52 protein-coding genes (1 of these 52 only partly in view) are annotated in these 57,671 nt (G+C 57.5%); 19 read left to right on the top strand and 33 right to left on the bottom strand.

The features are described 5' to 3' along the window. Nucleotides 1–90 precede the first annotated feature (90 nt). Complete coding sequence (locus BM399_RS06870) at nt 91–357, top strand: acyl carrier protein (RefSeq protein ID WP_092865919.1); 267 nt, start codon at nt 91–93, stop codon at nt 355–357. Nucleotides 358–364: 7 nt separating this feature from the next. On the opposite strand, the gene BM399_RS06865 is transcribed toward BM399_RS06870, so the two are convergent. Continuing rightward, the gene (locus BM399_RS06865; protein ID WP_177228067.1) at nt 365–1,108 is read right to left on the bottom strand and encodes a hypothetical protein; all 744 of its coding nucleotides are present in this window, start codon (nt 1,106–1,108) and stop codon (nt 365–367) included. Nucleotides 1,109–1,126: 18 nt separating this feature from the next. On the opposite strand from BM399_RS06865, the gene BM399_RS21110 reads away from it, so the two are divergent. Both BM399_RS21110 and BM399_RS21105 read left to right on the top strand, forming a co-directional pair. Further along, a complete protein-coding gene (locus tag BM399_RS21110) occupies nt 1,127–1,342 on the top strand; it encodes a hypothetical protein (protein WP_177228066.1) in 216 nt (71 codons plus the stop codon). A gap of 87 nt (nt 1,343–1,429) precedes the next feature. Then, nucleotides 1,430–2,248: a hypothetical protein gene (locus BM399_RS21105; RefSeq protein ID WP_092865913.1), complete on the top strand. Its 819-nt coding sequence runs from the start codon at nt 1,430–1,432 to the stop codon at nt 2,246–2,248. A gap of 53 nt (nt 2,249–2,301) precedes the next feature. Here the strand turns inward: BM399_RS21105 and BM399_RS06855 are convergent, their stop codons facing one another. The 6 genes from BM399_RS06855 to BM399_RS06830 form a co-directional block, all read right to left on the bottom strand. Next, complete coding sequence (locus tag BM399_RS06855) at nt 2,302–3,978, bottom strand: FAD-dependent oxidoreductase (protein ID WP_092865910.1); 1,677 nt, start codon at nt 3,976–3,978, stop codon at nt 2,302–2,304. Between the two features lie 65 nt (nt 3,979–4,043). Beyond that, entirely contained in the window at nt 4,044–5,006 is a 963-nt protein-coding gene (locus BM399_RS06850) for an alpha/beta fold hydrolase (RefSeq protein WP_092866513.1), read from the bottom strand. Nucleotides 5,007–5,067: 61 nt separating this feature from the next. Further along, the gene (locus tag BM399_RS06845) at nt 5,068–5,871 is read right to left on the bottom strand and encodes an anti-sigma factor family protein (RefSeq protein ID WP_092865907.1); all 804 of its coding nucleotides are present in this window, start codon (nt 5,869–5,871) and stop codon (nt 5,068–5,070) included. Continuing rightward, nucleotides 5,868–6,410, bottom strand: coding sequence for a sigma-70 family RNA polymerase sigma factor (locus BM399_RS06840; protein ID WP_092866507.1), 543 nt, complete (start codon nt 6,408–6,410; stop codon nt 5,868–5,870). Before BM399_RS06840 ends, BM399_RS06845 begins: the two co-directional genes overlap by 4 nt. Before the next feature lie 30 nt (nt 6,411–6,440). Then, complete coding sequence (locus BM399_RS06835; RefSeq protein WP_244531107.1) at nt 6,441–6,824, bottom strand: c-type cytochrome; 384 nt, start codon at nt 6,822–6,824, stop codon at nt 6,441–6,443. A gap of 4 nt (nt 6,825–6,828) precedes the next feature. After that, the gene (locus BM399_RS06830; protein ID WP_092865904.1) at nt 6,829–7,773 is read right to left on the bottom strand and encodes a metallophosphoesterase family protein; all 945 of its coding nucleotides are present in this window, start codon (nt 7,771–7,773) and stop codon (nt 6,829–6,831) included. Nucleotides 7,774–8,101: 328 nt separating this feature from the next. Between BM399_RS06830 and BM399_RS06825 the strand changes: the two genes are divergently transcribed. Continuing rightward, nucleotides 8,102–8,659 carry a cytochrome P460 family protein gene (locus tag BM399_RS06825; RefSeq protein WP_092865902.1) on the top strand — a complete coding sequence of 186 codons (558 nt, stop codon included), beginning with the start codon at nt 8,102–8,104 and terminating at the stop codon, nt 8,657–8,659. Between the two features lie 57 nt (nt 8,660–8,716). On the opposite strand, the gene BM399_RS06820 is transcribed toward BM399_RS06825, so the two are convergent. Further along, the gene (locus BM399_RS06820) at nt 8,717–8,998 is read right to left on the bottom strand and encodes a hypothetical protein (RefSeq protein WP_143111353.1); all 282 of its coding nucleotides are present in this window, start codon (nt 8,996–8,998) and stop codon (nt 8,717–8,719) included. Between the two features lie 441 nt (nt 8,999–9,439). Here BM399_RS06820 and BM399_RS06815 point away from each other — a divergent pair, with 441 nt between their 5' ends. Together BM399_RS06815 and BM399_RS06810 are read left to right on the top strand one after the other, a co-directional pair. Next, nucleotides 9,440–11,680, top strand: coding sequence for a polysaccharide pyruvyl transferase family protein (locus tag BM399_RS06815; RefSeq protein WP_092865896.1), 2,241 nt, complete (start codon nt 9,440–9,442; stop codon nt 11,678–11,680). Between the two features lie 18 nt (nt 11,681–11,698). After that, on the top strand, nt 11,699–13,900 hold the full coding sequence (locus tag BM399_RS06810) for a glycosyltransferase (RefSeq protein ID WP_092865893.1): 2,202 nt from the start codon (nt 11,699–11,701) through the stop codon (nt 13,898–13,900). 66 nt (nt 13,901–13,966) lie between these two features. Here the strand turns inward: BM399_RS06810 and BM399_RS06805 are convergent, their stop codons facing one another. The 15 genes from BM399_RS06805 to BM399_RS06730 form a co-directional block, all read right to left on the bottom strand. Beyond that, complete coding sequence (locus tag BM399_RS06805) at nt 13,967–17,053, bottom strand: FG-GAP repeat domain-containing protein (protein ID WP_092865890.1); 3,087 nt, start codon at nt 17,051–17,053, stop codon at nt 13,967–13,969. Between the two features lie 96 nt (nt 17,054–17,149). After that, nucleotides 17,150–18,955, bottom strand: coding sequence for an HlyD family type I secretion periplasmic adaptor subunit (locus tag BM399_RS06800; protein ID WP_092865887.1), 1,806 nt, complete (start codon nt 18,953–18,955; stop codon nt 17,150–17,152). Next, nucleotides 18,956–21,250, bottom strand: coding sequence for a peptidase domain-containing ABC transporter (locus BM399_RS06795; RefSeq protein WP_425284060.1), 2,295 nt, complete (start codon nt 21,248–21,250; stop codon nt 18,956–18,958). It lies immediately after the preceding gene. Nucleotides 21,251–21,730: 480 nt separating this feature from the next. Beyond that, entirely contained in the window at nt 21,731–22,624 is an 894-nt protein-coding gene (locus BM399_RS06785; protein WP_092865881.1) for a hypothetical protein, read from the bottom strand. 46 nt (nt 22,625–22,670) lie between these two features. After that, nucleotides 22,671–23,441, bottom strand: coding sequence for a class I SAM-dependent methyltransferase (locus BM399_RS06780; RefSeq protein ID WP_092865878.1), 771 nt, complete (start codon nt 23,439–23,441; stop codon nt 22,671–22,673). Nucleotides 23,442–23,505: 64 nt separating this feature from the next. Next, entirely contained in the window at nt 23,506–24,720 is a 1,215-nt protein-coding gene (locus BM399_RS06775) for a glycoside hydrolase 5 family protein (RefSeq protein WP_092865875.1), read from the bottom strand. Nucleotides 24,721–24,730: 10 nt separating this feature from the next. After that, the gene (locus tag BM399_RS06770; protein ID WP_143111352.1) at nt 24,731–25,921 is read right to left on the bottom strand and encodes a polysaccharide biosynthesis protein; all 1,191 of its coding nucleotides are present in this window, start codon (nt 25,919–25,921) and stop codon (nt 24,731–24,733) included. Nucleotides 25,922–26,031: 110 nt separating this feature from the next. Further along, on the bottom strand, nt 26,032–27,006 hold the full coding sequence (locus BM399_RS06765; RefSeq protein ID WP_177228065.1) for a glycosyltransferase family 2 protein: 975 nt from the start codon (nt 27,004–27,006) through the stop codon (nt 26,032–26,034). Continuing rightward, nucleotides 26,993–28,576: a glucosamine inositolphosphorylceramide transferase family protein gene (locus BM399_RS21100; protein WP_177228064.1), complete on the bottom strand. Its 1,584-nt coding sequence runs from the start codon at nt 28,574–28,576 to the stop codon at nt 26,993–26,995. The genes BM399_RS06765 and BM399_RS21100 overlap by 14 nt, the downstream gene beginning before the upstream one ends. Continuing rightward, nucleotides 28,573–29,814, bottom strand: a complete 1,242-nt coding sequence (locus BM399_RS06755) for a glycosyltransferase family 4 protein (RefSeq protein WP_092865863.1) — start codon at nt 29,812–29,814, stop codon at nt 28,573–28,575. Before BM399_RS06755 ends, BM399_RS21100 begins: the two co-directional genes overlap by 4 nt. Then, entirely contained in the window at nt 29,814–30,617 is an 804-nt protein-coding gene (locus tag BM399_RS06750) for a DUF1616 domain-containing protein (protein WP_177228063.1), read from the bottom strand. Before BM399_RS06750 ends, BM399_RS06755 begins: the two co-directional genes overlap by 1 nt. After that, the gene (locus BM399_RS06745) at nt 30,607–32,544 is read right to left on the bottom strand and encodes a hypothetical protein (protein ID WP_092865857.1); all 1,938 of its coding nucleotides are present in this window, start codon (nt 32,542–32,544) and stop codon (nt 30,607–30,609) included. Before BM399_RS06745 ends, BM399_RS06750 begins: the two co-directional genes overlap by 11 nt. Further along, a complete protein-coding gene (locus BM399_RS06740; protein ID WP_092865854.1) occupies nt 32,541–33,674 on the bottom strand; it encodes a glycosyltransferase family 4 protein in 1,134 nt (377 codons plus the stop codon). Before BM399_RS06740 ends, BM399_RS06745 begins: the two co-directional genes overlap by 4 nt. Nucleotides 33,675–33,702: 28 nt before the next feature. Beyond that, nucleotides 33,703–34,503, bottom strand: coding sequence for a glycosyltransferase family 2 protein (locus BM399_RS06735; protein ID WP_244531106.1), 801 nt, complete (start codon nt 34,501–34,503; stop codon nt 33,703–33,705). 48 nt (nt 34,504–34,551) lie between these two features. Beyond that, nucleotides 34,552–35,979, bottom strand: a complete 1,428-nt coding sequence (locus BM399_RS06730; protein WP_143111350.1) for a polysaccharide biosynthesis/export family protein — start codon at nt 35,977–35,979, stop codon at nt 34,552–34,554. Between the two features lie 798 nt (nt 35,980–36,777). Here BM399_RS06730 and cydD point away from each other — a divergent pair. The 6 genes from cydD to BM399_RS06700 all read left to right on the top strand — a co-directional run bounded on the left by cydD (nt 36,778) and on the right by BM399_RS06700 (nt 45,865). Next, nucleotides 36,778–38,442, top strand: coding sequence for a thiol reductant ABC exporter subunit CydD (gene cydD, locus BM399_RS06725; protein WP_244531105.1), 1,665 nt, complete (start codon nt 36,778–36,780; stop codon nt 38,440–38,442). Continuing rightward, entirely contained in the window at nt 38,439–40,127 is a 1,689-nt protein-coding gene (gene cydC / locus BM399_RS06720; RefSeq protein WP_092865844.1) for a thiol reductant ABC exporter subunit CydC, read from the top strand. Before cydD ends, cydC begins: the two co-directional genes overlap by 4 nt. 75 nt (nt 40,128–40,202) lie before the next feature. Continuing rightward, entirely contained in the window at nt 40,203–41,780 is a 1,578-nt protein-coding gene (locus BM399_RS06715) for a cytochrome ubiquinol oxidase subunit I (RefSeq protein ID WP_092865841.1), read from the top strand. 4 nt (nt 41,781–41,784) lie between these two features. Then, a complete protein-coding gene (gene cydB / locus BM399_RS06710) occupies nt 41,785–42,942 on the top strand; it encodes a cytochrome d ubiquinol oxidase subunit II (protein WP_092865838.1) in 1,158 nt (385 codons plus the stop codon). A 24-nt stretch (nt 42,943–42,966) separates the two neighbouring features. After that, nucleotides 42,967–43,110, top strand: a complete 144-nt coding sequence (cydX, locus tag BM399_RS06705) for a cytochrome bd-I oxidase subunit CydX (RefSeq protein WP_092865835.1) — start codon at nt 42,967–42,969, stop codon at nt 43,108–43,110. A gap of 256 nt (nt 43,111–43,366) precedes the next feature. Then, a complete protein-coding gene (locus BM399_RS06700) occupies nt 43,367–45,865 on the top strand; it encodes an EAL domain-containing protein (RefSeq protein ID WP_092866497.1) in 2,499 nt (832 codons plus the stop codon). Between the two features lie 489 nt (nt 45,866–46,354). Here the strand turns inward: BM399_RS06700 and BM399_RS06690 are convergent, their stop codons facing one another. Together BM399_RS06690 and BM399_RS06685 are read right to left on the bottom strand one after the other, a co-directional pair. Continuing rightward, the gene (locus BM399_RS06690) at nt 46,355–46,831 is read right to left on the bottom strand and encodes a VOC family protein (RefSeq protein ID WP_210186953.1); all 477 of its coding nucleotides are present in this window, start codon (nt 46,829–46,831) and stop codon (nt 46,355–46,357) included. A gap of 9 nt (nt 46,832–46,840) precedes the next feature. Next, nucleotides 46,841–47,305, bottom strand: a complete 465-nt coding sequence (locus BM399_RS06685; RefSeq protein WP_092865832.1) for an SRPBCC family protein — start codon at nt 47,303–47,305, stop codon at nt 46,841–46,843. Nucleotides 47,306–47,440: 135 nt separating this feature from the next. Between BM399_RS06685 and BM399_RS06680 the strand changes: the two genes are divergently transcribed. From BM399_RS06680 to BM399_RS06665, 4 genes are all read left to right on the top strand, one after another. Further along, nucleotides 47,441–47,830: a YciI family protein gene (locus BM399_RS06680; protein WP_092865829.1), complete on the top strand. Its 390-nt coding sequence runs from the start codon at nt 47,441–47,443 to the stop codon at nt 47,828–47,830. Between the two features lies 1 nt (nt 47,831). Further along, entirely contained in the window at nt 47,832–49,085 is a 1,254-nt protein-coding gene (locus BM399_RS06675) for an RNA polymerase sigma factor (RefSeq protein WP_177228062.1), read from the top strand. 70 nt (nt 49,086–49,155) lie between these two features. Further along, nucleotides 49,156–49,566, top strand: a complete 411-nt coding sequence (locus BM399_RS06670) for a VOC family protein (RefSeq protein ID WP_092865827.1) — start codon at nt 49,156–49,158, stop codon at nt 49,564–49,566. A gap of 78 nt (nt 49,567–49,644) precedes the next feature. Next, nucleotides 49,645–49,998, top strand: coding sequence for a hypothetical protein (locus BM399_RS06665; RefSeq protein ID WP_092865825.1), 354 nt, complete (start codon nt 49,645–49,647; stop codon nt 49,996–49,998). Nucleotides 49,999–50,035: 37 nt separating this feature from the next. On the opposite strand, the gene BM399_RS06660 is transcribed toward BM399_RS06665, so the two are convergent. The 4 genes from BM399_RS06660 to BM399_RS06645 all read right to left on the bottom strand — a co-directional run bounded on the left by BM399_RS06660 (nt 50,036) and on the right by BM399_RS06645 (nt 52,218). Continuing rightward, nucleotides 50,036–50,329 (bottom strand): plastocyanin/azurin family copper-binding protein, encoded by a 294-nt coding sequence (locus BM399_RS06660; protein ID WP_092865823.1) that lies wholly within the window; start codon nt 50,327–50,329, stop codon nt 50,036–50,038. Between the two features lie 43 nt (nt 50,330–50,372). Further along, nucleotides 50,373–50,894, bottom strand: coding sequence for a DUF4142 domain-containing protein (locus BM399_RS06655; protein WP_092865821.1), 522 nt, complete (start codon nt 50,892–50,894; stop codon nt 50,373–50,375). A 91-nt stretch (nt 50,895–50,985) separates the two neighbouring features. After that, nucleotides 50,986–51,678 carry an RNA polymerase sigma factor gene (locus tag BM399_RS06650; RefSeq protein WP_092865818.1) on the bottom strand — a complete coding sequence of 231 codons (693 nt, stop codon included), beginning with the start codon at nt 51,676–51,678 and terminating at the stop codon, nt 50,986–50,988. 90 nt (nt 51,679–51,768) lie between these two features. Continuing rightward, a complete protein-coding gene (locus BM399_RS06645; protein ID WP_092865814.1) occupies nt 51,769–52,218 on the bottom strand; it encodes a group III truncated hemoglobin in 450 nt (149 codons plus the stop codon). Between the two features lie 98 nt (nt 52,219–52,316). Between BM399_RS06645 and BM399_RS06640 the strand changes: the two genes are divergently transcribed. The 3 genes from BM399_RS06640 to BM399_RS06630 all read left to right on the top strand — a co-directional run bounded on the left by BM399_RS06640 (nt 52,317) and on the right by BM399_RS06630 (nt 54,276). Continuing rightward, the gene (locus BM399_RS06640) at nt 52,317–52,763 is read left to right on the top strand and encodes an RrF2 family transcriptional regulator (RefSeq protein ID WP_092865811.1); all 447 of its coding nucleotides are present in this window, start codon (nt 52,317–52,319) and stop codon (nt 52,761–52,763) included. A gap of 11 nt (nt 52,764–52,774) precedes the next feature. Beyond that, a complete protein-coding gene (locus BM399_RS06635; RefSeq protein WP_092865808.1) occupies nt 52,775–53,755 on the top strand; it encodes an NAD(P)H-dependent flavin oxidoreductase in 981 nt (326 codons plus the stop codon). Between the two features lie 104 nt (nt 53,756–53,859). Further along, the gene (locus BM399_RS06630; protein ID WP_092865805.1) at nt 53,860–54,276 is read left to right on the top strand and encodes a group II truncated hemoglobin; all 417 of its coding nucleotides are present in this window, start codon (nt 53,860–53,862) and stop codon (nt 54,274–54,276) included. Between the two features lie 97 nt (nt 54,277–54,373). On the opposite strand, the gene BM399_RS06625 is transcribed toward BM399_RS06630, so the two are convergent. From BM399_RS06625 to BM399_RS06610, 4 genes are all read right to left on the bottom strand, one after another. After that, nucleotides 54,374–54,997 (bottom strand): HupE/UreJ family protein, encoded by a 624-nt coding sequence (locus BM399_RS06625; RefSeq protein WP_244531102.1) that lies wholly within the window; start codon nt 54,995–54,997, stop codon nt 54,374–54,376. Between the two features lie 11 nt (nt 54,998–55,008). Next, nucleotides 55,009–56,238, bottom strand: coding sequence for an agmatinase family protein (locus tag BM399_RS06620; RefSeq protein WP_425284059.1), 1,230 nt, complete (start codon nt 56,236–56,238; stop codon nt 55,009–55,011). Nucleotides 56,239–56,301: 63 nt separating this feature from the next. Next, a complete protein-coding gene (locus tag BM399_RS06615; RefSeq protein ID WP_092865802.1) occupies nt 56,302–57,447 on the bottom strand; it encodes an ABC transporter substrate-binding protein in 1,146 nt (381 codons plus the stop codon). A gap of 60 nt (nt 57,448–57,507) precedes the next feature. Then, nucleotides 57,508–57,671, bottom strand: the end of a protein-coding gene (locus tag BM399_RS06610; RefSeq protein WP_092865799.1) for an ABC transporter ATP-binding protein. Its footprint extends 643 nt past the window's final position; the window shows 164 of its 807 coding nt (coding positions 644–807); its start codon lies beyond the right edge, outside the window — the gene reads right to left on this strand; the stop codon is at nt 57,508–57,510.

Raw genomic sequence — 57,671 nt, 5'->3', positions numbered from 1 at the left:
GCGGTTGTCCCGCAGTGTTGCATTATTGTCCTTGTTTGCAAGCTTAGCATAAATCACTTCTACGGCTCCGATCAAACTCAGTGGGGGCAGATGAACCCAGACATAATCTCTGTAGTCATCGACAAATTGCGGAAGTTGAGCCCCGAAAAGGCTTCAGATTTAACCGTGAAGAACGCGCAATTCATAACGCTACAATCGCTGGATCTCGACAGCCTCGATACGTTGCAACTCGCCATGGACATCGAGGACGCGCTCGGGATGAACATCGAGATCGTGAACTTCCCAGCTACGTTGACGATCGGACAGCTTTCCGAACACCTCGCCGAGATGAGGGCAGAACTGAGAGAACCGGCGTAGACTTGCTTCAGGTCAGCGCAATATGAATTTGCGTTGGCATCAGGAATGGATCGTTGTGAGGACACATCGCGATCGTGAGAGGTTCCGCCCTCAGATCGCTTCGCGAAAACGCCTCAACCACAAGCCCCCATACTTTTTCGGAAATCGACTTTCCCAAACACGTGTGCGCTCCGTATCCGAACAGAGCATGGGTGTTTTCCTCGTTCGAATAGTCTGCGCTTTGCGTAAAGCATCTTACCCGCTCGCCCGGATGAAACGCGGATTTGTCGACCTCCACCTCTTTTCCGCAAATTCGGTCCACATAACGAAGCGAGCTTGAGGGATAAAGTCGCGGCCAGGCGAGATCGCACATGCGAGCTTTGGGATTTTCTTTAAAAACCTCATAGAGCGACAAGCTCAATGTCCCGACAAAGGGCCTCGCCCCCAACGCGGCGAGACCGAGAAGGAAAAGCCTATCGTCCCCTTCTTCCGGATCTGCACCTAGATAGGCCCCGATTCTGTCGCTGATCCTGATCCTTTCCCGTAAGGATAAGATGGGGCTGAATAGCGTCGGAATCTCGTCGACAAGGTCCAAGGCTTCGCTGTTCGGCGGCACAATAGAAGCCGAAATTGCACGCCATAGCGGTTTAGAAAATTCCTCGACCAATTCTATCTGTGTATTCTTCCGGAAAACTCGCTCGAATAGGATTGCAAGCTGTTCTCGGCTGGCAGCAAGTTGGCAATCCTTGGTTTTCGAGATCTGCTTGGCCATGGCCTTGCGGACTCTCTGATGAACGTCGCCATCGATAAAAACCGGCAGGCAGTCGAGCAATCTGATGGCTGGCGAGAAATCAAGTTTCGTCCGCTCCGCCAGATCGCGGTAGCGATCCGCCATGGAGTAGGTGCCGAAATCTCGAGACAGGATAATGGCCTTCGCAATCGCTGCATCCTGCACGGACTTCATATGCAAATTTCCCCGAACCCGCTTGAGTTTCGAGGAAGATAGCGAAGGAGTTTACGAAGTAAACCGCCTAACATACGACCTGCGTCACTCGCGCAAGCATTCTCTGTTCGTAAAGGTTTCTAGGACTCGATGACCACCCGCAAGAAACTCAAAACCGACTTAAAGCACCTGTGGTTTATCGGTCAAAATATTTGGGTTTTCGTATTCTTGATGCGCTACCGCCGCAGACCGACCGGCGCACTTTTCAGAGAGGGCTGGAAAATGCTCGACCGGAATAGCTCCGCTTTCAATAATTACAGAAAAATTCCAGCCCGGAACATTCGGCACTACGATTTTCGGCAAATCTTCAAATATTTTTTCCCAAACTTCGAACCGGAAGTCACCCTTTCTGATCGCAATATCATCGACGAACTTTGCTTGCGCCAATCCATAATTACGACAATCCATTCAAAAGGCGAATATGCAATCCTCGCGGCCCTGGACCGAGCCGGCTTAAAAACAGCGATGATCACGGCGTCGCCAATGAACACGACTAGGCTGGCAAGCTACGGCTTTCAAAACCCGCCTCTCAACATATTGAGAACGTCTTCAACGTTCGTCGAGGCCCGCGCAGCGTTGCGGGACGGCTACACGCTGCTATGCGACGTCGATTATGTGCCGAACAGGAAAAGCGCGAACGCAGATCGCTACATCTCCACATCCCTCTTCGATTTCCAGCGGCTCGTGAAGGCGCAGCTGTTCTTCGCTCACATGCGCATCGGTGAGGAGGGAGAAATGGAGTGTGTCATCGAACGCGCACCTGACAGCGACAATTCGAATGAGTCCTCGGTTCTGACCGCCAACAATTTCATTGCATTCATCGATAAGATTCAAGAGAAGCCGTCGAAACTCAAAGTAGGCAATTGGTCGGCGCACATAGCCCAAAAGACTAGCAGCCGCCGGAATTAAGGTTCCGTCCGTGCGACCTCTGCTTCTCCTCCGACAGGGTCCCAGCGAGCCAGTTAACCTATAGCAGGTCGGGCATGGTTGACCGAGGCAAGATACGCATGAAGCGCGGCAACAACTTGCGCTCCCTCGCCCACGCCCGCCGCCACGCGTTTGATTGAGCCTGCACGAATATCGCCAATGGCAAACACTCCGGCGACGCTCGTTTCCAAAAGGCTCGAGCCATCACCCGCCGCGGCACCGGTTAGAACAAATCCCTTCGGATCGAGGCATACGCCAGATCCCGACAGCCAATCCGTCTCGGGATCGGCTCCGATAAAAAGAAAGAGATGATGGATCTCGCGGCGAACATCTTCCCCCGTCGCCGTTCTCCAATGGATCGCGTCGAGAACACCATCGCGTCCTTCGAGACGCGTAACCTCCGCCTGCGTTTGCACTTCTACATTTGCGAGACCACGAATACGGTCCACCAAATATTGCGACATGCTCGCTGAGATGTCGCCACCACGCGCGAGCAGCCAGACTTTGGCGGCCCTGCTCGCTAGGTAAACCACGGCTTGCCCCGCCGAATTTCCCGCACCCACCAGAACGACTTCCTGCTTGGAGCAAAGCCGGCCTTCAACGGGCGACGCCCAGTAATGGACGCCGCTTCCCTCGAATTCGTCGACATTCGCCACATCAAGATGCCGGTACCGGACTCCGCCTGCAAGAACCACGGAACGCGCGGTGACGCGCTCGCCATCTTTCATGGTCAGAATGAAGCCGCGTTGATCCGGATTGTTACTGGATTCGAGCCCCACGACTTGGGCAGGAATGGCAAATTCAGCCCCGAACTTCTGCGCCTGATTGTAGGCCCGTGCCATCAACGCCATGCCCGTGATGCCGGTCGGAAAGCCGAGATAGTTTTCGATGCGAGATGACGCGCCGGCCTGCCCACCAAACGATCGGCAATCGAGCACGAGAACCGACAATCCCTCCGAGGCTGCATAGACAGCCGCCGCCATTCCCGCGGGTCCCGCGCCAACTACAGCCACATCGTAAACGCGCGTTGCATCGATAGGCCCCACAAGACCGATGCAACGGGCAAGCGCCACCTCGGACGGATTTTGAAGAAGTTGGCCGCCAGGACAGAGAACAATTGGCAGCGTGTCTCCGTTCACATGGAACCGTTCGATAAGAACGCGGGCCTCGGCATCTGTCGTGGGATCGAGCCGTAGATGGGGATGACCATTGCGCCCCAGAAAATTCTCGAGACGCAGCACGTCGCTGTTGTCGGCAGGCCCGACGATAACAGGACCGCCTCCACCGGTCTCAAGCAAGCCGACGCGGCGCAAGATGAGAGCCCGCATAATGCGCTCGCCAAGTTCGGCTTCCGCGATGAGCAATGCCCGAAGCTTCTGAGGCCCGATAATCAGCGCCTCCACTTCGTCATGCGCACGCGCATCGACCAAAGATGGCCGGCCGGAAAGCTGGGCAAGCTCCCCTAAGAAAGACCCCGGCCCGTGCGTAACGATCCGCACGCGGTGACCGCTCGTATCATGCTGCGTGACGTCGACTTTGCCGTCGAGGATGATGGCCAACCCAGCGCTGACTTTTCCGATTTCCGCGAGGGCATCACCTGTGTTGAACGACTTGAGATCACCGAACCGGCGGAGACGGTCGATCTCCTGGGGCGCCAGCACGGGAAACATCTGCTCGCGTCGCTTTTCAATGATAGACTGCGCTTCCGACATATCCCTACTCGCACTCATGCCGAAATGATCGTTATCGGCTTGTCTAGTTGATTTCTTGGACCGAGTTACGAAGCATTCAGCTTTTGCTTGGCGAGGAAAGTGCGCATCAGAGCCGCTATCTGATCCACCGCCTCGTCAAGGGCGAAGTGTCCGGCATCGAGGATGTGGACCTCCGCATCGGGCACATCTTGCGCGTACGCTGTCGCTCCTGCAACCGCGAATGACGGATCGTATTTGCCCCAGACGACAAGCATGGGCGGCTTATATTGGCGCAGCCACGCCTGCCAGCGCGGGTACGAGGCCACGTTGTTCCGGTAATCATAAAAGAGATCGGCCTGAATCTTGGATTGGCCGGGCCGCGACAGCGCCGCGAATTCCTCGGCCCAGATGTCGGGATTGTAGCGCTCGATGCGGGGACTCGTTCCGACATGGCGTTGCTTACAGGCGTCAAGCGAGGTGAAGCTCGAGATGAAGTCCGCTTCAAGCGCCGCACGGTTCTTCCAATAGGCTTCTCGAGCCTCCCATATCGGTCCAAGCCCCACTTCGTGCGCCACGGCATTTTGGACGATCATCGCCTGAATGCGTTCCGGATGAGAGACCGCAAGCCGGAAGCCGACGGGGCCGCCATAATCCTGCATGAATAGGACGTACTTTTTAAGGCCCAGCGCCTCGATGAAATCCTCAATGACGCGGGCTTCATGATCGAATGTATAGGCGAAGGCCGATGCCGGCGGAGCATCGCTCTGCCCGAAGCCGGGATAATCCGGTGCAACGAGGTGATAGCGATCGGCGAGCAACGGAATAAGCGTATCGAACATCCGCGATGAAGATGGAAACCCGTGCAAGAGCAGCAGGGTCGGAGCATGGCGCGGACCGGCTTCGCGATAGAAGATCTTCACGCCATCCACCGCGAGCGTTTGATAGGTCGTAGTTGCCGAGGTTGAGGACAAAGACAAGGGCTGAGCCTGGGTTCCATCGCCAGCAAGGATGAACGTAACCGCGGTCGCCACAAACGATCGCTTGAGCATCGTCAGAACTCTATCGAGAAGCGGCATCGCCGATAGCAATTTTTGACTACGGTCCAATCGATCAGCCACCGGGCGTCACCTCGCGCCAACGCGAAACGAATTCACGAAGTTCGAGTTCCGGCAAATCCGACACGGCAAAATATTCGAAATCCCGGCCGAACCAGCGGATCACGGAATATCCGTCCTTGGTCGTCTGAAGCGCCGGTGCGGTGCTCGACATTTGGCCCGCGCGCGGTACCGCCACCACACTGATGATGTGGGCGCGACGCTGGTAGACGAGAACGGGCACGGGCTTTCCGTCAACGATTTCCACGCGCCCGCCGGCAAGCGGAAAGCCGGCTCCAGCCAAATCGACGACCTGGGGCGAAAGGGCGAGCTTGCTGTCGAACCATGGCTTGACGGTATGCCTGTCACTCGACGCGATATCGAAGGGCTGAGCCGCCAATAAAGCGCGCTGATGATCGGCAACGATGGCCGCAATTTCGTTGACACCGGAGTTCTGACGCAGAACGCCGTACATCCCACCCGCCGTGATGGCAGCGGCAACGGCCGCAGCGGCAGCCATCTGACGCCAATCGTAGGTTCGAGATGGCCGCGGCGGCAGCGCTACGACAACATCCCGCGACGGCTCAGCAATCGCCGCGATGCGCCGCTTGAAGTCATCCGATGCGCGCTGCGCCGAGAGGTGAGACGCCAGCGTGCTGCGCAATTCAGCGATCCGGTCGTGCTCGGCCCGCAGAGCGGGATCGGCCGCCAGACGCCGCTCGACGTCCAATGCCGAAGCCGCGTCGAGTTCGTCGTCGAGATAGGCATTCAACAGAATGAGGGACTCTTCCCGGGAGGACCATGACGATGGTTTGATCATGCTGCACCAGCCTTTCCCTCACCCGCCATGCCGATGCGTTGAATAAGCGAACTCCTCGCGCGCGCCAATCGCGACATCACAGTACCGACCGGGATGGATAAGACCTTCGATATCTCTCGATAACTCAGATCTTCGATCTCTCTCAGAACCAGAACCTCGCGATAGGCAAGTGGCAATGCCGCGATCGCATTCTCCAATTGCGCGGCATCGGCTTTCCTTATCAAGATCGCTTCGGGCGATGCCTGTGGTTCAGCCATCTCGAGCCCAGCCTGTTCAAAAATCCCCGCGTCATCCGTCGTCGTGATGGCCTTCGGCCGGTTCTTTGCCATCCAGCTGAAAGCAGTATTGCGAACAATCGCGAGAAGCCAGGCTCGTGCGTTGGCGTTTTGGACCGACGCGATGGCGCCGAAAGCCCTCAGGCAAGCCTCCTGAACGACATCTTCGGCGTCGGCGGCATTCCCGGTCAGCCAACGCGCGAGAGACAACGCATCGTCGACGTACGGGAGCACCGCCTCGCTAAATCGTTGCCGTTCGTCCATCACGCCTCGCATGATTGCGCGGTCTGGCACCTACTTCGCCCGTTCCTTCAAATACTCGATCACGTCGGCTCGATCTTGGGCGCCATCGAGGTGAAAGAACATCTTCGAACCCGGCACTAGTTTCTGCGGATCCGTAAGCCATCGGTCGAGGCTGTCTTGATCCCATGTAATACCCGACTTCTTGAGGGGAGCGGAATAGCTGTAATCGGGAACCGAGCCAGCCTTTCTGCCGAATACGCCCCGATGTTTCGGGCCGACATCGTTGGTGTCGAGCGAATGACAGTCCTGGCAGCTCTGGTAAATTTGCTCGCCGTGAGCGGCATCTGCGGCCGCATGGACGGTCGATATCAGGAAGATCATTCCCATTGCGCCGGCAGCGAGCCCCGCCGCCGCGCGTATCATCTCAAGCTTCATCACACTACCCCGCCAATGACGTGTCGGTTATGGCGAGAGGCGACTCCGTTCTTTTGAACGCCACGCTCGTCGTCCCGAGCACGCTGCGGAGCTTCTCCGCCGGCACGACCATCGGGCCCGGAGAGGGTGCCGTTCCCGGCGCCGGTTGCGGAAAGGCCGTCGAACGCGCAGTGTGGAATGTGATGTTTCCTTCGACCTTCTGCATCAGCTGGTGAATGTGGCCGTTGAGAACGGTCACCGACCCGAAGCGCTTGAGGTAGCCAAGTGCGATTGCGGCGTCATCGGTGCCCCATCCCCAGTTCGGATAGACGGACCAGAGCGGAATGTGCGCGAAAATGACAATCGGCGTTGATGACTTGAGCGGGCGAAGATCGTCTTCGAGCCATTCGAGCTGCTCCTTACCGAGATACCCGAGGCCGAATGACTTCAGGTTTGTGACGTTGTTCAAACCGACGAAGTGCACGCCGTTATCGTCGAAACTGTACCAGCCTCCGCCTTTCGTGCCCTTACCGTACCGCTCGAGATATGCCTTCTCGGTTGCTTCGTCCGTGATGTCATGTTCGCCGGGCACGTAATGCACATCGACGCCGGTGCCGCCGATAACTTGGTTTGCGAGATCAAATTCTGAGGGCTTGGCACTGTGGGTGATGTCGCCGGTGTGCAGCATAAACGTGGGCTTCACGGGCAGCGCATTGACCCGGCCAACTGCCTCCTTGAGCGTATCGAGCGCGTGCGGATTGGCCGGCTTGTCGAACCCCACATGACTGTCGGATATCTGGAGAAACGTGAACCCGCTTTTCGCAGCTTCAGCGGCCTCGGCGGCATCAAGCAACGATAGCGATGTCGGAACACCGCCGGCAACCGTCCAAAGCACACCCGTTCCCGCCCAGACCATGCATTCCAGCGCATGCCGCCGGTTCACGCCCTCGTCGTTCTTGCTGTCGCTCATGTCAATATCCTCTCAAAGGTCCGCGACTTGGCGGATCGAAAGGGTAGACTCGAGGGACACGCGGTTTATTCCCGGCCATGTCAGAAAAATTCGGACGCACACTGCCCGCAAATGGAAAGCAGCAAATTTAGCACAACTCCGCACACGAACGATGTTCGGCAACGCCGCATTACCGAAGCGCGCGCTATCGGGGGAGTCAAATTTCAAAATCAAAGCCAAAGCTGCAATTTCGATCCATCGCCCAGACGGTTGGCCTATGGATTCTAACGTCACGGAATGACACAAAGTCACTGACTTCAGCGTGCAAAGTGGAGCAAAGGGGTGAGTCATGAATGGAAGTCAATCGTGGCCGATTGTGATCATCGCGGGATCGCTCACAGTCGTCGGAGGGTTGGCCATTGCCGCCCAAGATAGATATACGGTGAGCGTCCCGAACGGGCTCGCGTTCTCCGAGTTCAAAGGATACGAAGATTGGCCCGCCGTCTCCGTCAGTCATACAGAAGGCGCCATTGCCGTCATCCTGGCCAACCCCGTGATGATCGAGGCCTACAAGTCCGGAATTCCCGAAAACGGCAAGCCTTTCCCTGACGGCTCCAAAATCGCGAAAGTCCATTGGAAACCGGAAAAGAGTACCGAAGCCCCCGGTCCAACGACGATACCCGGCGCCCAGCAAAACGTTGACTTCATCGAGAAGGATAGCAAGCGCTTCGCCGATAGCGGCGGATGGGGATACGCCGCGTTTATATACGACGCCAAATCCGACGAGTTCACACCCGCGACCGTCGATGATCAGCCGCCGCAGGAAAACGACGCCAAGTGCGGCTTCGCCTGCCATACGATCGTTTCAGCAAAAGATTACATCTTCACGGCATACGGAAAGCGCTGACAGAGATCAGCCTCACTCTGTCTGGCGGAAAGCTCAGTCGGGCGAGTGATCTAATTCCTACTCGCCGACTGCCGCACGAGCGAGCATCTCAATCACGTTGTCCTGCGTGCGAGCATCCCTCGCAAGCGCGTCCATGACGTCGCCCCAAGACAACTCGATCCACCCGTCAAGCTTTCGCTTCGCTGCAAAGACCTGACCCGTGTCTTTCCGCTTCACGAGCGCCAGTCTTCTCTCTGCGGGAGCAACATCTTCCCACAGAAGGACAGAACACCATTTGGAGCCACCGGCGCACTGGACCACAACTTCGCCGTTACCCTGCACAATTCGAGGTTCGCTCATCTTCCGTTCCTCCACCCAGGGCTCACAGTGAACTCAACGCCTGCGGATAAATCACCGATTGTACACAAACCCTGAGGTCACGCAGTTCGAACTCGATTTCAGAATTCAGGGGTCCGCAGATATTCAAGCCTCAGAACATAAGGGTCTTTTGTGGATAACCATATCGCGACCGTCTGATTATACCAGATGGCAACTGTTCTACACGGCCCGCGCTGTGCTGTTGTTGGCGGCATTAATCTCACCGGGCACTGCATTTTCAGCCACCCCTGACTTTTAGTTCACGTCCATTTTGTTTCATCGGGCGCCGATATTGGGAGCCGCTCATGCGTCATAGAACAAGACTTCATTGTCACGCGATGATCCGCACATCTCACAAGGCGGCCTTGGCCTCGTCCTGGCTCTGAATCGCGAGCTCGGCTCCAAGAGAGTCCTTTGCAAGATATGAAACAAATTCGCTTTGACGATCCGAGCTCGGCCCAGCAACGAGCGCTTTTGCTCGGCCATTTTTCAACGGTCGGCGATATTCAATGTCTGGAGTTCGTCAAGCGGTGTCTTGCGAACGCTCGACTACGCTACGACGTCGCCGCCTTCGGAGCCAACGTTCGCAGCGAGCTCAAGGGCTCCATCAGCCCGGCAATGGCAGAGCCGCGTTCCTATACTCATCTCGTCATTGTTTGCGGTCCTTGCTGGCCCGGCCTGCTTCAGAACCACAATTTCGATATCGACCAATACGGGCACTGCAAACGCATCGGCATCAATCTGACGATGGTGGAACCGCTCGCCGTGTGGAATCCTTTCGATGTATTGCTCGAGCGCGATTCCGATGCAGCCACCAGGCCCGACCTCACATTTTTGGTCGGAACGGAAAAGGTTCCGGTGTTGGGCCGCTGTCTTATCAAGAGCCAGCATGAGTATGGTGCGAGGCAGAGACACAGCAAAGTCATCGACAGCATAAACGATTTAATCGAACGGCGCGGATTGCCGGTATTCGATGTCGATACGCGGTGGCCGAAAGCGTCAAACGCGGGCGGCATTGGGTCGCCCGAAGGCGTCAGCGCGCTCATCGGCGTTGTCGACACGTTGATTACAAATCGATTGCACGGGCTTGTCTTCGCACTTCGAAATGGCGTGCCTGTGATTGCTGTGGACTCCGTTGCAGGCGGCGACAAAGTCACCGCGCAAGCTCGGACCCTTGAGTGGCCGGTGTGCTTGCAAGCAGATGAAGCAACGCCCGAAGCGATGGACGCAGCGTTGAACTGGTGCCTGACGTCCGAAGCGCATGCTGCAGTGCTGCATTCACGGGAACGGGCTCAGCGCCTCCTAGCCGGCATCGAACTCCAAATTTCTGAGATGCTCGCGCCAGCCAATCATCCGATGCCCATCGGCTCAGATGAGATCGCCCGCCCGGGACCGTCAGGTTACTTTCCCTTCCGGTCGCCACCTCAACAAAAGCCAATATCTGCGAAGCCGAATTTCAAATCGTTTGCCGCCGATGACGTAAAACAGAGCGATTGGATTGAACCGGATCAACTCCAAGTCAGCCGTAGCGTCAGAGCCGAACCGGCGGCCAACCGAAGTTCTCTACTTCGCGAGCTGGTCGGACTTGCAGGCAAACAGGAGCCCACCGAGCCACCCGAGGACGATGAAAATAAGCACGGAACGATAAGCCCCCGGCAACTGTCTTCAGAAATCCAGTTCGACGCCGACGGCGACTGTCGCTATGCCCGAAATGACCGGCACTTCGCGCGCGTCGCCCATATTTTTCATCAGAATTGGCACGGGATACGTTCCGCCGCTGGCGTGCAGCCGGGCCACAAAGTGGCGATCCCTTTGCAGCGCCCCCTCAGCAAGGGCGATCTGATGAAACTCGTTATCCAGCTCGAAGAGTGGGGCATCCAGAAAGCTGTCTTTCATGGCTTCTCAGACGCCGCCGAGCGCGCCATCCGGCTGGTGCGTGCAGCCGGGATCGAATGCTACCTCGTTTGGCACGGGAATCTGAGCCAACTTGCGTGGAAACCCGAAGCTCAATTTTTCGAGCGCGCCATGACCATCTGCCGGCAGGGCATCGTCCGGCGTGTGCACATGATGAAGTCCGGCATGGGCATGGTGTTCCCGCGGGCATACGAACCGATGCTCCTCAACTGCCCCCCCTCAACCAACCGGCGCCGGCTTGTCCCGGCCTTTGCCGGAAATCGCAAGATTGCTCTGGTGCCGGCCTTTCCTGATATCCGCAAGAACTTGCACTCGAGTCTTCTCGGAGCTGCGCTATCGAGCTCGATTCAGGAAATTCTCCACTATGGAAAAATTCTTGGGACGATGCCCGAGACGGCGAGATGCAAAAAGGTGCTATACGCGGGTCATCACAATCACATCGCATTCCTGCACGACATCGACGTTAGCGTAAATGTCACGACGATCGATTGCCATCCCATGGTCGACATGGAAGCACTCGGCGCAGGAGCAATGGTGCTTTCGGGACCGCTGTTTCTCGACGCGCTCACAGAGCATCCGTTTACGGCGCTCAGCGTAATCGCGAACCCCTTCAATGTGCGTGAAATCGGAAAGCGCCTTGATTACCTGAGCTCGATGAACAATCCCGAGCTGCAGGCAATCATGTCGGATTACGCATCTGAAATTACGCGCGTTTCGAAAAAACGTTATGCCGAATTTCTCAACCTCTAATTTTCAAGAGATCGCTTTATGGCCATTCGCGTCTGCATCGCAACGTTCGAGCTGAAGAATTTTACATCGGGCGGAATTGGAGTTCTAGTTCATAATCTACTCAAGACTTATGGCGGTGATCCCAGCCTTGAGTTTTCCATCCTTTGGTACGGCGAGAAGGCACTGAGTGAGGGATTGTTCCGACGCGTCCACCCCGCGTGTAATTTTTTCGACGCCAAGGCTTGGGCTTCCCGGACTCCTGCCGAAGATATCAGCTATCCGCCTGCCGACGCCTTCATGCTGACCCGTCACAGCCAATCCGCCGAACTGATGAAAGCGCTTCGCGCCATAGAACAACATTCAGGCCCCTTCGATGTTATCGAATTTCCCGACTTTGGCGGCGTTGCACTAGCCACGCTGCAGGAAAAATTGATGGGTCGCGCCTTCGCGCACTCAACGATCGCCGTACGAATCCACAGCACGGAGGCTGTTCTACGCAGCCGAGACCACCGCCCTGCCCATTGTGGAAATTTGGTGATTGCCGATATCGAGCGGAAAGCTCTATCCGACGCCGACATCGTCGTTGGTCACCTTCAACCGATCATAGATGATGTCGCTTCGCATTTTGGCTTCAACGAAGCATGGAAGCGAAAGGCAGTCGTTGAAACTCCGCCGGTGCTGCTGGAATCCGACGAACGCGAAGCGAGCACCAAATTCACTGAGAGCACCCCGCTCGTGTTCACCAGCAAGATTCAGTGGGTGAAACGAGCACACGTATTCATCAATGCCGCCGTCGGCTTCATGGACTCCACCCCTGAATATCAAGGCGACGCATTATTACTGGCGCATATCGTCAACGACGAACTGTACCGGCATTGCGAAAACTTGATTCCAGACCATCTCAAAGCGCGCATCAAGATTCTGGACAATCTGAATAACTCCATGCGGGAAGAGACCATTTCCAATTCGGTCGCAATATTTCCCGCTGCCTACGAGAGCTTCTGTCTTGCCGCGTATGAAGCAAATCTCCTGGGTGCGCTCGTCATTCTCAACAGCGGCAATCCTGCCTTCGGCCCTAAGACGCCTTGGGTGAATGGAACCAGTTGCGAGAAGTTCGATGGTACTGCCCACGATCTTGTCGGCTTGCTTCAAGACATGTGGTCACGCCGCCATGGACTGAAGCATGAGCGGGTGGCATTGAAACCCGCCGCCGCGCCATATTGGACGCATACTGCGATAAGCAGATCGTCGCGGCCGTCCGACGCTGAGCCGAAGCGGCTCTCAATCATCGTTGCAACAAGCAATGAGTATGGCGATCCGATGGATACGATCTATTCGGCGCTTCAAGTGGAAGGACTGGACGTCGAAGTTATCTTCGCATGTGATCGCAGCCCATCCGCACTCGAACGAGCAGCGGTTTTTGAACGTCTGAAGGGCTCAACGCTCGTTTCCGAAGGGACGGTCAAGATCGTCGAACTCGGCTTTCGCGGCGGCCTTGCGGCACTCTGCAATCTGGGGATCCGCAGCGCCGAGAATGACATCGTTGCATTTTGCAGAGCCGGTACGTCGATCGACGCGGCGTTTCTGGTCGATGCCGTAGAGACGCTCAACACGCAACCCGATTTTGACTTCGTGATCCCGCAATTGATTTTCGAGAAGCTGCCGTCCGAGCCCGAGGTTCTGCATCCTGATAGAGTTCGATTAGGAGAGGCGCTGAATACGGGGGTCGTGGCGAATCTTTTCGGCACCATCGAAATGGTGGGACGACGCGCCGCTATCGAAGCCATCGGCTTCGATGAGACTTTGGACCGAAATGTCGATTGGGATTTCCATATGCGAGCATGCGCGAGCGGGCATCGCTACATCGCAAGCAATCGGATTGAAGCTCGCGTCGAACTATTCCCGGACGCGGCGCCCATAAGCTTCAGAAGTCATATCGATGCGGTTCTCGTCAAACACGAGGTGAGTTCGCCCGGTGGAAAGGTCACGTTTGCCGCCGCACTCGATGCGACCGACTTGAGCTACAAGGCTTGGAAAGGGGCGGGCGAAAACGACGGAGAAGAGCCCGATATTTCGGCGGCAAATTCCGTGCTGATCTCTCGACGGCCAATCTCCTATTACTTCCACGAGCGAAGGCCCTGGTGGAAGATTGCCCTGAAAAATCCAAACAAGCCTGTGCGCTGGCTGCTGTTGCGGGAAATGCAAGCGCGAGTACGAAACCGTCCGCAGCGGGGCAATTGAAACATCACTGGGTCTGGGGCCGCCGGATACGAAGCCGGCAGCCCATGACCCAATTGAGTGGCACGCTTATACGTGACTGACGATTTGAGTATTCGATAGACTGCTCACCACAATGCTATCGACACCGGTCCCGTTGACATCTGCGACGCCACGGAAATTCTGAGAGGGTGAGTACCCTTCATTCGTTCCGTAAGCATGCAAGCTTTCGCTGATCCCAAACGTCACATGTCCGGTCGCGGCGTCCACCGTCGGCGTTGCAATAAACGTATAATCCGCGCCGAAACCGACGATATCGATCTTACCATTACCGTAGAGGTCGCCTAACACGCGTGTGTTTACAGCTGTGCTCCACCCTTGCTGCGTACCGAAGTTCGCCATGGCGAGGTATGCTGCGCCGAACGCACCGCTTCCGTCGGCATTGGCCTGCTGACCGATCGAGACCCAAACGCCAGCGTCGCCGAAAGCGACGACATCAAGCCGCCCATCTCCATTGATGTCGGCAAGAATGCGATCCGACGTCGACGTATCCCACCCCTGGTCTCGGCCGAAATCGATATTCGTTCCGGTAGAGCCCTTCTGAATGGCACCGAGCGAGTAGACCTGTGACCCCGCGGTCGCACCGGCGGTAAACTGACCGTAAGCGTATTCCAATCCGGTCGGTCCCATTCCGACGAAGTCGGCAATTCCGTCGTTGTTCAAGTCGATCATGTTGCCCCGGTAATCGCGGAACGTTTGGATATCCAACGTGCTGTCCCATCCCGATGCGCCGCCGAGCGTTTGCGAGCCCGCAGCAATATAGCTTGCCGCTGGCGTCGCCGTAGGATTGAACGCCTGCTGTCCAACCCAAAGACCGGAAACGCCGAACCCGACGATTGAGGCGTAGGCATCGGATTTGGAGAGGAAGGCGACATCGACGCCGTACGTCTGGGTCCAGCCTTGGGCGAGCCCGAAGTTGTTATAGACCTTCGACCCGGTTGCCGCGCCCGAACTCGCAACAGAAGCGTAATGAAACCCGTCCGCGCCGACCGCCCAAAGCGTATCGAAGTGATCCGTCGGTGAACTCGAGAGGTTTCCGACAAAATCCATTCCGCGCTGGTTCGCCGCCGTGTAGCCTTGAGCGATTGTAAAATCATTGGCTAAGGATCTGAGACTCGTCGAGAAGCTCGCGCCGCCATTATACTGAGACGCGTCCCCGAGAGACGCAGAAGCATAGACCGTTGAAGCGCCGAACCCGACGAAATCGGCCCGGCCATCACCATTGAAATCAGCGAGCGTACGTAACGTATCCGCGCTAGCCCATCCCTGCGACACCGCAAAATTACTGTAGAAATCTGTGATCGAAAAATTGGGGCTGAGAAGAGGATGCGCAAGATTGGCGACGTCATCCACCGAACGCGCCAAAATGGTATAGGAACCCGTCGCGGCGGGCGTCCACGTGTAAGACCAGCTGACATTCGCGGCGGCCGCTGCGAAATTGGCTTCATGCCAAGTGTTGCCGCCGTCGGTCGATACTTCTACGCCCGCAACGACGCCGCCGCCCTGGTCCGTTGCTGTACCGGTGATTGTTACGAGCTGCCCCGCAACGAACTGTGCGGCGGTGTTCGTTGAGATAACCGTGGTCGGCGGCAAGAAGTCCGTCGATTGCGAGGCCAAGACCAAGCTCGAATCCAGCGATTGCGGCTGAATTCCCTCTTGAGCCAGAAGATTGACCATCGCCTGCTGGAAGGCCGGATCGGCTGGCGCATCGGTTGGCGACCCGTCCGGCCCCGGCGTATGCAAGGACGAGAGGGACCAAGACCACATGATGCTTCCCGCGGCGAATACTAGCGCACCGCTGGGCGCACGATACAGGGTCAGATTGTGGGTTGCAGTGCCCGTGATCAATCCCGTGAGGATGTAGGCATTGCTCACCGCGTCAGACGTCACCGTGGTGGACGACAGAGGCACGAGACCCGCTGGACTGAACCCATTGTTCGCCACCTCGCTTGATGTGGCGTTCACATCCCATTCGTATCCTAGGTAGTCACTCTGACTTGTATATGTTTGTCCGGGTTGGAGATTAGCGACTTCCGTGTTTTTCCAGATGTTCAGTTGAGCGTACTTGTACGGCACGGTGATTGGATTGAGCGGAGTATTGTGGTCCCAATCCACGTAGTACATCTGGCCGGAAAGTCCGTTCTCGGGAATAAGGCCGCCAGCTGGATCACGGGTCGCACCCGTCCATACGCCATCGGGATTCTGCAATCCCGTGGCTGATGTTTTGTAGGTCACCAGCGTGCGATTGGGATCTCCGCTTCCGTCGATGCTCGGAAGAAGCTCGGTCGTCCAATAGCTTTCGTTGCCGCTCCAAAAATTGAGACTGACGCCCGCGTCGCGAGCCGCGCGGACATTATTCTGCTGCTGTGCAGTCCAATATTCATCGTGGCCGACCGACAAAAATGCCTTGTGGTTGAGCAAGAGGCTGCCGTTCGTCGCCGTATCGATACCGGATTGATAGCTGACGTCGTAACCGTTCTTCTCGAGAAAATATATCGCCGGCAGTTCCTCGCCGAAAACGAAATCCCAAGGTCCCGACGCCGTCGTATCGTCAGGCCCGGCAGGAGTTTGAATCGGCCGGTTGTAGCTGATGTTCTGTGCCGTATCGGTGTAGAAGCTTCCGCCACCCCAGGCATTGTAAGCTTGCCAGGTTGAATCCGATGTTTGAAAGATGATGTCGGAGGTGCTCGCATTATTCGTCACAACGAACGGAATGATGTTTTCGCCACTCGTTCCGTCCAGACGGGTCAATTTAGCGATGTAGACGCCGGATGTCGCGTTGGTTGGGATATTCCATGAATCCGTGACGCTCCAATTCCCGGCGTCGATGTTGCCGGTGGTCGGGTCAGTTATCGGATTGGGCTGGTTGACCGCGCCCTGGTGCTCCATCGACGTAACGAGCGTAGCCCCATCGCCGCCATAATATCCCAAACGATAGATATCGATCCGGTAATCGTTGGAGTCTGTGTTGATTTTGAAATTGACTGTGCTCCCCAAATTCGTGCTCATCGAGGTCGTGAACCCCTCGATACTCGAACTCGCCTCGCCCGGCTGAAGCATCCATTCGCTTTGGGGAGCTCCCGGCTTCTCATTCTCAAGTACAATTGCATTCGACATCGCGCACCTTCAAAATTTTTGAAAACATTCTGACCACTGAGCTATGATATTTTATTCCAGACTTTCATAATCATCGATATTGAGCACCTAATTCGATTAGCGTTCCTGCAGCGAAGCGGATTGAATTTCGCGAAGCGGAGACAACACGTAGTCGATGGCGCGACGCTGCCCTGTCTTGACCTCGGCACTCACCGACATCCCGGGACGCAGCCGAATTTTCTCTCCGTCGACATCGATCGTTTCTCGCGAGATGGTTATTCTGGCAGGAAACGCGAGCGTCTCTGCTGTTGCGGCATTTGTAGAAGTGGGTGCCCCTTGCGGCCTCGTCAGGCTTGCGGCGTCGCTAAGATTTGCAGCCGTTTTCTGATCGACGCCATCATGCGAGATGGTCGTGACGGTACCCTCGAGCGTCCCATATCGCGTGAATGGAAACGCATCGACCTTGATCGTCACGGGTTGTCCCACCTTCACGAAACCGATGTCGCGATTGAGGATCATGGCTTCAATTTCGATTGGAGCATCATCCGGCACAATCGTCATGAGGGATTGCCCGCTCGACACAACCTGTCCGACCGTCGTCACGGAAAGTTGCTGAACCATTCCGTCGATCGGCGCCACCAGCCGCGTCTGCGCCTCTTTCACGGTCGCTTTGATGAGATCCTGCACCAACCCGTCGCGCTTGCGCTGAGCCTCGGCGAGCTTCGCCGTTTGCTCAGATATGAACTGCGCAATAGCTTCGTCGATTTTGGCCTTAGCGGAATTCTTGGCTGCCTCGACCTCAATGAGCTCACCCTGATCGCTCGCGAGATTTGTCTTTTCCCGCTCATATTCCTGCATGGCATCGAGAACCCTTGCGCGGTATCCCCCACCCTGCGAGTCGATCTCATTTCTTACGTCCACGCGCTCCTTCAATACGGCGAGCAAACTCTTCCTCGCCGCGACCGTCATCGTCGTATGATCGTAACGCGCGCCCGCCTCTCTCAACTGTGCTTCGAGGCTGTCACGCGTTGAAACCAAGTGAGCAACATCGGCCACGAGAACGTGCTCTTCCCGATCGCGCAGAACGTCGCCGAGGCTCTCGTCGAAAGGAATGGGCCGCAACGCGAGAGTATCGCTACGCGCGATTGCAACGGCGACCTCCCGCCGCGCAATTTCTGCTCGCGTGGCCTGAAGTTCCAATGCTTGCGCTGTTTTATCGGCCGCCGTTTCGGTCGGATCAAGTTCGATAAGAAGATCGCCCGCCTTGACGTGACTGCCGTTTTCAACGTGCATCGCGATGACTTTACCCGGCAACAATGGCTGAACGATTTTTGAGCCGCCTCTGGGCTGAATTTTGCCGCTCGCCGTCGCATAAATATCGAGATGGCCGAAATACGACCACGCCAGCACGGACGAAAAGCCGAGACAAACGAACCAAAGCAAAGCGACGGCGATGGGCGATGGTGGCGTTTCAACAAGCTCGAGCGCCGCCGGTAGAAACTCCCGATGCACCGCTTCCATTCGCTGACGCGTGGCCGGGGAGACAGCAACGCCGCGGTCTCTGAGAACCGGCCGCAAACCGCCTCTGGTGAAGAACCGCGCAATCGCACCGGCAAGGCCGCTGAACGAATTGCGCGACGCCAAGGAAAATATTGCGAAGAAAAGAGCCAGCGCCACCGGAACCGAAACAAGTAGCTCGACAAACGCCAACACCAATGGCTGCCCATTTAGCGCGTCACCCGCGTTGCGGGCCGATGCCATCACTGCGGACGAAACGTCCATCCACCAGCCGATGACGGATGGGGACGATGGGCGCCCGCCCCAAGCGCCACCTGCAAAATATAAGAAGAGTTGATGGGTAATACCGAGGATGCCGGCGAACAACGACAGGCACCCGATCAACCGGACAGCGCGCGCTTTCACTTAAGCCTCCATCGTCGAAAACTGAAGTTTATGAAGGGTCGCGTAGGCACCGCCGACGCGCTTGCGAAGCTCAATGGGCGAGCCGTCTTCGACAATGCTCCCATCTTTGACAACGATAATGCGTTCGCAGCACTGCACCGCCGCCAGGCGATGTGCGATGATGATGACGGTGCGCCCCTTCGTCATTTCCCGCATATTCGCGCGAATGATTTGCTCACTCTCGTAGTCGAGCGCACTCGTCGCCTCATCCAGGATCAGGATGCGTGGCTGCGTGACCAAGGCTCGCGCAATCGCGATGCGCTGCCGCTGCCCTCCAGACAGGTTGGCGCCGCGTTCCTCTATCAACGTGTCGTAGCCAAGTGGCAGCTTCGAAATGAATTCATCGGCGCCCGCGAGCTTCGCAGCCGACATGATCGCACTGCGCGGCAATGCCGGATTGGCAAGCGCGATGTTGTCGTGAATGGAACGGTTGAACAAAAGGTTCTCTTGCAGGACCACCCCGATCTGGCGTCGTAGCCAGCTCGTGTCGACGTGTCCGATATCGATGCCGTCCAAGAAAATCTGCCCGCGCTCTGGACGATAAAGCCTCTGAACCAGCTTCGTCAGCGTAGATTTTCCGGATCCCGAAGGACCCACGATCCCGATGACCTGACCCTCCGGAATTTCGATATTGATATCCCTCAGCACATCACTGCCGTCGGGCGAATACCGGAAACTGACGTCGCTGAACTTGATGGCACCACGCAAAGGCGCGAGGCTCGCGCACGCTTGAGGCTTGTTCTCGACCGGACTTCGCAAAATATCGCCGAGGCGGTCTACCGAAATATGAACTTGCTGGAAGTCTTGCCAAAGTTGCGAGAGCCGAAGTATCGGCGCGATAGCCTGGTTCATGATCATCGTGAAGGCAACCAACGCGCCGATGCTCATCTCCCCGTTCATCACTGCGCGCGCCCCAAATAGAATTACAAAGGCGGTAGTCGCCTTTCCCACATACTGGATCGCGTTCTGCCCGAGATTGCTTAAGGTGACTGCCTTGAACGATGTGCGCACATAGGAAGCAAGCTTCTCTTCCCACTCATTGCCCAAGGTCGGCTCGATCGACGCCGCCTTGAGCGTCTGCATGCCGACGATCGACTCGACCAGGAACTGCTGACTGGCCGCCCCGCAGTTGAAGCGCTCGTCGATCCGCTGACGCAGTATGGGCCTGACCAGGACGGCGATCCCCACGTAGAAAGGGATCGACGCCAATACGATTGTTGCGAGCAGCGCCGAGTAGCAAAACAGAACGGAAATGAAAATGACCGCAAACAGCGAGTCGATAATTGACGACAGCCCTTGGCCCGTGAGGAACGACCGTATCGTCTCGAGTTCTCGAATGCGAGCAACGGTCTGCCCGGTCGGTCGCGTTTCGAAATATGAGAGCGGCAGGCGCAGCAGATGATCGAACAACCGCGCACCAAGCTCGACATCTATCCGGCTTGTTGTGTGGTTGAGAGCATAGGAGCGCAAATATTGGAGCGTGACGTCGAACGCACCCAGCAAAACCAGGCCGCCAACAATAACCAACAGCGTCGACTCGCCCTTGTAGGGGAGAACCTTGTCGATGATCACCTGAAAGAACAGAGGCGTGATCAATGCAAACAGCTGGATGAATAATGAAGCCGCCAGCACATGAGAGAGCGGACGGCGATACCGCCAAATCGAAGCGAGAAACCAGCGATAATTGAACGCCGCCGGGCTTATACCAGCACCCGCCAAACGACGCCGCAGAAGGATTATTTCACCCCCCCAGCATTCGGCCAGTGCAGCCGAGTCCGCCACCTTCACTGCACGCGTGATTGGAGATACGAGCCGAAACCGACCGTCGGCAAGCCTATTGGAAAGAACGATATACTGGCCGTCATTCAGGCGCAAAACCGCGGGCAGCGGCACGACATTCAGGCGATCGATATTCTGCTGCTTCAGAATTTTCGACTTCAGTCCTATTTTCTGAGCGCCACGGACGATATCCTCGCTACTGCAATGCTTTCCGTAAATGCCGAGAGAATGGGCTATTTGCTCGGGCTGAGCCGCAATTCTGTAATGCGCAGCTATTGCAGCAAGTGCCCAAAAGCCGCTCGCCGACGAGGACGGCACCATTGAATTTGCGGCATTGACGCCCGCTTCATCGCGGTTGAGGTAGGCAATATTGCCCGGAGTCTTCGCGTGACCATTCGTCTTCGGTGTCGCGGCCCCGTCCTTCCCCAGATCGCCTTCCCCTGGGAGGCCACCAGCCCCCGCCGATACATTCAACATGGAATGCCCCCTAAAATTGGAGAAAAAATCAGCTTCTTCTAGCGTAGGCCTCAAAGGCCAATGCCCTCGGCGCCACTAGATCTCCCAATGAATGCAACAAAAATCATACGTTCGCGTCGAACATTACCGCCGCGCAGAAATACCGATGAACAGATCTACCAATTCGAGAACAGCAGCCTGACAGGCCGCGAAATCAAGAAATCGACTGACAATTATCTCTGCGAGAATATGAGAACAAAAATCCGCGCTGCTGTGAATTCAATCAACCGCAAAAGGCGGCTTACACTCATCAATAATTTTTCGACGCATTAAGTAGCGATGATTGTTTTATCCAGCAGGGGTGAAAGAAGGATTAATGTTGATTCAATATTCCAACATTCTTCGGCGAGCCGCATATCGGCCGCACGGAGATGCAATTCCATTCGCGCATTTGTTTTCGGAATTCGGCGAAACGCCGCCGACCACAGGCAAACGCCTTTTTTATTCGGCGCGGAATCCGCTGACATAATCGCCGAAGAAGGCCAACTCACTATAGGCCAAGTCACCAAGTCGCGGGGCCCTCTGCCCTTTGAAGAATTTCGGCTTGTTATCCATGAAATGCCCGATCAATCCCTTGATGGGGCCATTACAATCGATCGCCAGAAGCGGGATGCCCCGCTTGAGAAGATGCCGGCCGATAAGTCCTGCGTATTTGATGATGTCGGAAGGCTGCCTGCAGTAGATCAACTGCGCATAGGAAACATACTGCCTGCGCCTCAGGAATACGAACGGAAGTGCCATATCGCCCGCTTCGCACACCAGACTGATACAGCCGTAATTGCTGTGATCCGCCAGCAACGCAGCATCTGCGGGCGAAAGCCTTGAGCCCTTGGAATTGTAATCGGCATAATCGCAGATGTGCGCAGACCCCCGAGTAGGACTCGCCGCCGCAACCGCTAAGAAATGTCCTCTGCAATAAGGCGCGAAGCCCAGATGATCGAGGACAGGACGCGTGCCGGCGCCGGGTGTTGGATTGAAATAAATGACGTCGTTGAATTTGGCTGCTTGCCGCGCCAAGCGGAAGCCTTGGCCACGAAATTTCGCCTCCACAAACCAACTTGACGTACTGCAACGGATCTCAACGCGCCGCTCTAAGGGGACCGCGGTGAAAATTGTGAAAATGCTGCCGACAACACGGCCTTTACTTTCCAACATCCATCCAAATCTTGGAAAGCCGCCGGGCCACGGTCGATCGGCCAAACGCTGACAGACGCCCTTCCAAACTGCGCGATCGTAACTTGGGAAACCTTTTGCAAGAAGGTCTGCAACTCCGTCGAGATCTGCTTCCTCGATCTCCCGGCAAATAGCTCTGGTGAGTGGCGCGTTATCGTTCATGATCGTCAGGAAGATCCCCGGTCTTAATTTGAAAACTGAAAAAAAATTACAGCGGCTTTCGAAATGCGAACTGCCAAGCCCAGGGAAGGATTCCAAGGCGCGAATGAATGGCAGCGAGCCAGTGCACCGATTTTGGTATCGCACGCACCGAGTAGTTGAAATTTCGCACAGCAATGACTTCGAAGCCGCACGCCTGCGCTCTTCGCTTAAGATCGTTCATCGAGACGCTGAAAAAATGCGCCTTCTCGAAATCCCACCCCGTGGGCGTCAGCCGCCAATACACGCGCTGAAGCGGTCGCGGCAACACACCAAGGAACGGCAAGCGACTGTGCGACTCGATAGGAAAGTATGGGTTCGGCAATTGTCCGACGAGAATGCCCCCCGGCGTCAAACAGCGGTAGATCTCCGCTAATGTCGCAGCGCGCAGTGCAGGCGGCACATGTTCATAGACGTTCGCAAAGGTAACGCAGTCGAAGTGATCATTGGGAAAAGCCAGCTGGTGACCGAAGCCTGGATAGAGACGCGCGCCGTTGCGGGAAATTTTGCTTTCAGGAATATCCGGATCGATGCCCGACCAGCTGAGATTCAAACCTTCGCCGTAACGATCTGTCAGCTCGCCCGACATACAGCCGACGTCCAGGGCATTGTCGGTCCTGGCGAGGCGATACCTCCGAATGAGCTGGTTCAACGAAGCCGACAACTCGTCGTTGCGAGCTGCCCATTCATCCCTGGACTGAAGAAGACCTGTGCCTCTCAAGGCATCGATCTCTTGGCGCGTGCCGCGTGGATTGCCGTTTGCAGTATGTTCTATCGTCATAAAATACTCGCAGTATTACGGGTCAGAATGATTCAAAAAGTTCGCGGCGGCAAATGTCGTTGGTTTATTTGGTTGATGGATCTTGAATTGAAAAAGAAAGAGTGGGCTTCGAAATTTGCCGCACGGCTGCCGCCTGCATGAGGCGCCACAACGGACTATCATCGTTGTGAATATCGAACCCATCGACCGAGTCATCCGGATACTTCCCGCTTTCCTGCCGCGAGACAAGACGCCAGACCATCCAGCCGGAGCAGTCTTGGTTCTGATAGATCGTATTCAGCCAGCTTTGGTAGACGCCGATCTGGTCCTCGTGAACCCTGGACAAACCAAACTCCTCGAGCAGCACAGGCTTGTTGTATCTCGCGCCGATCGCGCAGAACGCATTGATGCGCTCGTTCATTTCGGCGGGAGTTATGTCGTTGAAACGCGGGTAACCGTGCCAAGTGCCGAAATCGATGCCCTCGGTTTGGAGATCAAAGAAATCCCCGTTCGAATTGCCGTGACCGCTCGCGAGCAAGTGATTGCGATCGTGCGATTTCACGAATTGAGCCATATCGGCCAACCATGATCGGAGAAGTGGAATCGGATGGATGTCCGGTTCGTTCATCAGCTCCCAAGCGAAGATGGTCGGATCGTCGGCATAGCGCTTGCCGTTGATACTATTCTCCCGCGTGATGACTGCCTGGACCCAGTTCTTGTAGTCGGCGGTCGTCCGCGGGTCCTTCGCAAAGAACGTGTAAGTGTCGTCGCTGCCGTACCAAGCGCGCATCTGTTGGGCGCCGCCCGTGTATGACCAGAAATCTAGAAATGCCAGAATAACCTTGAGGTTCCGCTTGCGAGCCTCCTCGAGAAGAAAGTCGATGCGGCGCATGCCGTTCGCGCCATCATTGATAGCCATCCGGGATTGCGTTGCATCCCAATAGAGCATGTAGACGCCGTGAACTCCGAGATTGCTCGTCTCAGCCGTGCTTCTCCAATCCCAAATGGCGGGCACATCATTATCGAGCGATCCTATCACCGGCTGAATGAACGTCCGTATGACATTGGCATGCATCGCGACGGCGTCATCGAGAACGTCGGTCACCTCCTGCAGCGATCCGTAGGGAAGATAGTGATTGTTGACGCCGGCAACGTAGAAAGGAATCCCATCGACAGCAAAATGAGTTCCGCTCCGAGTTACAAACGGCGATCGATCCACACCATAGGAAAGGTGAGCCGGCAGCAGCAGAAGCGATAAGATGACCAGTGACACGAGAACAATAGCGGAGCGTCTTTGCATGGCCGACTCCTCAACTCTGCGCCACTGGCGGGCCAAACCGTAGGTTCCAGCCTGCAGCGTTGATTATCGCGGGAAGTTGCATGAGTGATTGAAGCGTAACGGCTACCAGCCAAAGAGCCGTGAGACCGAACAGGCCGCCGCTCAAGCCGCCAACAACGACGGCAACGACTTCGATAAGAGCCCCAGCGAACATCATGAGCGCGGCTGTCGTCATTCGACGCTGCAAACGCATGACCGCAATATAGTGATACTTGATCATAGTCGGCAGCAAGCTGAAGCCCAGCCAATCCAAGCCTGCGCCGGCGATCTCAGGATACCGTGGATTGAAAAAGCCGAGAATTGGCTTCAGGAACAAATAGCAGGCAAGGCCGCCCAAGATGCCAAAAGCCGCCGACAATCCCAATGAAAACCGCAAACGCTGTGCTGCTGTATCGGGATCGGAGGAAGACGTCGCGAAGAGCGCGGTGCCAACCGCCGCAGGCACAAGCATCGCAGCCTGCAGCAACATCCACGCCGCATAAAAGACAGCGTTGACGGTCGGCGATAAAACGACGGTCACAAGAAATGGCAATGCAATCGAAGGTCCGAGTGCGCCAAGATTGAGAATGTGATGACCGAAGATATCTGCGGCATAGGTTCTAAGCCCGGCAAAGTCAGGCCAGGCGAGCAGCTCGCGATGATAAACGGTATAAACGAGAATGCAGCCAAGGGAGGCGACGAGCGCCGCAATCCAAACAGATACAATTGCTGATGCTTGAGGTGCCAAGGAATATGAAAGCACAAGAAACAGCAGCAGCAAGCGCAGCAACGAAAAGACGATTTCTCGCACCATACGGGCCCAGCTCGCAAGTAACCCGATGGCAGCCCCATCTGCGGTAATCGCGATCGCCGTTGCCACCACTCCCGTAAGAAACACAAGACTGTGGCTGCTGAGCATGGATTGCAGTTGTGGAGACAGCCAACTGCTGCAACCAATAAAAATGCAACCCACCGCTAGGCTTGTCAGAACACCGCACAGTATGGCTGCAGTTATTAATCCGTACACACCTCGCCCCGAGTCGGGCCGCCCCATCAAAAGCGTGCCAAGGCTGAATTCGCCACAGAACGCGATGAGATTCATCACTGAAATCGTCGCGGCAGCAAGTCCCTGCCGTTCAGGAGGAAGGATACGCGCCGTCCAGACCCAGAACAGAAAGCCCATCAGCGCGCTTGCAGCAGCCGCGACCGTCAGAAAGCCGGCATTGGTCAAGAGCGTCTGGTTCACGATCAGATCGCTTTTTAGACGTGGCATCCAGAAGCGGAACAGCCTTTTCATCGCGGCTCTCCCGACCCGCGCAGAACAAGCGGGTGCGCAAGACGACCACCCTTGCGAAATCCCATTCCGCTCAGGTAGCCAACGAGCGTCGCGATGAAGCCGCCGATGATTGCGCTGGCCCGGCCGAGGCCTCCGATGTCACCGTGAAAGAATGCCGACATTCCGCGTAGAACCCCGCGCGGAAGCACACTCAAGACATACCGTCGTTCGGTTGAAAGTGCCGCCGATGGCGGTGCGACCGCCGCAAGCGCCGCCTTCGATTTGCCTTCCGCAAAACACCTGCGAATGAAATAGCCAACTGTCAGGCGTTCATCGCCAACGACGTGGAAAGCACAAGGCTTTGCATCGAAGATAAATGCGCTTCCTGGAAAGGCCGCCCCAGCGCGGATGCAGAGCTCTGTTTCTTCGCAGCCCATCGGTAGCCGGCCGCCGCTCCGGCCGAGACGATGATTAAAACCGCCGACGCTGCTGAACAGATCGCGCCGGACGCACATGGCAGCCCCGATGAGATTCCTTACAGCTCCGGGCCGCATGCCTTCGTACGTGCAGCCCACGACCCAAAGAAACTCATCCGGAAACCAAAACGGTCTGATCCCTTGCCATTGCGGTACGATGCGACTCGTGACGCCCATAGTCTTGCCGCTGCCGAAATGCTTCATGGCTTCGCGAACCCAATCCGGTTCGAGAGCAGCATCGTCATCGAGGAATAGCAGCAGGGCTCCCTTCGCAAGAGCGACGCCGGTGTTGCGGGCGCCGGACAACCCCCGATCCTGGCTATTGGGAACGACAGTGACGCCCGGGAGCGATTCTTCGAGGCGCCTTTCCAGTTCGGCGTTGTGATCGACGACAATCAGCGTTTCGAGGACCGGACGGCTCTGAGACCGGACCGAGTGAACCGCCTCGAAAATGGCGTCCCAACGCTTGTCGGAATGGACGCAAATGATCACGGAGACGCTATCACACGCTGACATTCGCCGCCTCCTGACTGGTTCGAAGCGCAGGGGCCTGGCCGCTGAGCGAATTTGATTTCCCCTTTGCAACCGGCAGAAAAGCCAAATCGATCGCATCGTCTGAAGGAGCGCCATAGACGTCGATAGCTTCAATACTGCCGCTGCGGTTATAGGTGTGAGCGCCCCGGAATGATCGGGCATCTCTAGGCGACAACGTTGCAATTTCGACTTGCTCGAACGGCCTTGCGAGAGGCAGGGAGAATTGGCACCAAACGATGCCGCTGCCATACAGCCTCGAACAGTCTTGCGCCGGACGGTAGAGAGCGCCACCGACATTGAGGATGTGGCCGGCCGGGCGAGACGTACGCGCATCGATGGCCAGCGGCTGCTGTCCACATGGCCGCCAAGGGCCATACAGCGTTGGAGCGTGATAAAGACAGAGACGATCGGATGGCGATCCTGCTCCTTCGCACGACGTAAAGATCAGCCAATAACCTGTCTCGTCACGGTAAAGCGTCGGATCGGACGCGGCGACGTCGATAAGTGTCGCTTCATAAGTCCACTTGAAGGGGAATGCTTCGCAGCGATAAAGAACGATGCGGTTACTGGCACCGGACTCCGGAATCATCCACCATCTTCCGTCATCTGCGAACACCATCGGATATGAGAGATGATGGGACTCTTCGATGATCGGTCGTGCCACGCCCGCGGGATCGTCGAGATCGATGACTGATATAATTCCGCGTCCGGTGGCGTAAGGATACTCCTCGCAAAACAACCACGAGCGACCGCCGTCAACGACGGGAAATGGATCAGCAAGAAACCGCTGCCCGTCGTCAGGAACCCTGCGATAAGTGAGCGACGCTCCGCCTCCGTCAATTTCCAACGGCTGATTGGCGGCGTGTCGCCAACCGATCATCCACCGGTCGCCACCGCGCGCAAGCATATCGAGCCGCCGCAAAAGACGCTTCGTAAGGGTCGCTGCCGCATGCCGAAGAAGCACCGGAGAGTTGCTCCTTCGACAAAGACCGACGCTCTTGGAGCCGGTAGGCAGGGTCGGATTGAGCGTGGAGTGCCAAGCCAGAAGATCGATCATGCGGGCACACGCGTTGTTGAGCGTCTTGCCTATGATCGTCGGAAGTTCAGTTTCGATGGCGTACTCATTCGCATGCGTGCTTTCGCTCGAACTCCCCACACCAATCATGACGTCTTGGCCGTCGAGGATGGCGTGAACGGCGCCAACTTCGCTTTGATGCACATTGAACAATGGATGAAAAGAGCGTGCGCCAATGGGCGCGGCAGATGCGTCTCCATCGAGGCGCAAGACGACGTCGAAGCTTTCATTGACATCGTCAGTACGACGGATCCCATCGAATGATTTATCGACGAGGATCGCGGTCAGCAGAGATTTTGAGGCAATGCCATAGACCAGACGCTCGAAAGCCAGTGTCGTCACAATAAGAGACGGAAGCGGTGTGCCTACTTCGCTAATAAAAATCGCGACCTCGTGCCGATCGTGAACCAACCGCCTCGCAAGCAGGTTGTGCCACTCGCGCGCGCAAGATCGGCCAATGACGACGCAAATTCTCACCGTCGCGCCTCCGCAAATTGCGAAAATTTCGCACCCTCGTAGATATGTTCGATGCGCGGGACGATGGCATCGGGCATGTAACCTTCGGAGTGCACTAGGCTCGCTGTACCCATCCGTTCGCGGAGATCGACGTCCTGCAGCATGGTGAGCAACGCTCCATGCAGTGCGTCGACGTCACCCGGGGGAATTAAAATGCCGGTCTTGCCATCGATCACCGTCTCCGACAGACCACCGGTGCGGCTAGCAACGACCGGCTTCCCGAAAGCGTTGGCCTCCATAACAACGGTCCCGCAGGTTTCGAGACCCTCTGACGGCACGATCCCAAAAAGGGATCGGCTCCAAGCGTGCAGCACGGCGGCATGCGGCCAACTCTCGAGAAGGGTGACGTTGCCCGGCAACTCCGTTGGCGTATCCTTGCAGCGTCTTCCGATCAGCACGAGCGGAGGCACTCCTCGCATTCGTCCATATGCAGCAAGCAATGTGTGAATACCCTTCAGCCGGGTCAGGTCACCGACGAAGAGTAGAAAGTCTGATTTCGGCAGCTTGGCGAGATGCGCGTCTTGCCCACCCTGAAGCTTCGTTACATCTCTCGAGATGAAGGTGGGAATGACTTGATATTCGTCACGCTTGGCATCCAATCCGCATCGCAAAGCAACGGCATGACTGACCGGAATGAAGGCGTCGACTTCACGAAGACCGGATTTGCCGAGCGACGAATTCATCAACCACGTCACGGCGCCTTTGAGATTGCCGTAGTGCTCGCCGGCGCAAGGCAGGCATTTGAATGTCGAGGGCCCGCCACAAGGTACACCCGCGTGGATCATATTCTTCTTGGCGCAAACACTGCTGTAATCGTGAAGCGTTACGACCAACCGCTTCTTGTAAATTCTTTGCAGCGGCAGATAGGAATGGAGCAGCCAGTTATGAGCGTGAACAACATCCGGTTTTTCCGCGCGCACAACGCGATTGAGACGAAACGTTAATTCGGGATCGGGAAAGGGTGGCGCATGCCGCCGCTGACCTTCCGTGAAAAGAACGGCATTTCGCTGGAGCATACCCTCTAAGCGGTAGATCTTAACGCCAGAGACGATATCGAAGTCAGGTTGGTCACCATGCTTGATCGTGGCGACGCTCACGTCGTGTCCCCGTTGAACCAGAGCTTCGCTCAAGACTTTGACATGCCGCTCCTCGCCTCCAATGATTGGCGGGAAAAACTGGCTGAGCATGAGAATTCGCATCAGCGCATCCCCTCGATGTCCGGCCGTTCGTCAGCGCCATCCGTGTCGCTCAAACGCACAAGCTTCGCCGCGGCGGTAGGCGGAATTGAAGCCCACACGCGCTGCATGGCCGCCGTCGGATCGCCGTGTTTGTAAAGACGCGCCGTGAAACGCTGCTCGACGGACGCATTTCGCTTAATCGGCAACTGAATATCGCGCTGCCAAGTCGCGCCGGGCGCAAGCGGGATATCATTCCAAGACGCAACAACCGCGTCGGGCGAGACGACTTCCAAGTCGTAACCCATCGCGATCTGCTCTTGGTTTGTGATGCCTAGGCGATAGGTTGGCGCGGTTTGCGTCGGCACCATCCACAATTCGGTAAAATGAAACTCTCTAAGCTGGCTATACCCAATGCCTGACAGCAGCACCGCCGACACCGCAAGCAAAGAACCAAAGGTCAAGGAGAGTTTCTGCGCGCTCCTGAATGCCGGTAATGGCTCCGGTTTGGACGCGCCCCATTTTGCAAACGGCAGCATTACGAGCGTCAATCCGCCGAGCCCAAGCGACCAACCGGCGACATTCATCATGTGAACCACATTCAAGAGCAGGCCGATGAGCACGGTGACAGCGAGGCTCACACCAACGGCGAAACACAGCCGCTCCAAATCCAAAGGCTCTCTCGGAAACGCGACTTTCGTCGCGACATAGCCGGGGACCAGAAGAACCATCGGAACTGCGACGAGCACGCGGATGGCTTCCGGCAGAAGCGACGACACGAGAAGCAGAACGGCGAGCATCGCACATAGGGCCGCATTAGTGGGCATCGGCGCTATCCCGGGCTTGAGCAACATTGATGATTGACTGGTAGCCGTTGTCGAAAACGCGGCTGATTCCGGTGACGTTATTAAACTTGAAGAGAACCTGTGGATCCGGCGGCTCCCGGTAAACCGGACCGGGATCGAAATAGAAGCCCATCAACGGCAGCTGTTCGGTCAACCTGAAGTCGAGAAGAAAATAATCGACTGAGGCTTCGCGGATAGCCTCACGCTCGGGCGGCCCAAACTTTGGCGAAAATTCAACGTCACCCAGATCCCGCTTGTCGTAAAGCAACGTAATCACCTGCTGTCCGCCATAAGCCGCCAGCAGCAATCGGTTCGTGCGATCGGCGAAGAAGCGGTTACGGGTTCCGAGCCACTCGCGAGTCCATGTTGCAGCGCTAATCGCCATAGGTTCGACCGACGCGGAATCGGCCGAAACCCGATAGCGTGGGCTACCGAGGATATAATTGCCGCTGCCGCTGAAGATGCCGCCGATCACGATGAACGTCATGGCCGTACCGATGAGGCCGGACCGCAAGCGGCTTCTCGAAGCTTTCTGCCAGAACGTCACGATGCCGATGGCGACGACAATACCGACACCGAGGAATGCAAACGGTCCGATGCGATTGCCGATTTCCCAACCCGCGCGCGTCATCCGCAGCACGATGCTGATTGGATACGCAAACGTCACCAGCGTCAGGATGACGAGACTGCTGCTGTCCCATTTGAGAAAGCCCCGCCAGCCCGTTGGAAACTTATCCCACAGGACCGGCACGCCGGCACGAGCCAAAGCGCGGAAGAAGCTCGTCGCTAATCCAGCGCATAGGATAACCACCGAAAGAACCGTCGTTACCCGCAGCCAAAGAGGAGCCGTCGTTCCATCTTCGGCGACGAACGGAATTCGGCCGCCCTCAAAAGATAGAAAGCGCGAGGCTTCCGATATGGCATGGCCAAAAACGGGCCCAAGATAGTCTTCGCTCGGATTTCCAGTCGAAACGCTCCAGCCGATCGAAAAAATCAGGGCCGCGGCAGGCATGGCAATCATGTAACCGAAAGACCGCATCGACTTGCGTCGGGCGATCTCGAAAGCCGCCACCCCAGTCAACAGGGATGCCGTAATGAACGCGGTGAGATGGTGGGTAACAGCGAGCGCGCCAAGCACGGGAATAGCGACCATGAAGAAGCACCGCCAACTGGCAGCCCTTCCCATGCGGTCATCAATCAGCAACGCGATGACCATGAAAAACAGCGCTAGGCTTCCGTAGGAAAAAGTCGTGTCGAAGAAGGCGAAGCTTGATGCCCCCATGTAAACCAACACGCCGAGCGACCCGACCCGTGACGAACCGGAGAGGCGTTCGTAGAAAAGAAATAGGCAGATGACGAAAATCGCCCGGCAAACAAACATCAACAGTTGCCCGCAGACGAAAATCGAGAGGGTCGTCAACTCCGACAGCGCCGTCGCGATGATCTCGAGGCCTGGATAGACCGGCGAAATGGGTAATAGCGGGTTCGGCGTGAAGAGCTTCCCCGTCCTCATAATATCGTTAGCCGTCGCCCAATGAAGAAACGCATCGTGATCAACGAACGATATTGGTTCATGGATGAGGCGCAGGCAGAACAGTCCGGTAGAGGCGAGCAAAATCGTCGCTATTCGTTCCGCGCGCGGAACGCCCAGCCAGACCATCCGCCATGCAATCGGAAAGATGAGCGCCGCGATTGACGCGTAAAATAGTGCCGATGCGAACGAATATTCGCGCCGATTGGCTTCAGCGGCCGCAGCCGCTACCACGATCGCCATTCCCGACCATAAGGCCAGAGCCGGGAAGCAGCCCCAATCTCGCTCCGCCTCGCCGGCAAATTCTCCCGGATAGTCCGCGTCCGCGGAAAACAGCGGTCGCGCCAAGCGCAACATGGATTGAAGCCGGCCCTTCATCTCGCCTCACATGGCGTTGGAAAGCGAGACGCTTCGGACCGTTCTGCAAGCAGAACTTTATAGACGCTCTCGAGAGTTGCCGTGCATTCATCCCAAGTCGAAAGCGCGAGCGATCTGGGCGTTGGCTTGATATCCATCGCATTCGACATTGCCGCGGCGATGGTCTCGGCTCCCGCGTCAAGAGGAACCGCGTACGCGAGGGACCTGTCAGCAAGCTCACGCAGTCCAGACGTCGCGGTCACGACGACCGTCTTGTTGAGCGAGAGCGCTTCAATGACGGCGACGGGATGCGCTTCGTAATCGCTGAAAAGAACAGCCAAGCGCGCCTGGGCCAACAGGGTTGCCATGGCGCCACGGTCCGACGCCGGGATAGAACCGATAGTCACATGTTCATCGAGGCGAAGCTGGTGGATGCGCTGTCGCAATGTGCGTTCATACGGTCCCGTGCCGACGATCTGCAGCCGCGCCTTGGGGCGCAGGCGCAAGAGAAGCGGCATCGCGTCGATGGCGCGGTGATGACCTTTGTAGCGTTCGAGCCTACCGATCGAAAGGATCAGATTTTCATCTTCCGGCACGTCCGGCCTAGGTAGCGAGGCGTTGAGATTGGCCCCATTCGGCACCACCAGAAATTTGTCGGATGGAAGCGACATCGCCTCAGCGAAATGTTCAACTTCGAATTCCGAAACTGCAATATATCGCCGAGCCGGTCGCACCAGAGGCGCAATCATCCTCGCTTGGATATGTCGCAATCGGTTGCGGAGCGGTGATGAGTGCCCTCCGCTATGGAACGACAAGACAAACGGAATCGCATGACGCTTCGCGGCCCACATCGCGAAGGGTGCGAAGAATGTATGATAGCCTTGAACGTGCATGACATCGCATCCCGATTGTCCGATGACGCGAGCGAGACCCGGTGCAAATTGCCAATCGCGGGATTTCGGCCAGCTGCGGACTCGTATGATGTCGATGCCAGCAACAATTTCGTGCTCGGGTAGCACGCCACCAGGGTTGGCGGTCACCACCGAAACATCGTGCCCGCGCCTGACGAGGCGCGTAGCAACTTCGTGGACGTGCATTTCTGTGCCGCCCGCAAATGGGAAGTAACGAGCTGCGACCATCAGAATACGCATTGCCGGCCCCGCACTCTGTCCTACGCGATCAGGATTTCACAAAGCCATTTACGGTCGACGGCGCGCTTAGGTGAGTTGGCGAAGCTTGCCGGCGGAACATCTCCTTCATAATTGTCCAGAGCACCCGGAAGCCGTCGGTAAATGCGTTGAGATTGCTTTGCCCGTGCACCCGGTTCTTTTCGAAAGAGGGAATTTCGACAATCTTCACGCCAGATCTGAGCGCGCTGAGATTCAAAGCAGTCTCGATCTCAAATCCGTCGCAGGTGATATTCAACAGCGGCAAATGCATTTTCCAGAAGGCATTGTAACCGTAGCAAAGATCAGAAAATCCTGATCCATATAATACGCGAACAATATGCGTGAGCGCCCAATTGCCCAGCATGCGAAAGATCGACATGTCTTCTGTGCCGCCGCCTTGGATAAAGCGCGATCCCTTCACGAAGTCGGCGCCCGCCATCAAAGCGGCAACGAACAAAATCAATTCGTCGGCGCTCATCGATCCATCGGCGTCGATTGATACGATTATGTCGCCGGTAGCCGCGCCAAAGCCCGCTCGCAGCGCTGCACCCTTCCCCTTTTTCGGTTCTTCAAGAATGCGAACCGCATGATGCAACGAGAGCGCTACCTCGCGCGTGTTGTCGGTGGATCGGCCATCGACGATGATGATTTCGTGCACCCATGCAGGCATTTTGGCGAAGACAATCGGAAGATTGTTGGCTTCATTCAGCGTCGGCATGACGACGCTGACCTTCGGAATGTCGAGCTTGCCTCCGGGAAACCTGAGCGGAGCGTCGGTGACAGCCTGAGAATGAATGGCGGCGATAGTCAAGGATCTGACTCCAGGAACGCGGAAGGAATAGGAGAATGGGAAAAAGACTTACATCGGGGATTTGCTGGCCGGCGGATTGACCAGCACACGAACGAGATCGCCGGGATTGACGGACTCCATCCCTGTCGCATTGATGACTTGCCGGTTTGTCCTCGGCCCCCGTACGATCTGGAACATCGTTGCACCATCGGTGCCATCGTCATTGATCGCCAACGCCGTCCGCATCGCATCGAGTGCCCCGCTACTGGCGGACGTCGTGCTGGATGCCTCGGCGATCTGGGACTGCAGATCCACGATCTGTTGCTGTAGATCGATTTTTGTCTGGTTCTCGAATGTCAGCTTGTCTTTTTCCAGTTGCGAAACTTTCGCCTCGGCCGCGTGAAGAGCGACCGCCGTTTCTTGAACCCGAGCCTTTGTATCGCCGAGTTCCGCCGCAACTTGCGAACGCAATGGCCGGCCGATCTTGTCGCCAAGACTGTCTAGATCGGCGAGCCTTTGTGTTCTCACTGAAATGCCGGATTCGACCTGATCCCGAAGTCTTTGATGACTTGCCAATTCGTCACGCGCCGACTGAAGAGACGCGGCAAGATTGGCCGCCTGAGCTTGGCTATTGCGCAGCGCCAATTGGCGAACAGAATTCTCTGAAGCGATAAGCGCGAATGCCTCGCTCTCGTTACACAGACGCAGCAGATTGCGAGATGGAGCAGCCGTTGTCCCGTCGCGCTCGGCTTCGAGGACATTCAACTTAGCCCAAAGCCTCTTCAGGCGGTCGCCTGTCTTTTGTTTCGTCTCGACTTCACGGATCGCCTGCAGCATGTGGTCGAGATCGACCGATGTACGTTCAAAGCCGCCGGCCAATGCCACGACATGAAATACCGTCAGACCTTCCGTGAATTTATAATAGCCTGGCTTTTTCACTGGCCCGACGACATAGACAGGCCGGCGATTGATCGTAACGCTCATGAATGCAAAGCGGCCGACGAGTTGTTCGAAGGCCTTTTTCGCGTCTTCCTCGAATTCAGCAACCGTACGCTTGGCGACTGGGAAAGCGCCGAGAAGCGGCACGATCACGGTGCCATCTTCGTGGACTTCATACTCCCCGGACAACTCCGTACGTTGCTGAAAGCTTATGGCAGGTCGTTTGGAAAAGGTTCGTGCCGACCATTTGTCTTCCTCATTGATCAGCCGCTCATAGAACGCGACCTGCAGCGTGTCGCCGACTGACACCAACGAATTGTCGCCGGGCCGCGTTACGGGCTGTGCCGGTGGCTCCCACCGATCAAGGAACTTTGGTGTTGTCGCCACAGCAAGCTCGTCCTTGCCGCTGAGGCTCGGCGCCGTGCTGATTGCAGCCGACCGCATCAGGCCCGGCTCTAAAAATTTTGGATAGGCAATCCAGGCAAAAACCGTGAGAAAAACCAGAGGAAACATCAGATTGAATAATGACGACGCGCGACGCACAACGCTCAGCAGCATATTCAATACCTTTTCAGGCTTAAAACAGTGAACGAAAACGACGTCGCGACTGGCAGCACTGCGGGCGATCACAAAAGAGCGAAATGCTTCCGCTAATTGCTTGACCTACTAGCCGTCTTAGCGCTGCTGTCGTTTCTGACAGGAGCCGGCTTGCCAATTCCGATGCGCTGAATAGAAAGTAAATTGCCTGGCGCTTGAGATTAGGAGAGAGTCGAGCGCACAAACCCAAATTGCGAATTGACGACAATCGCGAATCGGCTGGCCTGATACTGGGGGCGATATTCGACCATGATTGCGCCACCTATTTTTCGATACGGCACCTTCAAGCAACGCTCGAAGCCGCTTCAACAACGCCGCATATGTGGATGGATCTATTCAGCAAATCGCCCCGCACCGAGCACTTATCAACGACGCGAGGAATACAAGATTGTGACAAGAGATTTTCAGCGCGAATACCTCCAACACAACTCTCGAAAACGCTAAGCCGCACGTTCTCCCGCGGGCCGGTCTAATTTCTGTCACGACTGATATTGGGGACGAGAAAACCCTCATTGGCGGTTGGCCGTTAGACCGGCCGCCGGGGCGAGTGGCCCTCGCTCGAGGTCGTTGCAGCACGCACTAAAACGCGATCAGCGGAAGTTTTGCAGTTATCCCTCCTCAAAAGATGCTGACTCAAGATGCGTGATCACCATTGATATTGGTCAATGCTCTGGACCGGGCTATGTACAATTGATCCGGCTGGAAAGATTCGGGCAATGGCGCTGCTTGCCGCCGCGGCCCGTGGGGAGAAGACAAGAAGTGTCAGGTCCTTTGGACATCGCCACGAACAAAGCAAGCGCAGCTCTTCAGATCACAGCATCATTACTGTGGCTGCCCCAGGCGGCGTTGATCGCCATCGCGATCGGCGACATTGCGAACGCGGCGGGTTCTGAGCGCATCGGTTGGCTTGCCCTTGGTGTCCTTCTCATCGGGATATTGAGGGCCTTTTTTGAGAGTACGGGCAGCCGCATGGCGTTCCGTACTGCGCGCGCGGCCGTGACCGCATCCAGAAATGGTGTGGTCACCGCACTCGCTGCGCACTCCCCGCTCGACCAAGCACGTCCGGCGTCTGGACGTGCCGCGAGCGTGGTCGTCGAACAGGCTGAGATGATCGTGCCCTATCTCGCCCGCTTCGAAATCGCGAGAATGCGGGCAGTTTTCGTACCGGTTTTCATCTTTATATCTGTCCTGACGCTCTCTTGGGCAGCAGCTGTTGTGCTGCTCATTGCTGCACCGCTCATCCCGATTTTCATGGCGCTGATCGGCTGGCGTGCTCAGCAAGCGAGCGAAGCCCAGCTCATCGAAGCGGGCGGCATGAACGCATTCCTGCTCGACCGGCTACGCGGCATCGCGACCATCCGCTCTCTCGACGCTGTGGACGTGACGGCACGGCGGCTTCGCACCGACGCCGAAAGCCTCCGCAGACGAACGATGGCCGTTCTCAAAATCGCATTTCTGTCATCCGCCGTTCTCGAGCTTTTTTCGGCTCTCGGCGTTGCGATGGTCGCTGTCTACGTCGGATTTCATCTGCTCGGACAATTGGGCTTTGGCACGTGGGGTGCCCCGTTGAGCTTGAGCGAAGGACTGTTCATTCTCCTGCTTGCACCCGCATTCTTCGAGCCTCTACGCGAACTCTCGTCTGCCTGGCACGACCGTGCCGCGGGCCGCGCCGCACGCGATGAACTCGCGCGCTTGGCGACGACAAATGGCCCCGGAATGCTCGGCAGCGATTGTGACGTTCAACAGACAGCGCACGTTGAGCGCCGCGCGCCCGCCGTTCACATCAAGAACTTGAGCTTTCGATATCCGGGAAGCGAAACGCCCGTATTCGATCACTTCGACCTCTCGGTTGCGCCGGGCGAACACGTCGCCCTGCTAGGTCCAAGCGGCTCAGGCAAATCGACGCTTCTCGCGCTGTTGGCTGGCCTTACGACTTCGACGTCGGGCGCAATCTCGATCGGCGGCGACCGGCTCTCTGACGAATCCGCTGCAACTCTACGGAAAAGCATCGCTTGGATTGGCCAGCGGCCGCACGTCTTTGCCGGCACCCTCGCCAGCAATATTACCCTCGGGCGGACCAGTGATCCGGCGAACGTCGCGAGCGCGTTGCACTTTGCGAGGCTCGATGAAATTGCCACGGTGCGCGGCTTGAACACCGTGGGTGAAAACGGCATCGGACTTTCCGGCGGCGAAGCACTGCGACTCGCGCTCGCGCGTATCGCGGCCAGCGCCAATGTCGCCCTTATCCTCGGCGATGAGCCGACCGCGCATCTCGATGCCGATACGGCACAAGAGATAACGGACAACCTGCTGACTCTCGCACGCAACAAGACGCTCATCGTGGCGACCCACGACCTGAGGCTTGCAGCACGCATGGATCGGATCGTCGACTTCCGGCGCTTACGCCTGGAGAAGGCGGCATGACCCGAACCTTTGACGACCTGAAACCCGTTCTCGAACTCTTTTGGCGCGGACCGCGCCGGAAGCTTCTCCTGGGGATGCTGATCAGCACAGCGACCATTCTGAGCGGCATCGCTTTACTCGGGCTCTCGGGTTGGTTCATCACCGCGACGGCAATCGCAGGCATGAGCGCGGCGACTGCGCTCGCGTTCGATGTCTTTTCTCCCTCGGCTGGCATCCGCTTCTTTGCGCTTGCACGAACGGCGAGCCGATACGGCGAGCGCCTGATCACCCACGATGCCACGCTCGGCACCCTTGCCGAACTGCGCGAGCGCCTTTTCCGGGGCTCGTCTGAGAGGCGCGCCGCGGAAGAACTGCGCATGCGTCCGGCGAAGCTTCTCTTTCGCATCACGCAGGATGTCGACGCGCTCGATTCTCTTTACTTGCGCGTCCTGGTGCCATTGGGCGCGGCGTTTGCCGCTGCTTTGGCCATAGGTGTCGCCCTCGGGCTTCTTCACCCCGTCGTCGGCCTCGCCGCCGGTGCGTTCCTCATTGCGACAGGCCTCGCTGTTCCCCTTCTAGCCGCACGCGCTGCTGAACGCCCTGCCCGGCGCCGTGCCCATGCGCTCGAAGTGCTGCGCTCACGCGTGATCGATCTCGTCTCCGGCCAAACAGAACTCGTCATGGCCGGACGGCTAACGGCTCAACGCGGAAAGATTGCCGACGCTGACCGAAAGCTCGCCAACGCCGACGATCGGCTTAACTTCGTCGAAACAGCAGTTTTCGCTGCGTTCGGAATAGCGAACGCAATTTTGATCGCAGCGATGCTTCTCGTCGTTGCCGCGCTCGCCAAATCCGGCAACATCAGCGCGCCGGTTGCATCCTTTGCCGTGCTGATTGTTGTCGCCGCGCTTGAACCCTTCGCCGCTTTGCGCCGTGGCGCGATCGAACTCGGGCGGACGCGCCTCGCCGCGCGACGCATCGGCCCGCGTCTTTTGACCGTCGCATCTCCGCAACGTTCCGATCCGCCGGATGGGATAGCCGTAAGCCTCGACCACGTGTCTGTCCGGCATGAACACGCGCCTCAATTGCTGCTCCGCGATCTTTCGCTGTCGCTTCGGAGCGGCGAGCGGTTGGCTCTGATCGGAGAGAGCGGAGCCGGCAAGTCGACGCTGCTGGGGGTAATTGCTGGCGAGATCCCGATTGAGGACGGCAAGGTCGTGAGCGTTCCGGGAACTTTGCTGACGCAGCGGACTGAGCTCTTCGCAGATTCGCTTCGCGACAATCTACGCCTCGCTGATCCCACCGCAGATGACAGCCAGATTTTGCACGCACTCACCGCCGCCGGATTGGGCGCCTACATCGCGGGGCAGCCGAAAGGCCTCGATACTCGGCTCGGCGAAGGCGGGCTCGGACTTTCCGGTGGTGAAGCGCGTCGCCTCGCGCTCGCGCGCCTCTTTCTGCGCGACACGCGTCTTTGGCTCTTGGATGAACCAACCGAAGGGCTTGATGGCGCAACCGCTCGCGACGTCATTGCGCGCCTCAAGGCCAACGCCAGCGGTCGCACGCTCGTCATTGCGACTCACATACAGCGGGAAGCCGAAATCGCAGACCGGTTGCTGATCATGAAACGGGGGCACGTCGTTGCGAGCCCACGACGCGGCGAGGCGGCTTTCGAAACCGCGCTCGCGGCGTTGCGACAAGATTGAAAGAACGGAACCGGCGGCGTCCGATTGGCGCCGTCAATTCGAAAGGGGGCCGGCCGTAGGCCGGACATAAAGCAGATGGAACTCGACATCGTCGCGCTGTCGCGCCTGCAATTTGCGGTGACCGCACTTTATCATTTCCTGTTCGTGCCGTTGACGCTTGGTCTTTCCGTGCTCCTCGCCATCATGGAGACGGTCTACGTGATGACCGGCAGAACCATCTGGCGTCAGATGACGAAATTCTGGGGCACGTTGTTCGGCATCAACTTCGTTCTCGGCGTCGCGACCGGCCTCGTCATGGAATTTCAGTTCGGCATGAACTGGAGCTACTACAGCCACTACGTCGGCGACATATTCGGCGCACCGCTCGCCATCGAAGGGCTGATGGCCTTCTTCCTCGAAGCAACGTTCGTCGGCCTTTTCTTTTTCGGCTGGGACAGGCTTTCGAAGGTCGGGCATCTGATGGCGACGTGGGCCGTTGCGATAGGTTCCAACTTGTCTGCCCTTTGGATTCTCATTGCGAACGGCTGGATGCAGAACCCGGTCGGCTCGGCGTTCAATCCGCAAACGATGCGAATGGAGGTCACGGACTTTTTCGAGGTGGTGTTCAACCCGGTCGCGCAAGCGAAGTTCGTACATACCGTTTCGGCTGGCTACGTCACCGCTTCCATCTTCGTCCTCGGTGTTTCCGCCTGGTACTTGTACAATCGGCGTTACGTCGATCTCGCCAAGCGCTCGATGACCGTCGCGGCATCGTTCGGGCTTGCGTCGGCCCTGTCCGTCGTCGTCCTCGGCGATGAAAGCGGCTACCTGTCGACGGAGCATCAGAAGATGAAGCTCGCCGCGATCGAAGCGATGTGGAAGACCGAACCCGCCCCGGCCGCTTTCACCCTCTTCGGATTCCCCGATCAGGAATCGCGTGAAACCCATTTCGCCGTGCACATCCCTTGGGTGATGGGCTTGATCGGCACCCGCTCGTTGACGACCCAAATTCCTGGCATCGAAGATCTTGTCGAGCACGCAAAGGTTCGTATCCGGCAAGGCATTTCCGCCTACGACGCCGTCCAGCAAATCCGCGCGGCGAGCGATCAGTCGGCCGTTCCGCAAGCGGCACGCGACGCTCTGGAGAAGAACGGCCGCGATCTCGGCTACGCTCTGCTCTTGAAGCGCTATGTCGATGATCCGCGCAAGGCGACGGACGCCCAGATCGATCAAGCGGCATGGGATACGGTACCAAGCGTCCCTTCCCTCTTCTGGTCGTTCCGCATCATGGTCGGTCTCGGCTTCTTCTTCATTCTGCTGACGGGCACGTTCTTCTACCTGTCGGCGCGGCGTAGGCTCGACCATTACCCATGGCTTCTGCGGCTAGCCGTATTCGCCATACCACTGCCATGGATCGCAGCCGAACTCGGATGGGTCGTCGCGGAATTCGGCCGGCAACCCTGGATCATCGAAGGGATACTGCCGACCGCAGCAGCCGTTTCGAGCCTCGGCGCAATGACCGTTCTCCTGACGCTGCTCGGTTTCATCGTGATCTACACAGTGCTCTTCATCATTGAGATGGGTCTTATGCTGCGCGCCATTCAAAGCGGCCCCAAACCTGATGATGAGCCCGAAGCCATTCTCGTTCCTCCTTCACTCATCGCTGCGGAGTAGACAAATGATCCTCCACCAACTCATCGATTACGAAACCCTCCGCATCATCTGGTGGCTTCTTCTCGGCGTGCTCCTGATCGCATTTGCAGTCACTGACGGCTTCGATCTCGGAACCGCAACCCTATTGCCATTCGTGGGGAAAACCGATCTTGAACGCAGGGTAGTCATCAACAGCATTGGTCCGACGTGGGAGGGCAATCAGGTCTGGTTGATCCTCGCCGGCGGCGCGATCTTCGCTGCATGGCCGCCGCTCTACGCAGTTTCGTTCTCCGGCTTCTATCTTGCGATGTTCGCAATCCTCTTCGCCCTCATCCTGCGGCCGGTAGGATTCAAGTACCGGTCGAAACGAGACGACGCGACCTGGCGCACAGCATGGGATTGGGCGCTGTTCGTGGGTGGCGCCGTACCGTCGCTGATCTTTGGCGTTGCCGTCGGCAACGTCCTCCAAGGCGTACCGTTTCACTTCAACGACGAGTTGCGCATCTTCTACGAAGGAACGACGCTGTTCGAGTTGCTCAATCCATTCGCCCTGCTCTGCGGAATTCTGTCGGTCGCCATGCTCGTCATGCACGGTTCGGCGTGGCTCACGTTGAAAACCAAAGGTGTCGTGGCGGATCGCTCCCGGGCTTATGGGAAAATTGCCGCCCTCGCGACCGCCGTCCTCTTCGTCCTTGGCGGCGTTGCGCTTTGGGCGGGAATTGACGGCTATCACATCACGAGCACGGTGAACCCGCTCGGCCCTTCGAATCCATTGGCGAAGACAGTCGCCAAAGTGCCCGGAGCATGGTTCGATAATTACAGTTCGCACCACTGGATGATGCTTGCTCCATTGCTTGGCATCGCCGGCGCAGCTGCGGCGTTTGTCTTCATGGGAGCGCGCCGGGAAATCGCCGCGATCCTTGCGACTTCGCTTTCGATCTTCGGCATCATCGCGACGGTCGGGCTCTCGATGTTTCCGTTCATCCTGCCGTCGTCCGTCGATCCGAGATCGAGCCTGACGGTCTGGGATTCCTCATCGAGCCACATGACGCTTTTCATCATGCTGGTGGTCGCGGTGATCTTCGTGCCGACCGTCATCGCGTATACGACCTGGGTCTATCACGTGATGTGGGGCAAGGTTGACGAAAAGGCGATCCGCGACGAGCGCGGCCACGCGTACTGAGACCAACGAAAGGAGAGATTGATCATGTGGTATTTCGCTTGGCTGCTCGGTCTGCCGCTCGCCGCCGCCTTCGCCGTGCTCAATGCGATGTGGTACGAGCTGATGGAGGATGCCGCAGCGGCCCGCACTCGCCCAGCGCCACCCGCTGGTAGCGGTAAAAGAAAGTAGAACGTCTCACGATTTCGGGGCGCTCCCGTCAACGGGAAAACCTTCGGCAACCTTCACGGCTGAGCGAATGCATACGTCGCATTTGCTCAGCCTGCTTTTGTATTGGGCTGAGCCAACCCAACGCTTTTTCCAGTGACGCAGCGGCTGTCATAAAACAGTCATATCAAAGCCAGAATACTTCTTTTTTTCAATGCATTAGTGAATCAAAAACACTTTTTGCCTAATGGCGTACCGGGGCCACCGGTACATTCATGCCATGAAATTCACGACCACCTTTTCTTTCGGCATCGCTGCAAAAGCTGCGTTGCTCATCGTCACCCTCGGCGCGCTATCTGCATTCGCCAATTGGTATGTGCTGCACAGCGCGCAAAGCCTCGATCACGTCAATCGGACGATGGTCGAACGCGTAGCACCTGCCCGCCTCGCATTAGCCGAGGCTAAGGCCGCTTTGAACAATGTCGGCTTGGCAGCTTACAAAAGCATGGCCGCCTCGGAACTCGAGGCCGCACGCGCGGCAAGCAATGAGATCGCCAATCAAATCGCCGCGGTGCGCCAGTGGCTGCACGCAGTTTCCGACTATTTCCCGACGCGCACCCAAGATAGCGATGCAATCCGAGACAAACTTCGGCACGTCGAAGCGACTGCACGTCAGATCCGTGACGCGATAGAATCTGGCGACAAACAGCGTCGCATCGATGAGATGCTCGATCTCCGCTTCGAGGCAGCACTCGACGACACGCTTGCACAGATGAACCGGCTCACGAACATTCTGGGCGGCGAATCCCGGGAAACGCTGGCTGAGGCGCAGAACGAGCAGGCACGGGAATTACGTATCATTATCGCGGCACTGGCAATGGGAACGTTCCTCATCGTCATGCTGGCGCTTGCGCTCGCCCACTATTCCGTAGCTCGCCCGTTGCGACAGCTTAGCGAAACAGCACTGCGCATTCGCGAGGGCAGCGCGCGTACCTTTGCATATGGAGATCGAACTCTCGTTCGCATCGACGAGATCGGCACGCTCGCGCGCTCCTTCCAATCGATGATCGCCAAACTCGCGGCAGCGCAGGAAACCTTGGCCGTTCAATACGCGCGCGTCGACGCCGCGATCAATAACCTGCCCCAAGGTCTCTGCATGTTCGACGCCGATCAGAATCTGATCGTCTGCAACCGCCGTTATGCCGAACTCTATGAATTACAGCCCGAACACACTGTTACTGGCACGCCGCTTCGTACGATTCTGCAGGCTCGCCACGCCAACGGCCGCTTCCCCCAGGCCGAAGGCTTCTCCGTCGAAAACCGCATAGCGGCGGTTCGGGAACGTAAGCCCATTTACACAGTCGATGAACTTGCTGGCGGCCAGTTCATCGCGATCTCCCATCAACCCATGCTCGACGGCGGCTCTGTCGCGATTCACGAGGACATTACGGAACGCCGCGAGATCGACGCCAAGATCGCCCACATGGCTCATCACGATGCCCTGACCGATCTACCCAACAGGCTGCGCTTCCGCGAGGCGATGGAAATCGCGCTGAAAGGCATTGAGCACGGACGTAGCGTCTCAACCTTGTGCCTTGACCTTGATCACTTCAAAACCGTCAATGACACATTGGGCCACCCCGTAGGCGATGCGTTGCTCCAGGCGGTGGCAGACAGATTGCGTGCATGCGTCAGGAAGCACGACCTCGTCGCACGCCTTGGAGGCGATGAATTCGCCATCGTGCAAGTCGACGCGGACCAACCTCACGGCGCCACGATCCTGGCTCAGCGCATCATTGCAGAATTGAGCGCGCCATTCGAAGTGCTTGGCCACCAAGTTGTCGTCGGCGTCAGCATCGGCATCGCAATGGCGCCGGGAGATGGAGAAACCGCTGACCAGCTGATCAAAAACGCCGACATGGCGATGTATAAAGCCAAGGAAGCTGGCCGCGCCACCTATCACTTCTTCGAACCCGGGATGGATGCCAAATTGCAAGAACGCCGCGCGCTCGAGGTCGATCTTCGCAAGGCAATCGAAATGGACGAGCTCGAGCTTTACTATCAACCTTTGATCCGTCTCGAAACCAATGAGATCAGCGGCTTCGAAGCGCTCGTCCGCTGGCAGCACCCGACTCGAGGAACGGTGTCGCCGGCAGATTTCATCCCGCTCGCCGAAGAGACCGGCCTTATCGGGGCCATCGGCAACTGGGTGTTGAACCGCGCCTGCGCCGACGCGACGGCGTGGCCATCTCACATCAAGGTCGCTGTCAATCTCTCGCCCTTGCAGTTCAAGAATAACGCGCTCGTGCTTCAGGTGGTTGCTGCATTGGGGAATTCCGGGCTCTCGGGCCAGCGGCTCGAACTCGAAATTACCGAAGCGGTCATGCTGCATGATACCGATGCGACGATCGCGATGCTCAACGATCTGCGCGCGTTAGGCGTTCGCATTTCGATGGACGATTTCGGCACCGGATATTCGAGCCTGGGCTATCTGCGCAAATTTCCGTTCGACAAAATCAAGATAGACCGTTCGTTCATACAGGATCTCTCGGCCAACCCGGATTCGATCGCCATCGTGCGAGCGGTTGCAAACATCGGCAGCGCCCTTGGGATGGCGACCACCGCCGAGGGCGTCGAAACGGAAGCCGAGCTCGCGCAGCTTCGCCACGAAGGCTGCACCGAGGTTCAAGGCTATCTGTTTAGCAAGCCTCGGCCAGCGAAAGAGATTCATTCACTGTTGGCACGCGAGACATGCGCGTTACAGCAGGTGGCGGTTTGATCCCAAATGCTTAGGCGATCGTAACGCGCGACTGTCACCTAATGCCAGCGAATGCACGTACCTCCGTGCCACCGTCGACACCTGCGAACTTCGCGACGGGCATGGCGAATAGTGGTCCGCGCTACGCAAATGCCATTAACGCGCACACGGCCCGGGCCGCATCCTTGGCGCACTTGCATGATCACGCCGTCCGGCTGATGAAGCGGCGCGATCGGCAGCGCATGCGCAGAGGTTGCGACGGCCAAAGAAAAGGCAACAGCGAACAACCTGATCATGTTCATTTCTCCACGTCGTGAAGTTCTCGAACGCAATCGAGCCTTTGCTCGACTGGATGAGCCACCTGTTGGATCAACGCCAACAGGTGACTGAAAACTCACGACACTCCTCAACCGTCAAAGCAAGCAAGCGGAAGAACGCACTATGGTGATTGCGTTCCTTGCGAAGCGGCTCAGCTTTGAGGCGATTGGACTTGTATTTCCTCACCGCCCGTTAAGTCTGCGCGCCTGCACGAGCATCCTTGAGAGCCTGGATATCGATCTTGGTCATCCCCATCATCGCGGCCATCACCTTGCCGCCGTTCGGACCGCTGATGAGGTCGGGCAGACCCGCATAGTTGATCTGCCATGACAGTCCGAAGCGATCCTTCAACCATCCGCAGGCATTATAGCTGCCGCCTTGGCCCAGCGCCGACCACAGCCGGTCGATGTCCTCCTGCTCGGTACAATCGACAAGCAAGGAAAAAGCTTCGTCGAGTTTGAAGTTCGGCCCGCCGTTGAGCGCAACAAGGCGCTGGCCTGAGATCTCGAAACCCACAACCATGGCGCTGCCTTTGGGTCCCGGCCCCGCATCGCCGTACCGCGAGACATTTGTGATTTTCGCGTTGGGGAACAGCGAGACATAGAAATTCGCGGCGTCTTCAGCCTCGGTGTTGAACCAAAGGAACGGCGTGACGCTTCTGATCGTCATTGCGGCCTCCTAGAGCGTTCGTGCCAAAGCTTCGAGCTGATCGGTGCATTGGCCCCAGCCCTTTTGAAAACCCATTTCCTCATGCTTTTTCTTGTCGGCCTCGGTCCAGTGGCGGACTGTCGCGACGTAGCGAGTCTTGTCGCCTTCAGGCTCGAAGGTGATCGCCACCACCATAAAAGGCTGCCCGTCGCGCGGTTGCCAATCGCCGGTGAAGGCATCCGTGAAAACGAGCTTCCGGTTGACGACGACTTCCAGATACTGGCCGGTGTTAGGCATGTCCTGGCCTTCGGGGCTCCGCATGGTGATGCTGCTGGCGCCGCCCGGCCGCGCGTCGAGCTTGGCTTCCGGTGTCGTCCAGGGTTTGGGCGCGAACCACTGTTTCAAGAGGTCGGCCTCCGTCCAGCAACGGAAAAGTTTGTCCGCGGGCGCGTCGAGCAACCGGTTAAGAACGAGATCGTAGGTGCCTTGTGTCATGTTTTCTCTCCAGCTTTCGGCACTAGGACGCTGCCCGATTAGTCGGCCCGACATCGCCATGAGGATTTATTTTTTCGCGCTCCTGTCGGGACAGGGCATACTGAGACGTCCTCGGGACGCTGCAAAGGAAACGCCATGCTCTACACCCTGCTTTGTTACAACAAGGAAGATGTCGTCTGGTCCTGGAGCAAGGAGGAAGACGATGCCGTCATGAACCGCCTGAATGTGGTCCATGAAAGACTTGTGAAGGAAGGCAAGCTCGGCCCTGCACTGCGCTTGTTGCCAACGACTGCCGCAACGACCCTCCGCGGGCCCGACATGGTCATCGATGGACCCTTCGCGGAAACGAAAGAGCAGCTGCTCGGCTTCTACGTGATTGACGTGCCGGATCTCGATGCGGCCCTCGCTATCGCGCGTGAGCTTTCCGCCGCTAACCCCACGAGTGTGTACGAGATCCGCCCCGTCGCCTTGTATCTCCCGGAGGCACGGCCCAACGCACCTAAGGATCGCATCAAGGCCTATTGAGATGAACGAGGTGATCCATGACCCTGCCTGGATTCACGGCGCGCTGACCGCCGCCAGGCCTCAGGCGGTCGCGGCGCTGCTACGCTATTTCCGCGACATGGATATCGCCGAAGAGGCGTACCAGGAAGCCTGCTTGCGCGCGCTGAAAAGCTGGCCTCAGAACGGCCCGCCCCGCGATCCGACTGCGTGGTTGATCCTGGTCGGGCGCAATGCGGCACTCGATGGCGCGCGCAAACGCAGCCGCGATGTCGAACTCCCCTCCCACGATATCATCTCAAACCTCGAAGACGCCGAGGCGCCGCTGATTGATCGCTTGGATGGTTCGCATTATCGCGACGATGTACTCAGGCTGCTGTTTATCTGCTGTCATCCTGAGCTTCCGGCGACGCAGCAGATCGCGTTGGCATTACGCATCGTCTCCGGTCTGACCGTGGCCCAGATCGCCCGCGCCTTCCTCGTGAGCGATGCAGCGATGGAACAGCGCATCACGCGCGCCAAAGCCCGCATCGCGAAAGCTGATGTACCTTTCGAGGCGCCCGGTCCCGTCGAACGGTCTGAGCGGCTCGCGGCGGTCGCCGCCATGATCTACCTGTTGTTCAACGAAGGATATTCGGCGGGAAACGATCCAGACCGCGCACCGCTTTGTGACGAGGCGATCCGGCTGGCGCGATTGCTCTTGCGCCTCTTCCAGACCGAGCCGGAAATCATGGGCCTAATCGCGCTGATGCTCCTGCAGCAGTCGCGGTTGCCGGCGCGCTTTGATGAAACCGGCGAAGCCGTCCTGCTCGACGATCAAGACCGCACGCGTTGGAACGCCAAGCTGATCAGCGAAGGATTGGCTCTGATCGACAAGGCGATGCGTCACAACCGTCCAGGTCCCTATCAGGTGCAGGCCGCCATTGCAGCGACACACGCCCGGGCCGCCACCGCCGCCGATACCCAATGGGCCGGAATAGATGCACTCTATGCGGCCCTCGAACGAATGCAGCCCTCGCCGGTGGTCACGTTGAACCGCGCCGTGGCGACTGCCAAGTTGCATGGTCCTGAAGCCGGCCTTGCTATGATCGCACCGCTGGAAAAGGCATTATCCGGCTATTTTCATTATTTTGGCGCACGCGGCGCCTTCCTTTTGCAGCTCGGACGTTCCGCTGAAGCCCGCGCCGATTTCGACCGCGCCATCGCACTCGCTGGAACGCCCGCGCAAGCCGCCCACATTCGCCGTCACCTCGATCGGCTGATGCACGACCCGAGATAAAATTTCACGAAAGGAGTGTCGGCTCCGCGCCTGCACGTCCGTCCTGGAGACGCAGCACAAGGAGGTTTTCATGTCCGAATATCCCCACCCGCAGGTCAAAGGTGGCGCCGTTTGCTATCTTTCCGTCGACGGCGCCGTGAAAGCCGTTGAGTTCTACAAGAAGGCGTTCGCTGCCGAAGTTGCATGGGTGATGCCGCCCGATGAGAAGGGCCGCACCATGCACGCTCATCTCTACATCAACAACGCATCCGTCATGATGAGCGATTGCTATCCCGAGCACGGCCACCCTTGGGTTCCACCCGCGGGCTTCAGCGTCATGCTCAAGGTCGATGACGCCGACGCTTGGTATGATCGCGCCGTCGGCGCCGGCTGCACCGCTATTATGCCGGTCGCCAACATGTTCTGGGGCGATCGCTACGGTCAGTTGAAGGATCCGTTCGGCGTCCTCTGGGCGGTCAACGGTCCTCTGAAAAAGGAATAACATGGAGCGACAGCGGATGTTCGGCGATTGATAGATGCCTGAACATCCGCACCGAAATCCAATCATTGGAGCATCGATATGAAAACCTATCTCGCCATATTCCTCGGCAGTGCGGAAGCGATGGATGCGTGGAAGAAACTACCTGAAGCCGAGCGCAACGAGCGAGGGCAGAAGGGCATCGCGGAGTGGCACAAATGGGTCTCGGACCACAAAGACGCGATCGTAGAAATGGGTTCCCCCCTCGGCAAAACAAAGCGTACGGACAAAAACGGCGTTTCTGATACCCGCAATGAATTGGGTGCATGGACGCTCGTGAAGGCAAATTCGCAGGAAGAAGCCGCCAAATTGTTCCTCAACCACCCGCATTTCATGATTTTCCCGGGCGACCGGGTGGAAGTGATGGAGTGCCTGCCTATTCCCGAGAAGCAATGAGCCGCGAACAAGGTGTGAGGATCGCAAGCGATCCTCTTCACCGGTTGGCGCTGACGTGGATCGTCCCTGTCATCCCGGGATGGACACGACAGAAATAAGTGATCGTCGCAGCGTGATCGAGCTGCACCTGCCCCGACTTCCCAGCCGGAACCATGACGTCCCACTCTCCGCTATTTGCTGTGGCGGTATGATCGATGAAATCCTCGTTCACCCATTCCACTTGATCGCCAACGTTCACCCTGATCTCCGCTGGGACAAATGCGAGATCATTGATTTTAACTTGCACAACCTCTCCCGCCGGCGCCGGTAGGGCAAGCTTGCGCCAAGACAATCAAGGCCGCACGGCGCCAAACCAACAGCATAAGTTTCTCCTCTCAATGAAGCGTGCTCGCAAGATGCTCTGCGTGCTCCATGTGGCCCGTGAATATTTTGAGGCCGGTCTGTAGCAGGCTCTTGAGTTCGCCGTTATCGGCCGACGGAATGAGTGTCGATTGAAGCGCACCGTTGACGGTCTTGTGATACGCGACCTCGTTGTCGACGTAACTCTTGTCGAAGTCCTGGCCCGATAGCTTCGCCAGTTCCGCCTGCTTTTCACCCGATTGCTCGACCAAACCTTTGCTGGTGTCGTTGTCCTCGGGCGTGACGCCAAGCTTCTTCACCAGAGCCAACGCCTTATCGTTCACAGCCTGGTGGTCTCGCACCATGTCGCTGGCAAACGCGCGAACGTCGGCGTTTTTGGATTTCTTCAAAGCCAGCTGAGCCGCTTTGATATCGAGGTCGCCGGCCGTATACGCGATGTGCGCGATCTGCGCGTCTGATGGTTTGTCGGCTGCGTGAACGGGCGCCGTCACAGCCGCTAATACGATAGCGGCAGCGACACCGCTGATCTCAATCATTCGCATCTTGAAAACCTCCGGGATCGTCTTGCCGTGAGTGGCATGTCGACGTCACGAAGGATTGGATGCCGTCGTTTGACAAAGGTTCCCGCTATCGGGAGCCTGGGACGAGTTGCTTTATGACGGCATTCGCCAGTCTCTCGCAGCGCTTGCCTTGGAAAGGAAAAACATCGCTGAAGAGCGAGTCCATGTGTTCGGCAAGTGCAGTCTTTAGAAGACGGCGGGCGCGATGCAGCCGTGTTTTCACCGTTTCAGCGCGAAGCCCCAACAATTCCGCCGTTTCCTCTATACTCATATCTTCTATGGCACGCGCGATGAGAACAGTGCGAAAGTCTTCCGGAAGTTCGTCGATCGCCCGTTCCAGCAGATGACAGAGTTCTCGTTGAGCCATGGCGCGCTCGGGATCTATGAATGGATGACCGGATAGCGGGAACGGAATGACCTCGCCTTGAGCTTGGGGAGGATCGATCGCCGAGTTCGGAACTTCGGAACGGCGGCGAAGATGCTGCAATGCCTGATTTAAGACGATGCGTGTCAGCCACGTCGAAAGAGACGATCCGCCCCGGAATTCAGGCAGGGCCGAAAAAGCGCGAAGATAGCTCTCCTGCAGCACATCCTCGGCCGCGCCATCGTCGCGCACAATACTCCGCGCGACACGGTAGAGACGGCGGTTGTTCGCCTGGATGATGGCACGTATTGCGGACTCGTCTCGTCCCACGGCGCGGCGAATAAGATCGGCCTCCCGGTCATCCCTCCTGCCGCTTTCGACATGCGATAGGACCATCAGTGACATCTCCGTACGTTCGAGAACTTATCAGAGATTGGATGGCCCGGATTCGAAAAGGTTCCCGGCCCCGGAAAAATATTAGATCACTTATTCGGACGTTCCCGTCGCCCGTTCTCGCGGCATGTGGAGAACGGAATTGTCGCCCCGATGTAGGCTTATGCCCATCTGAAGGGACTCGGCGATCCGCCCTGCTCGATCAATGAAGAGAGATGCAGCAGCAGGCGGACAAACGGCCAACGCGGTCTTGCCAAAAAGATCGAGCCACCGCGCGAAATGCTCTTTGGAGATTTCCTCGATGGCGAGATGCACGGGCATCGGCCGGCCTTTATAGCTTCCAGTCATCAAGACGACCGACGACCAGAACGCCCGCAGCTTTTCGAGATGATCATCCCAATCTTGAATGCGCGCCTCGAATACCGGGCCAAGAATCTCGTCCCGGCGGACGGCCGCATAGAAGCGATCGACCAGCATGCCGATCATCTCCTCGTCGACACCGGCATCGAGGCCCGGCGCTTTCGGATGTGGTGGTCGTTGCATAACAGATACCTTGCGCAAATTCCCCTATAAGATGTATGATGAATGCATCTTTAGTCAAGTGAGCGATGTAGACCCTCTTTTGTTTGCGCGGAACCCCCATGCGACTGACCGTTCTCGCCGACTACTCACTACGCGTCCTCATGTACCTTGGATCTCATCCCGACCGCCTTGCGACGATCGACGAAATCGCTGAAGCCTATGGGATTTCCGCAAATCATCTGATGAAGGTCGTGCATCGGCTGGGCCAGCTCGGCTTCGTCGAAACGCAGCGGGGGCGCGGTGGCGGACTTCGCCTCGGTAAATCGGCCGGAGAAGTAACGCTCGGTGAAGTTCTGCGTGCGGTCGAAGACGACTTTCAACTCGTCGAATGTTTCGGCGCCGGGAACACCTGCCGCATCACCGATGTGTGTCGATTGAAGCGCGTCCTTCACCGCGCGCTCGAGGCCTATTTCGAGGTGTTGGACGACTGGACGCTGGCCGACATCATCGCCAACCGCAAGGCTCTTCTCGGCGTTCTCGACAACGCTGATCAAATCGGCCGATAGAGGATACCACAGTGCTTAAAACACGCCTGACAGAACGGCTAAAGTTGCGCCACCCTATTATCTCCGCGCCAATGGCATTTGCAGCCGGCGGACGCCTCGCTGCGACTGTCTCGGCAGCCGGGGGGCTCGGCCTCATCGGCGGCGGATATGGCGATGCAGACTGGATCAACGAAGAGTTTCGCGCCGCCGGAAATCAAAGGGTCGGATGCGGCTTCATCACCTGGTCATTGCGGAAACAACCGGCGCTCCTCGATCTGGTCCTCAGTAAAAAGCCAGCGGCGATTTTATTGTCGTTCGACGATCCGGCGCCGCTTGCCAACCGCATCAAAGAACGCGGCATCACGCTGATCTGCCAAATCCAGACGCGCCGTGACGCCGAAAGGGCGCTCGCATGCGGGGCCGACGTCATCGTCGCGCAGGGTTCAGAAGCCGGCGGTCACGGGGAAAAGCGCGGCACGTTCGGCCTTGTTCCTGAAGTCGCGGATTTGATTGCGAAGGAAAACCCGGACACCCTTCTATGTGCGGCTGGCGGCATTGGCGATGGACGAGGCCTTGCGGCGGCTCTCATGTTGGGGGCTGATGGCGTTCTGATCGGCTCGCGCCTTTGGGCTTCCAAGGAAGCAAACGTGAGTGACCGCATGCACGCGGCCGCACTGGCGGCAACCGGCGACAATACCATTCGCTCGCAAGTCATGGATCTGGCGCGCAAGCTCGATTGGCCTCCGCGTTATACCGCACGCGTACTCAAGAACCGCTTTATCGAACGTTGGCACGGTCGTGAGCAGGAACTGCTGACTGTCGCCGACCAAGAGGCTGCCAAATATCGCAAAGCCTGGGCCGATGGCGATCCCGAGGAAAGCAACACCTTCGTGGGCGAAGTCGTCGGTTTGATCCATGACATCGAGCCGGCGTCGAATATCATCGAACGTATCGTGCGCGAAGCGGAGGAGCTTCTGCAGTTGAAATCAAAGCAACTGGAACAAGGCCAGTGAACTTGCTCAATGATCTACGCCCGGCGCCCAAACGTCGATCGCATGTGGCAAAGTTCGAGCGGCTTACCGGATGAAATGGAATCACCACGTCTCCGGAAAGAGGGATGAGATCGATGGTTGTATCGCTGTACGAACGAATGGGAGGTGCAAGCCGGGTCCAAATGCTCGTCGACACGTTCTACGACATTGTCGAAACGGAACCGGAAGGCGAGATTTTACACCTGCTGCATCTGAGAGGGCACGGCGTCGCACATTCGCGAATTGAGCAGTTCAATTTCCTTTCCGGATTCTTGGGCGGACCGAAACTCTATGTCGAAAAATACGGCCACTCAGATGTTCGCGAAATGCACCGCCATGTCGAAATCGGAACGGCGGAAAAAGACGCCTGGCTTCTCTGCATGTCGAAAGCGATTGATCGGGTTGGAATAGCGCCCGACATCGGAGCCACGTTGATGAAACATTTTCGCGCCGTGGCAAACGCTCTCGAAAATCAGAATTCAACAATGACGCGAATGCGCTGAGACCTAGCCTTACAAAATAAAGGCCGCCAAGGCGGCCGTTGTCCTATTGAAAGTGGGGCAAGTCTCCATTGAGACTTACCCCACTTTGAATGCCATCTCAGGTCATCAACCCGAGAAGCAGCGAAGCGCCCGCCATCGCGCCGATCGCGCCCGTTGCCTTCTTGAGCGTCAGCGCCAGCGATGGCTTCAGCTGATCGAGGCAGAGGCTCGAGACCATTCCCGAAATGTGCAGAAGCGCCGTCGCGACAACGAATCCTGCAGCATAGGGAAGAAAGGCAAAGCCAAGCCCAACGCCCTCGTTACCATGGGCGTGACCATGGAAAACGGCGAACAGCCCAACCGCCGCCATCGCGATGACGGTCGGCGGCCGAACGCCGACGGCCACCGCCGCACTCAAGGCAACGACCGACAAGCCGATAGTTTGTTCGACCATCGGCAGCGCCCAGCCCTCATAGCCGAGCCAACCGCCGAACATCATCGCCGCGACGAATGCCGCAGGCACGAGCCAACGTCCCGCACCTCCAACGTTCATTGCAAAGAACCCGACCGCCAGCATCGCGATCATGTGGTCGAGGCCGTTCATGGGATGCAGAAAGCCTTGACTGAACGTGTGGACTGCGCCGAGTCCGACATGAGCCGACGCCGGCGCAACTGCAGCCACCATCAGAATCGAGCCGGCGCCGAAGGCTTTTAGAACGTGCTGCACGCGTGAATGTCTCATCGTACGCCCTCCTATTTCATGACTTTGCTGCGATGGCCGAGCTTGCCGTTCGCCACCAGGGTTCCAAGCACATCGAGTACGACCCGGCAGGCGAGCTGCGCCGTGTTGTCGTTGACGTCGTACGGCGGCGACACCTCGACGACTTCCATGCCGCACAGGCCTTCGGCCGCGATCGTATGAATCATCTCGAAAGCTTCGCGCGGCAGAAGTCCGCCGGGCTCCGGCGAACCGGTACCGGGCGCGAAACCCGGATCGATCGAGTCGATATCGAACGACAGATAGACCGCCTTGCAGCCTTCCCACGCCATCTCGAGGGCGATTTCAGCGGCCTTCTTCGGACCGTAGTGCTGCACGTCATGCATCGTCAGCACGCTCGTGCCGCGGCGCTTGGCGACCGCCGTGCCCGGACGATTGCCGTACCAGCCGCCGATGCCGATCTGCACGAGATTTTTCGGATGGCAGTTGGGCAAGCCGACATCGTGCATGTGGCTATGATCGCGATGCGAGGCGTGCGTTCCCTCGTTCGTCGTCCAGAACCACGGCGTCGTATGCATGCGCTCATCCATATCCTTTTCTTGGATATCGATGTGCCGGTCGATGTGAATGATGCCGACATTGCCGTCGATGTGCGGAGCAATGCCGCGGACGTTGGGGAAGCCCAAGCTGTGATCGCCGCCGCAGATGATCGGGAAAACGCCCGACGTGTAGATGTGCGAAACGGCCTTCGTTACCTGGTCGAACGTCTTCTCGATGTTGCCCGGAATGACGAAGATGTCTCCCGCATCACAAAGATCGAGCTCCTCATAGATATCCACGCCGCCATCGAACCAATAGCCGTCGTAGAGCGCCGAGATCCGGCGGACCGCTTGCGGCCCAAAGCGTGTGCCGGGCCGGTAGGTCGTCGCCGAGTCGAAGGGCGCGCCGACAAAGGCCGCCTCGAAGTTGCCGATCTTGCGAATGTCTTCGCAGTACGGCGCCTTCATGAAGGTATTGATGCCGGCAAACGCGGGCTGATGACCCCGGCTGAACAACGAGATGTTGCGATCGATGACGGATGAGGCGGCTTCGAGCCCGTACTGCAGCGACCGGGCCGTTTCCTCGTCCTGCTTGGTCTGGGAGATGCGAGACAACGTCTCCATGCTCTTAGCGCCATGCGTGTCTTCGCGCCGGACGCCATGCGAATGGCCGTGACGATGCGTATGGGGATGGTCGTGATCGTGATCTTTAGGACTGCGCGCCATTTCGAAATGACCTTTACTGTTTAGATATGCAGACAATCGCGGAGTTGATGAGTCCTGCGGCCACTACTGCGGACCAAGCCGTCCAATCCATTTGTTCGACGGGTACTTGGTCGCAAAGCCGTCCGCGGCGAGCGCGGAAAGGATCGATTGATCGAACGCCTCGCTCGATTTCACGTTCTTCTGGGAAACGCCGGCGGCGAGATACGTTTCACTGAACAGATCCCACGTCTGCTCCGCATAACCGGCAGCGCAATCCGGCCCGTTAAACAGCGAGCCCCAGCCTTTGCCATCAGGAGCGCGAGGAGCTTCCTCAGGCAGGCTTTCGCAGAGAGGTTTGCCGCCCTCCAAACCAAGCGCGCCCATGTTCTGGTTGATGTTGAGCATGATCGCGCCGTACTGATTGAGCTTCACGTCGGCGATCGGCCAAGAAAGACCCTTGGCGACGATCGCATCGCCTTCCTCGGGATTCTCCTTCCACCAGTTGACCGCCTCGAACCACGCGCGGAGTAGCTCCTTGGCGACCGCCGGCTTCTCGGCGAGCCATGCTTCGTTGCAGGCGATGGCATCGGAAATGAGCCCGCGCTCCCAAGTGCGGTCCGTAAGGCTCGACTTGAATATCTTGGCGCCCTCGCGCTTCAAGGACTGGGCGGCAAACGGATCGTAATTGACGTCGATGTCTGTGCCGCCGCTGGCGAAAGCAGCAGCGCTTTCCTGCGGAAGCATGACCGCGTGATGCAGCTCCTTCATGTCGATCCCTGCCCGCTTCATCGTGAGCAGCATCCACATATGATTGAGAAAGCCGTAGTCGGCGCCGAACTTCTTACCCTTGAAATCCTCGACCGAATTGATGTCCTTCGTGACCACCATCTTGTCGAGGCCGTAGGACATGTCCGAGAACGCGACGACCTTGACCGGCAGGTCACCCGCGCGCGCCAATACCATGCTGTCCATGGTGTTGTTCATGCATTGGACTTGCCCCGACGTGATCGCCGCATTCTTTTCGGTTATGCCCTCGATGATTTTCACGTCGAGATCGATATCCTTGGCAAGGCCTTTCGCCTTGACGATATACCAGGGCGCATAAGGCGAGAACGATATGATCGCCACGCTGACTTTTTCGGCTGCGATCGCCCGAGGCGCGGCCACTGGCGCCGTAGCGGCCAGCAAACCGAGAGCGAGCAACATGTTCGTAAACGACTTGTTTTTCATTGTGTGCCGTCTCCTGAACGATCTTCAATCCTTGGGATTCACGTCGTCAAAACTGATTGGCTATTTGATTTCCTCGCGCATCATCGCAAACAGCTGACGCTCGAGCTCCGCATACCCCGGCAGTTCCAGCAGCTCTTCTTTCTGCTTGATGCGCCGTCCGCCTTTGAAAGTGAGCGGGATATCGGCTTTGATGCGGCCTGGCTGCCGGCTGAAGAAAATGATGC

Origin of the sequence: Hyphomicrobium facile, assembly GCF_900116175.1 — a bacterium.
Classification (GTDB): Bacteria; Pseudomonadota; Alphaproteobacteria; order Rhizobiales; family Hyphomicrobiaceae; genus Hyphomicrobium_B; species Hyphomicrobium_B facile.
Note: the sequence above shows the minus strand (reverse complement) of the source record. Positions and strands in the feature narration are given on the sequence as shown.

What these genes read in the sequence shown, in the direction of transcription:
- BM399_RS06870 (WP_092865919.1), top strand. Translation starts at nt 91, where the DNA reads ATGAACCCAGACATAATCTCTGTAGTCATCGACAAATTGCGGAAGTTG.
- BM399_RS06865 (WP_177228067.1), bottom strand. Translation starts at nt 1,108, where the DNA reads ATGGCCAAGCAGATCTCGAAAACCAAGGATTGCCAACTTGCTGCCAGC.
- BM399_RS21110 (WP_177228066.1), top strand. Translation starts at nt 1,127, where the DNA reads ATGAACGTCGCCATCGATAAAAACCGGCAGGCAGTCGAGCAATCTGAT.
- BM399_RS21105 (WP_092865913.1), top strand. Translation starts at nt 1,430, where the DNA reads ATGACCACCCGCAAGAAACTCAAAACCGACTTAAAGCACCTGTGGTTT.
- BM399_RS06855 (WP_092865910.1), bottom strand. Translation starts at nt 3,978, where the DNA reads ATGTCGGAAGCGCAGTCTATCATTGAAAAGCGACGCGAGCAGATGTTT.
- BM399_RS06850 (WP_092866513.1), bottom strand. Translation starts at nt 5,006, where the DNA reads ATGCTCAAGCGATCGTTTGTGGCGACCGCGGTTACGTTCATCCTTGCT.
- BM399_RS06845 (WP_092865907.1), bottom strand. Translation starts at nt 5,871, where the DNA reads ATGATCAAACCATCGTCATGGTCCTCCCGGGAAGAGTCCCTCATTCTG.
- BM399_RS06840 (WP_092866507.1), bottom strand. Translation starts at nt 6,410, where the DNA reads ATGGACGAACGGCAACGATTTAGCGAGGCGGTGCTCCCGTACGTCGAC.
- BM399_RS06835 (WP_244531107.1), bottom strand. Translation starts at nt 6,824, where the DNA reads ATGAAGCTTGAGATGATACGCGCGGCGGCGGGGCTCGCTGCCGGCGCA.
- BM399_RS06830 (WP_092865904.1), bottom strand. Translation starts at nt 7,773, where the DNA reads ATGAGCGACAGCAAGAACGACGAGGGCGTGAACCGGCGGCATGCGCTG.
- BM399_RS06825 (WP_092865902.1), top strand. Translation starts at nt 8,102, where the DNA reads ATGAATGGAAGTCAATCGTGGCCGATTGTGATCATCGCGGGATCGCTC.
- BM399_RS06820 (WP_143111353.1), bottom strand. Translation starts at nt 8,998, where the DNA reads ATGAGCGAACCTCGAATTGTGCAGGGTAACGGCGAAGTTGTGGTCCAG.
- BM399_RS06815 (WP_092865896.1), top strand. Translation starts at nt 9,440, where the DNA reads ATGAAACAAATTCGCTTTGACGATCCGAGCTCGGCCCAGCAACGAGCG.
- BM399_RS06810 (WP_092865893.1), top strand. Translation starts at nt 11,699, where the DNA reads ATGGCCATTCGCGTCTGCATCGCAACGTTCGAGCTGAAGAATTTTACA.
- BM399_RS06805 (WP_092865890.1), bottom strand. Translation starts at nt 17,053, where the DNA reads ATGTCGAATGCAATTGTACTTGAGAATGAGAAGCCGGGAGCTCCCCAA.
- BM399_RS06795 (WP_425284060.1), bottom strand. Translation starts at nt 21,250, where the DNA reads ATGTTGAATGTATCGGCGGGGGCTGGTGGCCTCCCAGGGGAAGGCGAT.
- BM399_RS06785 (WP_092865881.1), bottom strand. Translation starts at nt 22,624, where the DNA reads ATGAACGATAACGCGCCACTCACCAGAGCTATTTGCCGGGAGATCGAG.
- BM399_RS06780 (WP_092865878.1), bottom strand. Translation starts at nt 23,441, where the DNA reads ATGACGATAGAACATACTGCAAACGGCAATCCACGCGGCACGCGCCAA.
- BM399_RS06775 (WP_092865875.1), bottom strand. Translation starts at nt 24,720, where the DNA reads ATGCAAAGACGCTCCGCTATTGTTCTCGTGTCACTGGTCATCTTATCG.
- BM399_RS06770 (WP_143111352.1), bottom strand. Translation starts at nt 25,921, where the DNA reads ATGGGCTTTCTGTTCTGGGTCTGGACGGCGCGTATCCTTCCTCCTGAA.
- BM399_RS06765 (WP_177228065.1), bottom strand. Translation starts at nt 27,006, where the DNA reads ATGTCAGCGTGTGATAGCGTCTCCGTGATCATTTGCGTCCATTCCGAC.
- BM399_RS06755 (WP_092865863.1), bottom strand. Translation starts at nt 29,814, where the DNA reads ATGCGAATTCTCATGCTCAGCCAGTTTTTCCCGCCAATCATTGGAGGC.
- BM399_RS06750 (WP_177228063.1), bottom strand. Translation starts at nt 30,617, where the DNA reads ATGCCCACTAATGCGGCCCTATGTGCGATGCTCGCCGTTCTGCTTCTC.
- BM399_RS06745 (WP_092865857.1), bottom strand. Translation starts at nt 32,544, where the DNA reads ATGAAGGGCCGGCTTCAATCCATGTTGCGCTTGGCGCGACCGCTGTTT.
- BM399_RS06740 (WP_092865854.1), bottom strand. Translation starts at nt 33,674, where the DNA reads ATGCGTATTCTGATGGTCGCAGCTCGTTACTTCCCATTTGCGGGCGGC.
- BM399_RS06730 (WP_143111350.1), bottom strand. Translation starts at nt 35,979, where the DNA reads ATGCTGCTGAGCGTTGTGCGTCGCGCGTCGTCATTATTCAATCTGATG.
- cydC (WP_092865844.1), top strand. Translation starts at nt 38,439, where the DNA reads ATGACCCGAACCTTTGACGACCTGAAACCCGTTCTCGAACTCTTTTGG.
- BM399_RS06715 (WP_092865841.1), top strand. Translation starts at nt 40,203, where the DNA reads ATGGAACTCGACATCGTCGCGCTGTCGCGCCTGCAATTTGCGGTGACC.
- cydB (WP_092865838.1), top strand. Translation starts at nt 41,785, where the DNA reads ATGATCCTCCACCAACTCATCGATTACGAAACCCTCCGCATCATCTGG.
- cydX (WP_092865835.1), top strand. Translation starts at nt 42,967, where the DNA reads ATGTGGTATTTCGCTTGGCTGCTCGGTCTGCCGCTCGCCGCCGCCTTC.
- BM399_RS06700 (WP_092866497.1), top strand. Translation starts at nt 43,367, where the DNA reads ATGAAATTCACGACCACCTTTTCTTTCGGCATCGCTGCAAAAGCTGCG.
- BM399_RS06690 (WP_210186953.1), bottom strand. Translation starts at nt 46,831, where the DNA reads ATGACGATCAGAAGCGTCACGCCGTTCCTTTGGTTCAACACCGAGGCT.
- BM399_RS06685 (WP_092865832.1), bottom strand. Translation starts at nt 47,305, where the DNA reads ATGACACAAGGCACCTACGATCTCGTTCTTAACCGGTTGCTCGACGCG.
- BM399_RS06680 (WP_092865829.1), top strand. Translation starts at nt 47,441, where the DNA reads ATGCTCTACACCCTGCTTTGTTACAACAAGGAAGATGTCGTCTGGTCC.
- BM399_RS06675 (WP_177228062.1), top strand. Translation starts at nt 47,832, where the DNA reads ATGAACGAGGTGATCCATGACCCTGCCTGGATTCACGGCGCGCTGACC.
- BM399_RS06670 (WP_092865827.1), top strand. Translation starts at nt 49,156, where the DNA reads ATGTCCGAATATCCCCACCCGCAGGTCAAAGGTGGCGCCGTTTGCTAT.
- BM399_RS06665 (WP_092865825.1), top strand. Translation starts at nt 49,645, where the DNA reads ATGAAAACCTATCTCGCCATATTCCTCGGCAGTGCGGAAGCGATGGAT.
- BM399_RS06655 (WP_092865821.1), bottom strand. Translation starts at nt 50,894, where the DNA reads ATGATTGAGATCAGCGGTGTCGCTGCCGCTATCGTATTAGCGGCTGTG.
- BM399_RS06650 (WP_092865818.1), bottom strand. Translation starts at nt 51,678, where the DNA reads ATGGTCCTATCGCATGTCGAAAGCGGCAGGAGGGATGACCGGGAGGCC.
- BM399_RS06645 (WP_092865814.1), bottom strand. Translation starts at nt 52,218, where the DNA reads ATGCAACGACCACCACATCCGAAAGCGCCGGGCCTCGATGCCGGTGTC.
- BM399_RS06640 (WP_092865811.1), top strand. Translation starts at nt 52,317, where the DNA reads ATGCGACTGACCGTTCTCGCCGACTACTCACTACGCGTCCTCATGTAC.
- BM399_RS06630 (WP_092865805.1), top strand. Translation starts at nt 53,860, where the DNA reads ATGAGATCGATGGTTGTATCGCTGTACGAACGAATGGGAGGTGCAAGC.
- BM399_RS06625 (WP_244531102.1), bottom strand. Translation starts at nt 54,997, where the DNA reads ATGAGACATTCACGCGTGCAGCACGTTCTAAAAGCCTTCGGCGCCGGC.
- BM399_RS06620 (WP_425284059.1), bottom strand. Translation starts at nt 56,238, where the DNA reads ATGGCGCGCAGTCCTAAAGATCACGATCACGACCATCCCCATACGCAT.
- BM399_RS06615 (WP_092865802.1), bottom strand. Translation starts at nt 57,447, where the DNA reads ATGAAAAACAAGTCGTTTACGAACATGTTGCTCGCTCTCGGTTTGCTG.